We start from the raw sequence: 40496 nt of genomic DNA on the forward strand, positions 1-40496 counted from the left end.
CATTATTGGTAGGCGGAGTATAGGGGACGTATCTTAGGCAGCGTAAGAGGTGTGTAAGAGGGAGTCGCTTGAGGGCGGGGTTGGGCGTTTTGGGGGTGGGTATTCGGTTATGGGCCGAGATGCGCAATTTGGGAGTGGGGATTCGCAAGAGCCCAACCCGGGTCTTCGCGCGTGGTTGGGGGTCGAACCCTCATCCGCCCCTTCGGGGCACCTTCTCCCGAGGGGAGAAGGAACAGCGCTAGCCCCTCTCCCCCCGGGAGAGGGGTTGGGGTGAGGGTACGGCGGCCGACGACGCGAGCGCGCAAGCCCGCACGCGCGACCAACCTCCAATCCCCAATCCCGCCTCCCCAATCCCGGCTTCTACTGAATCCGCTGCAGAATCTGCTTGGCCAGCGTGGCGTAATCGCCCTGGAAATGATGGTCGCCGGGCAGCTTGACCAGTTGCACCGCGCCCTTGGGCAGGTCCGGGCACAGCGCGTCGTCGTCGTCCTCGCCATAGATGCACAGGGTCTGCGCCGGCGGCATCTTCGCCACTTCCGGGGCGATCGGCAGGCCGTCGTCGCCGGAGCTGATCCAGTTGGACACGTGGAACTCGTAGTCGGCGGTCTTGCCGACCGACAGCAAGGCGGTGAGCTGCACCTGGTCGCGCATCGCTTCCGGCAACTGGTTGTAGGCCGCCGGCAGCACGTCGGCGCCCTGCGAGAAGCCGATCAGCACCACCCGCCCGCGTTGCCACAGGTGGCTGTAGTGGCGGTAGATGCGGTCCAGGTCGGTGGCGAAGCCCTGCGGCGTGCGCTCGCTCCAGAAGTAGCGCAGCGAATCCACGCCCACCACCGGGATGCCGGCCTTGGCCAGGGCGCCGGCGACCTGCTGGTCGAGTCCGGCCCAGCCGCCGTCGCCGGAGACGAAGATCGCGAACACGTTGCCGTTGTCGGCATCGCCCGCGCCCGCGGCGGCAGGCACTTCGACCACCGGCAGCCCGGCCAGGTCGGCCGGGGTCGGCGGCAGACTGACGCCGGGCCGATCGCCCAGCGAACGCACCGCCGCACGCAGGCCCGGCAGCGCATCGCCGCTGGCGCTGCGGCGGAACTGCCGCGCCTGCGCCACCTTCTGCAGGAACGCATCGCTCTGCTGGGTGCAACGGTCGCGGCGGGTCTTGGCATCGAGCGCGGCCAGCCACGGCACCGGCAGCGCAGTCGCCTGCAACGCACGCGCCGGCGCGGTGATGCCGGCGCCGCAGATCTGGTCGTCGAGCACCTGCACCGGGCAGAAATCCTCGGTCAGCAGGCCCGCCAGCAGATGCTTGGGCGCCTGCGCCGCGACCGCATAGGCCAGCGCGGCGCCGTCGCCATCGCCCACCAGCAACGGCAGGTGGTAGGTCGGCACGTGGAAATAGGCCTGCACGTAGCGCGAGAAATTCTCCACGTCGCCGGCGGAGAAGCCGCAGGTGCCGTCGATCTTGGCCAGCACCGCCTGCAGGTGCGCACTGTCGATCACCGCGACCATCGCGCCGTCGTCGCGCAGCGCCTCGATCTGGCGCATGCGCTCGGCGTCGGCATGCTTGCCGCCGGCGAACCACAGCACCACGCGCTGCGCGTTGCCCTTGGGCAACAGCACCGGCACCTGCTCGAAGCGGCCGTGGCTGAGCTTTTCCGGCGCCGCGGCCGGTGCGCCGGCACGCGGCGCGGCGGTGGCCGCAGCGCCCGGTGCTGCGCCGGCGACGCCGGCCGCGAGCAGTCCGCCCAATGCACATCCCCACATCCAACCGCCACGCTTCTGCATCATCCGGCAATCCTGAAAAGGCGTGTAAAGATAATCCCGAACGGCGACGGCGCGAAGCGCGGCGCGCTCCCTGGTTCATGCCAGGTACGCCGGACCTGCGCCAGCGCCTGCACCGGCAGGCCTGTCAGGCGTCCGCGTCGGCGCCGGGATGGCGCAGCCGCCAGGCGGCCAGCGCCTGCCGGTAGCGCTCCAGCTCCTCGTGGTAGAGGTCGTAGACGCACAGCGGACAGCCGCTGTCGCAGCAGTCGCTGGGGCCCGGCGGCAGCGGCGCCTGCGGGCGGGGATCGGCATTGGCGGCAGGGTCGGACATGGGGCTCCGTGGCGGCGGCCGGAGCAGACCGGCGCGGCAGTGTAGAAGAAGGCGGCGCAGGCCGCGGTCCGCGTCCCCTCAGCCGATGGCGTGACGCAGGTTGGCGCGCGCGGCCGCGTCGTAGCGCGCATGGAAGCGCTCGCTGAGGAAGATGCGCGGCTGCGCCAGCACGGTGCGCAGGAACGCGCGGCGCTTGCGTCGGTACAACCAGCCCGGCACCACGCCGCGGTACTCCTCGGCGATGGCGCGGTCGTAGGCGGCGAAGGCCTCCGGCGCGGCGCCGAGGATGGCCATGTCGCAATCCAGGAACAGCGCGGCGTCCGCATCCACCGAGTCGACGGTCAGTTGCCCGTGACGCGCGGTGAGTTCGATCAGCGCCGCCACCCGCGTCGCCTCCACCGCGGCGTCCGGCAGCCATTGCGCGATCGCCGCCTCGGCCAGGCGCGCCGACTGCGCTTCGTTGTCGCCGCGGCCGGCGCGATAGACCGCATCGTGATAGAGCACGGCCAGGTAGACCTCGCGTGGCTGCCGCCAGCCGGTGTCGGCGGCGACCTCGGCGTAGTGCGCCAGCACCGCCTCGACGTGGCCGAAATGGTGATACGCCCGCGGCGGTTCGGCGTAGGCCGCCCGCAGCTGCGCCCATTGCGCCTCGGGCAGGGTCAGCGGCGCCGCGTTCATGCGCCGTGCTGCGCAGGGGCGGCGCGCAACGGCCAGCTGGCTTCGTGCAGGTAACGGCCCTGGCCCTGTACGCTGCGGATCAGGCTCAGCGACGTCGCCTGCCAATGCAGCGCCGGCACCTGCTGCGACGCCAACGCCTGATCGACATAGGCCAGGGTCATGTGCGGCAGATAGGCGCCGTCGGCGCGCGGCGCCACGCCGTGTCGGGCCAACTGCTGCTGGAGCGCCTGACGCAACGCCAGCAACGGCGCGGGCTCGGCATCACCGCGCAGTACCAGCGGTCGGCTACGCGCGCGGCTGTCGAAAGTCACCGCCTGGTCGAATGCAAGTTGAAAGGGCGAGGCCGCAAGCGCCTGCCCGGCGGCGCATGCCTGCTGCAGCAAGCGTGGCGGAATCCCGGCGTATTCGCCCAGATAGTGCAAGGTCACGTGCAGCCGCTCGGGCGGCAGCGCACGCCCGTGCAGACCATGCGCCTGGCACAGTTGCTGGCCAAGGCTGTGCACCGCTTGCGCGGTTCGCGTGTCGGGTAGCAGTGCAAAGAACAGGCTTTCGCGTGCGGCAGGCGCATCGAAACCGAGCGAAAACTGGGCGCCGGCAGGCGCAGCATCGGGAGACATGGGCAGAAGCGGCAAACGCCGCAATCAGGTCGGGCAGCGGTCGAGCACGCATGGTAGCAAGCGCACCGTCCCGCTGCAGACCATCGGCACGCCGACCCGGACAACGCCGCGATGCGGAGCGCCGGGCCGGCGGCGGGCGGCACTTATGCCGCGTTCTTCATCGCGTGCTTGCGGGTGCGCATCACGTCGTGGCAGGCGCGCACTTCCGGCAGCAGGCGGGTGGCGGCGTCGCGCGCGGCGACCGGGGTGTCGGCGTCGGCGATCGTCTCGTTGAAGGCCTTCAGCAGGCGATCTTCTGACTCTTCCAGCTCGGCGACGTAGCCGTACTTGGTGTCGCCCAGCGCGGCGCGGACCTTGCCGTACATCTGCTGCATGCTGCCGACCATGGTGCCGTGCTCTTCCGGCTTGCCGCCGACCGACTGCACCACTGCGCTCAGGCTGCTCACGATGTCCGACTTGACGCCGGCGATGCGCAGGAACAGCGCGGACAACTCGGCGTCGCCCACCTTCTTGGCGGCTTCTTCGTAGAAGTCCTTGCCGTCGCGGGAAATGGCGATGAGGTCGTTGAGGCTGTGCGTGGTCTTGCTCTGGATGCTCATGGGAAACTCCTGTGGCGAGGCCAGCGATATCGCGCAACGGGCACACGGGGGTGAACCTGGATATCGCACGGCGCGGTCGAGAGGATTGCCGCGTTGCGTGGTGTTGGCGATGCTGGGCAGAGCGGCATAAAGCGCACGTGAGCCATCGGCGCTCGCTCGTCACGCGGCATTGCCCGTGGTGAACACGCGTTCATGGCCGCACTGCGCAGTCAGACATGTGGCGAAGTTTTCACCATCCTGTCTGCGTGCATTGTGGCGCCTGCGTGGCAGCGACTTATCCACACGGTTGCCCCACGTTCGTCCACAGCGGTTGTGGATGACCGCCGCCATCGATCGCGTCGGCCGGAGACCGCTCGTCGGCACCGCCACGATGACCGTCCTGTCTCGCCAGCGAGGGCCTATAGTGCAGGCGAGCCCTCGCCACTGCAGGGCACCGCGAGGTGCGTCATGTTCGCCTGGACCGCGTTCGCCCTGCTCGCCGCCGCCACGGCCGCCCCGTCGCCGCCCACACCGTCGCGACCTTCATCGCACACGGCAGCGGCCGTCCAGAGAGAGGCGACACCGCCGGTTCGGGCGACGACTACCGCGGCAACCGCCGTTCCGATCCCTGAGCAGATCATGCAGCTGCCACCGGCGCTGCATGCGCTGCTGCAGCAGCGCATCGACCGCGGCGCCGATGCCGAACACCGTCTGCAGCAACTGGTGGCGCTGGCCTTCGATGCCAACGGCCTGGACCTGCAATACGACCCCAAGGCCACCCACAGCGTCGCCGAGAGCTACGCCACGCGCCACGTCAACTGCCTGTCCTTCACCCTGCTGTTCGTGGCGATGGCGCGCGACGTCGGGCTGCAGGCGCAGGTCCAGGAAGTACGCCGCGTGCTGAGCTGGTACAAGGACGGCAATGCGCTGTACAACGTCGGCCACGTCAACGCCGGCGTGCGCGTGGACAGCGGCCGCGGCAGCATCGACCTGGACCGCAGCGTGCTGATGGACCGGCGCGGGCCGCAGCCGATCTCCGACCGCCGCGCCCTCGCCCACTACTACAACAACCGCGGCGCCGAGCTGATGGTCGACGGCGATCTCGACGGCGCCCGCGCGTATCTGGCGATGGCCCTGCAGATGGACCCACGCTTCGCCGGGGCCTGGAACAACCAGGGTGTGCTGGCGATGCGCGATGGCGACAGCACCGCCGCCGCACGCGACTACGCCAAGGCGCTGGAGATCGATCCGGAACACCTGCCGGCGCTGTCCAACGCCGTGGGCCTGGCCCGACGCCTGGGCGACGGCACGCGGGAGGCCGCCCTGCAGCGGCAGATGGAACAGGTGCGCCAACGCGACCCATTCCAGCAATACCTGCTCGGCAACGAGGCGGAGCGACGCCAGGACTACCCCGCAGCGATTGCCTACTACCGGCATGCCCTGCACCTCTACGACGGCGCCCACCTGCTGTACTTCGCTCTGGCCCGCGCCTACCTGCACAGCGGCGACACCCGCCGCGCCACCGCGGCGCTGCGCGAGGCCATGGCCCACGCCGATCCGGCCACGCAACCGCGCTACCAGGGCAAGCTGGACGCGCTGCGCAGGCTGTCTTCCACGGCGCGACCGCTGCCCTAGCGCCCCCTAGCCGGCCGCATGCGCGCAGGCGCCACGCCGTGCCGCCTGGCGCGCCCACAGGTAGATCAGCAGGCCGCCCACGGCCATCGCCGCGCCGACATAGCCGGTGGAGGTCCAGCCCAGGCCGGCGCCGATCGCGATCCCGCCCAGCCACGGCCCCAGCGCGTTGGCCAGGTTGAACGCGGCATGGTTGGAGGCCGCGGCCAGGGTCTGCGCGTCGCTGGCCACGTCCATCAGGCGGGTCTGCAGCACCGGCGCCAAAGCGCCCATGCTGCCGACCGCGACCACCGCCGGCAGCACCGCCCACGGCGAGGTGGCCGCCAGCGGGAACACCAGCAACACCGCCAGCGACCACAGCAACACCAGCGGCACCGCGCGGAACTGCATCCGGTCGAACAGCCAGCCGCCGGCCAGATTGCCGAGCAGGCCGCCCAGCCCGAATGCGCCCATCGCCACCGGGATCCAGTGTTCGGACACGCCGGTGACCTCCATCAGGGTCGGTGCCAGATAGCTGAAGACGCAGAACATGCCGGCGAAGCCGATCGCGCCGATGCCCAGCGCCAGCCACACCTGCGTGCGGTTGAAGGCGCGCAGTTCGCGCAACGGCGAGGGCCGCGCCTCCTGCGGATCGGCCGGCAGCAGGCGCCACACCAGCACCACCGTCAGCACCGCGATCGCCGCGACCAGGGCGTAGGCATAGCGCCATTCCGCCACCTGGCCGAGCCAGGTCGCCAGCGGGTTGCCGACCAGCACCGCCAGGTTGAGGCCGAGCAGCACCCGGCTGACCGCCGCGCCACGCTGGTCGGGCGGACCGATCGACGCGGCCACCAGGGTCGCCACACCGAAATAGGCGCCATGCGGCAGGCCGGCGACGAAGCGCGCCAGCAGCATGCTGTGATAGTCCGGCGCCACCGCGCTGGCGAGATTGCCGAACGCATAGAAGCCCATCAGCGCCAGCAGCAGATCGCGCCGCGGCCAGCGCGCGCCGAGGATCGCCAGCAGCGGCGCACCGACCACCACGCCCAGCGCATAGGCACTGATCAGATGCCCGACCTGCGGCGCATCGATGACCAGACCACGGCCGATGTACGGCATCAGCCCCATGGTGGAGAACTCGCTGGTGCCGATCGCGAAACCGCCCATCGCCAGCGCGAACAGGATCAGCACGTAGCCGCGCTGCGACAGCGGCACCGTGGCGGATGAGGTCATGCGCACGTCCCGAAGGAAAGGGCCGCCCATTATTGTGCATTGCAGCAAGTCCTGCAGCCCCGCCTGCGCAACGCCGCGTTGCGCGGTGCCGCTGGTGGCGCCCGGGGTGGCGATGCCCTCGCGAAGGTGCCGCCGCAGCAACGCACTGTCCCACCGCACCGCCGGGAAACCGCCGCGCGCGTCCCCATGTCCTGCACGCACGCCGCCTTGCAGCGCCCCGCTGTAGGGTCGGCCGCCCCACCCCACCACCAAGAGACCCCCCGATGACCGACACCGCTTCCCCGCTGTTCACGCCGCTGCGCTTGGGCGCGATCGCACTGGCCAACCGCATCGTGATGGCGCCCCTGACCCGCAACCGTGCCGAAGGCGAAGGCCGCATCCCCTCGCCACTGGCCGCCGAGTACTACGGCCAGCGCGCCAGCGCCGGCCTGCTCATCGCCGAGGCGACCCAGATCAGCCCGATGGGCCAGGGCTACAAGGACACCCCGGGGATCTACAGCGACGCGCAGGTCGCGGCCTGGAAGAAAGTCACCGACGAGGTGCATCGCCGTGGCGGCAAGATCGTGCTGCAGCTGTGGCACGTCGGCCGCATCTCGCACGTCAGCCTGCTGCCGGGCGGCGCCGCGCCGGTGGCGCCCAGCGCGCAGCGCGCCGATGCCAAGACCTTCACCGCCGAGGGCTTCACCGACGTCTCCGCCCCGCGCGCACTGCGCCTGGACGAAATCCCCGCGCTGATCGAGGACTTCCGCCGCGCCGCCCGCAACGCCATCGCCGCCGGCTTCGACGGCGTGGAAGTGCATGCCGCCAACGGCTACCTGATCGACCAGTTCCTGCGCGACGGCAGCAACCACCGCGACGATGCCTACGGCGGCAGCATCGAGAACCGCACCCGCCTGCTGTTCGAAGTGGTTGAAGCGGTGGCACAGGAAATCGGCGCCGACCGTACCGGCGTGCGCCTGTCGCCGGTGACCCCGGCCAACGATGCGCGCGACAGCGACCCGCAGCCGCTGTTCGAGCGCGCGGTGGAACGCCTGGATCCGCTGGGCCTGGCCTTCGTGCACGTGATCGAAGGCGCCACCGGCGGCCCGCGCGACAACATCGCCTTCGACTATGCGGCGCTGCGCGCCAAGTTCCACGGTCCGTGGCTGGTCAACAACGGCTACGACAAGGCACTGGCCGAACAGACCGTGGCCTCCGGCCGCGCCGACGCAGTGGCGTTCGGCCGCCCGTTCATCGCCAACCCGGACCTGGTGGAACGACTGCGCCGCGACGCGCCCTTGAACCAGGTGGACGCCGACACGCTGTACGGCGGCGGCGCCAAGGGCTACACCGACTACCCGACGCTGGTTTGATCGCGTCCTGCGGCGGCACCGCATCGGTGCCGCCGCAGCGGGCGATGCAGTGGGGCTCGCCCGCTCACGCCTTGCGCAGGAAGCAGGTCTTCAGCACCAGGCCCTTGATCTTGTCCGAGTTGCCTTCGATGTGTTCGGCATCGTCTTCGACCAGGCGGATGCCGCGGATCACCGTGCCCTGCTTCAGCGGGATCGACGAGCCCTTGACCTTCAGGTCCTTGATCACCACCACCGTGTCGCCGGCCTGCAGCACGTTGCCGTTGCTGTCGCGTACCACCGTCGCCGCGTCGTTGGCGGCGTCGGCCGCGACCGGCCACTCGTGGCCGCAGTCCGCGCACACCCAGTTGGCGCCGTCGACATAGGTGTTTTCCAGGGTGCATTGCGGACAGGCGGGTGCGGCGGGCATGGGAATCCTTGATACGGCGACGACGGCGAGCCGCCTATTGTAGCCGCCCGCCCCGTGCCGCCGTGCGGCCGCGCCAGCCGCAGGAATCTCATGTCCGCTTCGTCCGGGTCCCGCCTCGCGATCTACGCCGCGCTCGCCGGCAATCTGGCCATCGCCATCGCCAAGTTCGTCGCCGCGGCGATCTCGGGCAGCTCGGCGATGCTCAGCGAAGGCGTGCATTCGCTGGTGGACACGGTCAACGAGCTGTTGCTGCTGTACGGCCTGCGCCGCGCCGCGCGCCCGGCCGATGAGACCCATCCGTTCGGCCACGGGCGCGAACTGTACTTCTGGAGCTTCATCGTCGCCCTGTTGGTGTTCGCGCTCGGCGCGGGGGTGTCGCTGTACGAGGGCATCGCCCATATCCGCGATCCGCAGCCGGCCAGCGACCACACCCTCAACTACATCGTGCTGGGGCTGTCGCTGGTGTTCGAGGGCGGCTCGTGGTGGGTCTCGCTGCGCGAGTTCCGCGCGCGCAAGGGCCGCCTGAGCTACGTACAGGCGTTCCGCGAGAGCAAGGACCCGAGCCTGTTCACCGTGCTGGTGGAAGACAGCGCAGCGTTGATCGGCCTGTTGATCGCGCTGGCCGGGCTGTTCGCAGCGCAATGGCTGGACATGCCGGAACTGGACGGCGTCGCCTCCGTCGGCATCGCCGCGGTGCTGGCCTGCTCGGCGTTCGTGCTGGCGCGCGAGACCAAGGGCCTGCTGATCGGCGAGCCGGCGGCGCGCCCGCTCGGCGACGCGCTGCGGCGCATCGCCGCGGCCGATCCGGACGTGCTCGCGGTCAACGGCGTACTCAGCGTGCAGATGGGGCCGGACCAGGTGGTGGCCGCGCTCAGCGCCGAGTTCGAGGACCAGCGCAGCACCGCGCAGATCGAAGCGTGCATCGAGCGCATCGAGGCCGCCGCGCGCGCCGAGCATCCGGAACTGCAGGCGCTGTTCGTCAAGCCGCAGACCCCGGAGACCTGGCTGGCCCGGCGCACCGCGCTGCGCCGGCCGCCGCCGGCCTGAATGGCGGCGCCCCGACGCGACTTGCGGCCCTGCGCCGCTTTTCGTTAGGGTAGCCGGGTAGCACCCCTCTCATCGCGCTGTGACTGTGCCGGCGTATCCCCCTTACTCACTGAACGAGGTTTCCCATGGAGATCGCCAACGGGCTTGTCGCCACCATCCACTACACCCTCACCGACGACGCCGGTGAAGTGATCGACCAGTCCTCGCCGGACAATCCGCTGAGCTACCTGCACGGCGCCGGCAACATCGTGCCGGGCCTGGAAAAGGCGCTGACCGGCAAGCGCACCGGCGAGTCGGTCACCACCGACGTGATCCCGGCCGAGGGCTACGGCCCGCGCCACGAGCAACTGGTGCAGCAGGTGCCGCGCGGTTCGTTCCCGGATGCCGGGTCGCTGGCGCCGGGCATGCAGTTCCAGGCGCAGACCGACCAGGGCCCGCTGCTGGTCACGGTCACCGAGGTCGGCGAAGAACTGGTGACCATCGACGGCAACCACCCGCTGGCCGGGCAGGTGCTGCACTTCGCCGTGGAAGTGGCCGGCGTGCGCGAGGCCACCGAGCAGGAAAAGAACCAGGGCCACGCCGGCGCCGCGCTGTAAGCGACCCGGTTTCGCGCCCCCGACGAGGCCCGCCGATGCGGGCCTCGTGCGTTTGCGACCGCGCTTGCGTCGCGCGGCGGCTTGCCCCACAGTGCGCGGCCCCTCCCGCCCCCGGCACCGTCATGCGCCTCGGTATCGACTTCGGCACCAGCAATTCCGCCGCCGCCGCGGTGATCGACGGCCGCGTGGTGCCGATCGAGTTCGGCGCGCAGCAGCAGTTCCGCACCACGGTGTACTTCCCCGAGGTGATGCGCGACCCGGCCGAGTTCGACCTGACCCCGGCGCTGGAACGGCAGGTGGACGAGCTGATCGAATCCGGCCGCCGCGACGCGCTCGCCGCCGGCCGCGAACGCAGCCCCGACGCGTTGCGCCGCGACGCGATCCGGGTGGTGCGCCGGCAGTGGATGGAAACGCAGATGCGCGAGCCGCGCAGTTCCGCGGCGCTGCTGCAGAACGCGGTATACGGCGATGATGCACTGGACGCGTATTTCGTCGAAGGCGAAGGCAACCTGGTGCAGAGTCCCAAGTCGATGCTGGGCTACAACCTGCATCCGCGCGCGCGCCAGACCATCACCGGCATCGCCGCGCACATTCTCGAACACATCCGCCTGACCGCCTCGCAGCAACTGGGCGTGCAGGTGCGCCGCGCCCTGCTCGGCCGCCCGGTGCAGTTCCGCAGTTCGATCGGCGAGGCCGGCAACGCGCAGGCGCTGGAGATCCTGCACAGCGCCGCGATCACCGCCGGCTTCGACGACGTCGCCTTCCTGGAGGAACCGGCCGCCGCGGCGATGCATTACCACGCGGTCAGCCGCGAGCGCCACACCGCGGTGGTGGTGGACATCGGCGGCGGCACCACCGACATCGCCCACGCCAGCGTCGGCGGCGACGCCGCGCCGCAGGTGCACCGCGCCTGGGGCATCCCGCGCGGCGGCACCGACATCGACCTGGCGCTGAGCCTGGCCGGGTTCATGCCGCAGTTCGGCCGCGGCATCACCCGCGTGCCCTCGCACCACTACGTCGAAGCGGCGATGGTGCAGGACACCACCCGCCAGCGCGATTTCCGCCAGCACCGCTACGACGCCGTCCCCGCGCCGTACGAGGCGCGCCTGCAGGCGCTGCAGGAACCGGGCAACACCGCGCGCCTGTACCGTGCGGTGGAGCGCAGCAAGATCCGCCTCAGCGACGCCGAGCGGCACACAGAGACGCTGGACTACATCGAAGCCGGCTTGCAGGTGCAGGTGCAGGCCGAGGAACTGGTGCAGGCCGCACGCAGCTACCTGGAAGCCCTGCAGGAGCTGCTGGCGCAGGTGCGCCAGGACATCGGCGGCGACCCGGCCGCGGTGTTCCTGACCGGCGGCATGTCGCGCGCCGGCTACCTGCAGCGCCTGGTCGTTGCCGCGTTCCCGCAAGCGCGCCTGGTCCACGGCGACCCCTCGTTCGGCGTGGTGCAGGGCCTGGCGCTGGCCGCCGCGCAGGACTGACGCAGCACAGGCAGCACAGGCGTCGGCGGCCCCTCCCCGACCGGTCGCTCGCGGCCGGCGCGCCGCCTGCGGCCCGCATTGTTCATGCAGCGGGCGCACGACTGGCGTAGCATGGCGGCACGCTTCAGCGTCACGTCGCTACGCGCGTCTCGTCCGGCCGTTCCTGTCGCCCGACTCGCTTCCTTCTCGCGCCAACCTCCGTCCCTTTACGGGCCGGATCCTTCGGAGCGCCATGTCCCCCGCCCTTGCCACGCTCCAGATCGAGCGTCTGGCGTCGCCGCTTCAGCCACCTTCCTGGCCGACAGGTCCGGATCGGGGCGGCGACGCATGAGCGAGAGCGCGCGGGACGCGACCGACGCTGACATCGCCTGCGACCGCTGCGACGCGATCTGCTGCCGCCTGACCGTCCTGGTGATGCCGGACGACCACGTCCCCGAGCATCTCACCGAGTACACCCGCGAGGGTCTGCACGTGATGGCGCGCGACGAGGACGGCTGGTGCGTGGCGGTGGACGGCGCGCGCATGTGTTGCTCCATCTACGCGCAGCGCCCGGCGGTCTGCCGCAAGTTCGCGATGGCCGGCCCGTACTGCCGCGAGATCCGCCGTACCCACCACGAGCAACTGACCCGTGGCATTCCCCTGACGATGTACTGACTGCAGGAGTTCCAGCATGGCACGACCGACCAGCACCACCGCTTCGCCCGGCGCCAGGAACACACGCGGCGCCAGCGCCGCGGACAAGGCGCAAAAGGGCCTCAGCCGCGAGCGCATCGAGGCCGACCTGGCCGCGTTCCACCAGGCCGGCGGCCGCGTCGAGGTGCTCGGCACCACCCGCGTGCTGAAGAAGGTCGACGTCGCCGACGCGGGCTAGCGCCCGCGCATCCCGCCGTCATCGCGCACCTGCGGCGGGACACGGCCGGACGTGGACGCCGGGCCACGCCGCGCGAGGACGCGGCGCCTGGCACGCGACGACGGCGCCTCCGGTTGGCGCCGACGACCACACGGCCAGGTCCAACACGGCGTCCTCGGAGCGCCGGCGCCGGCGCGCAAGCACGGCACCGTCTTCACGCTAAAAGCGCATACTGCGATCTCTTCCACGGTCTCGTTTCGGCATGCTCCTGCGCTCCCTGTCCGCCGAACTCGGCCAGCCCGCCTGCGGCAACTGTCGCGATGGCGAGCCGCTGGATTTCGCCGTGCGCATGGCGTTCCAGCCGATCGTCGATGCCGCCACCCGCTCCATCTACGCCTACGAGGCGCTGGTGCGCGGCGAGGACGGCAGCGGCGCGGCGGCGGTGCTGGCGCGGGTGCGCCCGCAGCAGATGTACCGCTTCGACCAGACCTGCCGGGTGCAGGCGATCGCCACCGCCGCGCAGCTGGGCCTGCGCACGCGCTTGTCGATCAACTTCATTCCCAATGCGGTGTACGAACCGGCGACCTGCATCCGCCTGACCCTGAGGGCGGCCGAGCACTTCGGCGTGCCCACCGGCGACCTGATCTTCGAGTTGAGCGAGTCCGAACGCATCGCCGACCTGCCCAAGGTCGTGCGCATCCTGCGCGACTACGCGCAGCGCGGCTTCCTCACCGCGATCGACGACTTCGGCGCCGGCCACTCCGGCCTCAACCTGCTCGCCGATTTCCAGCCGCACCTGATCAAGCTGGACATGGCGCTGATCCGCGGCATCGACGGCAGCGCCGCGCGCCGCCACATCGTCGGCGGCATCGTCGCGATGGCCGCGCCGCTGGGCTGCCGCATCCTCGCCGAGGGCGTGGAGACGCCTGCCGAGTACCGTGCACTGCGCGCGCTGGGCATCGACCTCTACCAGGGCTATCTGTTCGCCAAGCCGGCGCTGGAAGCCTTGCCGGACGTCACCGAGGCGCAGTGGGAGGCGCTGGAACGCGCCGGCTGAGCCGCCCACCGCCGCAGCGCACGCCAGCACGACTTGCCCGCGGCGGCCACGCTTGCGACCATCGCGCCTCCCCTGCGTGTTCCGAAGTGCAATGCCCTCGCTCCATACCCTGCTGCCGCCGTGGACGCACCGCTGGCTCGACGTGATCGTGCCCGGCGCGCAGATCGTGCTGATCGTGCTCGGCGCGTGGTTGCTGCGGACCTTGCTGCGACGGTTGATCCGGCGCCTGGGCGAGCACTACGCGCTGCCGCCGGAACTGGTGATGATGGCGCGCCGCGGCAGCGGCTTCGTGATCTACGCGGCGGCGCTGCTGCTGATCCTGGACCGCTTCGGCGTCTCCGGCACCGTGCTGTGGACCGCCTTCACCGGCTTCGCCGCGGTCGCGGCGGTGGCGTTCTTCGCCGCCTGGAGCGTGCTGTCCAACATCTTCTGTACGCTGTTGATCTTCACCACGCGCCCGTTCCGCCTGCACGACCACATCGAATTGCTGGAGAACGGCGAAAAGCCGGGACTGAAGGGCCAGGTGATCGACATCAACCTGATCTACACCACGCTGCGCGAGGAACGCGACGGCGACGGCGAGAGCGTGCTGCAGATCCCCAACAGCCTGTTCTTCCAGCGCAGCACGCGCCGCTGGCGCGGCCATCCGGCTCCATCCGGGCTAGGCTGAGCGCCGCACGCCACCGACGCGGACGCTGACGCCACGCACATGACGAAGCCGCTATGGTCGATGCCAGCCGCCTAGCGCGGCGATCTCCCCTTTCCCGACCAGGTACTGCATGGAACCCGTCATTCATCCGTTCGCCGACCTCTTCGCCCAACTTGGCCTGCCCAACAGCGAAGACGAGATTCGCCAGTTCATCGCCCAGCATGCGCCGCTGCCCGATGACATGCGCCTGGAAGAAGCCCCGTTCTGGACACCCGCGCAGGCACAACTGCTGCGCGAGGAGCGCCTGGAAGACGCCGACTGGGCGATCGTGGTCGATCAGCTCAACATCGCGCTGCACGCAAAGCCTGCGCTGGAGACCGATCGCGCCGGCTGAGCCTCAGCGCAGCTGGCTGTCCTTGCTGCCGCGGCGGTTGTAGCCGCTGTGCTCGTGCTGCGCGCGGTCCTGCGCGTCCTGGCAGGCCACGCACAGGCGCACACCCGGCACGGCCTTGCGCCGCGCCTCGGGAATCGGCGCGTCGCAGTCCTCGCAGTGGCTCAGCCCCGGCCCCTGCGGAAGTTGGCTGCGCGCCCGCTTGATCGCATCCTCGACGGTCGCATCGATCTGGTCCTGCACCGCGCCGTCGCCTGCCCACCCAGTGGCCATGGTCGTCTCCGCACTCTTGCCTTGCCTGGATGATGCGGCCCGCACCGGCGAATGCAATGCACGCCGGCTTCACCTCGCCGAGACGTTCATGCAGCGCCGCCCGGCGTCCCGCCTCACCAGATCAGGTCGTCCGGGACCTTGAACTGGCTGTAGTACGGATCGTCCTCGCCGCTGGCCGGCGTTGCTGCCAGCGCATCGAACACGATGGTCGCCGGATCGCGCGCGACGATCTTCTCCACGACGGCGCGCGGCACCGGCACGTAGCCGGCATCCAGCCGCGCGATCGCCACGCTGCCGGCGATCAGCTGCGCGCGCAGCGCCGCATCCACCCGCAGCCGCTGGATCTTGCCGGCATCGGTGAAGTGGTAGTCGATCTCGCCGTCGGCCTTGAGCTTGTGGCTTTCGACCAGTTGCCGCGCCTGCGCGCGCTGCTCCTGCACACGCGCCTGCGCATTGCGCTCGGCGGACAGCGCACGATCGCGCTCCACCCGCTCCTGCCGCAACCGCTCGCTCTCCAGCTGCTCGGCACTGGGCGGCGGCGGGGTCTTGCCCTGGCGCGCCTTGGCCTGCTCGCGCGCGACCTGCGCCACCTGGCTCTTCTTCACCAGGCCGGCCTTGAGCAGTTGCTCCTGCAGGGGATTGCGCATCGGAAGCGTCCACGGACTCGGATTCGGGAGGCGCATGATACCCGCAGCGCCGGTGCCCGCCCGCGAAGGCCGCACACGGCGGATGCCCCGCCGCGCGCGCCAGGCTAAGGTGGCGGGATGGACACCCTGCGCTACCTCGTCGGCTACCCACCCCAGGTCCTGGACCAGGTGCGCGAACTGATCGCGCGCCAGCGCCTGGGCGACTGGCTGCGCCGCCGCTACCCCGAGGCCAACGCGGTGCGCACCGATCGCCAGTTGTACGACTACACGCAGGCGCTGAAGGACCGTTGCATGCGCAGCGCCGAGCCGCTGCACAAGGTGATCTACGACAACCGCCTGCAGGCGGTGAAGCACGCACTCGGCACCCACACCACGGTGTCGCGGGTGCAGGGCGGCAAGCTCAAGGCCAGCCGCGAGATCCGCATCGCCGGCGTGTTCCGCGATGCGCCGGCGGCGTTCCTGCCGATGATCGTCGCCCACGAACTGGCGCACCTGAAGGAAAGCGCGCACAACAAGGCCTTCTACCAGCTGTGCGCGCACATGACGCCGGACTACCACCAGTTGGAATTCGACCTGCGCCTGTACCTGACCCAGTTGGAACTGGCCGAGCACTGAGGCGCAGCTGCGTGGCAGCGTCCCCGCGACGCCCGTACACTGCGCCCCCGACCGATCGCGTACTGCCGATGCCCAGCCCCGTCCGTCTCGACAAGCATCTCGCCGCCCTGCTGCCGTGTTCGCGCGGCGAGGCGCAGCAGTACATCGAGGGCGGCTGGGTCAGCGTGGACGGGGTGGTGGTCGAGGAACCGCAGACGCCGATCACCACCCAGCAGGTGACGCTGGCGCCCGACGCGCAACTCGGCCCGGCGCAGGCGGTCACGCTGCTGCTGCACAAGCCGGCGGGGATGCGCGCCGAAGAGGCGCTCGCGCTGGCGACGCCCGGCAACCGCAGCGCGCTGGATGCCAGCGACATGCGTGTGCTCAAGCGCCATTTCCTGCGCCTGAGTCTGCCGCTGCCATTGGAGACCGAGGCCAGCGGATTGCTGGTGCTGAGCCAGGACCGCCGCGTACTGCGGCGGCTGAGCGAGGATGCGGCCACGCTGGAGCAGGAGTTCGTGGTGGAGGTGAGCGGCACGTTGCAGCCCTACGGCCTGCATCGGCTCGCGCACGGCCTGCGCCATGGCCAGCGCACGCTGCCGCCGTGCAAGGTCAGCTGGCAGAGCGAACAGCGCCTGCGCTTCGCGATCAAGCACGTGCAGCCGGGCCAGTTGCACGACATGTGCGCGCAGGTCGGGCTGGAAGTGACCGGCCTGCGCCGCCTGCGCATCGGCCGCATTCCGCTGGGCAAGCTGGCGCCGGGCGAGTGGCGCTATCTGCCGGAGGGTGAGCGGTTCTGAGGGATTGCGGGTGCGGCCTCGCCGATCGTTGTTGCCGGCGGTCGTACCCTCACCCCAACCCCTCTCCCGGGGGAGAGGGGCTAGGAGCGCGCGTGGCTCAGGGCTTTGCCAGCGCGCGCTGGATCGCCTGCTCGGCCAGTGGCGCCATCACCGCATAGCCGGCGTTGTTGGGGTGCACGCCATCGATGGCCACGGTCTTGTCCATGCCGCCGTCGCGGTTGCTCAGCTTGCTGTAGTAGTCCAGGTACACCGCGTCGTGCTGCTGCGCGTACTGCTGCATCCACGCGTTGAGCGCACGCACCTTCTGCGCCGGCTGCAGGCCCGGCCGCCACGGATAGTCGGTCACCGGCAACACCGAAGCCAGCACCACCTTGATGTGATGCGCCTGCGCAAGCTCGGTCATCGCGCTGAGGTTGTCCTCGATCATCTCCAGGGTGGACAGCCCGGTGTTGCCGGCCAGATCGTTGGTGCCGGCCAGGATCACCACCACCGCCGGCTTCAGGTCGATCACGTCCTGGCGGAAGCGCACCAGCATCTGCGCGGTGGTCTGCCCGGAAATGCCGCGATTGACGTAAGCGGACTTGCCGGGGAAGAACGTGGTGCCTTCGCGACGGCCCCAGGCGTCGGTGATGGAGTCGCCGTAGAACACCACGCGCGGCGCGTCCGCGGCCGGCGCCGGCAACGCGGCATTGTCGGCGCGATAGCGCTGCAGTTGCGCCCAATCGAGGAGGCGCTGCTGCATCGCCTTCACTTCGTCGGGCTTGAGCGTGTCCGGCGCACGCGTGTACAGCGCATCGACCTTGCCCTCCAGCGCCGCGGTGGACACGGGCGTTGCCGCCTGCACGGCGCCGGCGGCCGTGGCGCACAGCGCGATGGCGAGGGACAACAGCGAGGGGCATTTCATCGAGGCATTCCTTGTGCGGACAACGGTGATCGCACAGTGTAACCAACCGCTCGCACCGCCCATGCGGCGTCGCCGCAGCGCACTGCGGCACGTCCGACTGCACCGCAATTCAGCCCGCGCTCACGCGGCGAATCCGGCACACGGGATCGATGGCGCATATCGCCACGCGCCACGCGGACGCAATCTGCCGCGCCGTATCGATGCGCGGCAACACGCGGCCGCGACGGCCATCGCAGCCTGCGACGACATGCGTCACGCGCGTGCCGGCACGATGACAACGCGATGCCGCCACCATCGTTTTTCGCTATCGCAGCAACCTTTTGCAAAGGCCCTAACTTTTTCGTAAGTACATGACACGCAAGGATTTTCACTTCTAGGATGGCCGCGGACGTGACGGGGGGATCCTCACTCCCAAGCCCGAAGGACATCCATGAAAACGCGTGATGCACACCAGAACCACTCCCGCCTGCGGCTGGCGTTGATTCCCGGCTTGATGTTCAGCGCAATGGCGATGGCGCAGTCCGCAGGCACCGCAGCGGCGACGACCGACACCAGCGCCGCCAGCGCACAATGGCGCAGCACGTTCTCCGGCGGCACGCCGTTCGCCACGCACAGCCTCTGGGACAGCGCCGGCGGCGGCTTCCTCAACACCCGCTTCGCGCCCGGCGAATGGCAGATCACTCCGTTCAACGCCGCGCGCCTGAAGACCGCGTGGACCTTCACCACCCAGGGCGACGTCTCGGCCACGCCGACCGTGCAGGGCACGGCGCTGTACGTGCCGGACTGGGGCGGCCAGCTGTATCGCATCGACACCGACCTGGGCAAGGCGGTGTGGCAGGTGAAGCTGGCCGACTACACCGGCATCGCCGGTTCGCTGTCGCGCAACAGCCCGGCGATCGCGCGCGACAGCGTGCTGGTCGGCGACCAGGCCAGCGGCACGGTGCTGGCGATCGACAAGGCCACCGGCAAGCTGTTGTGGAAGACCCTGGTCGAATCCAACCCGCAGGCGCGCATCACCGCCTCGCCGGTGATCTACGGCGACCGCGTCTACGTCGGCGTGTCCTCCGGCGACTGGGGCGGCCTGAGCGCCGGCTACAAGTATTCCTTCCGCGGCAGCGTCGCCGCGCTGGACCTGAAGACCGGCAAGCTGCTGTGGAGCTTCCGCACCACGCCGGAGGGCTACACCGGTGCCTCGGTGTGGGGCACGCTGGCGATCGATCCGCTGCGCCAGCGCGTCTACGCCACCACCGGCAACAACTACTCGGTGCCGACCGAGGTGGCCAGCTGCGTCAAGAACGCCAACGGCGACAAGACCGCGCAACTGGCCTGCATGGCGCCGGACAACTACGTCGACTCGGTGTTGGCGCTGGACATGCGCAGCGGCAAGCCGGTGTGGACGCGCCGCCTGCAGGGCGCCGACGCCTGGTCGCTGTCGTGCCTGGTCGCGCCGACCAATGGCCTGTGCCAGGACCCGCAGGGGCCGGACTACGACTTCAGCGGCGGCGGCGCCAACCTGTTCACGGCGATCCGCAACGGCAAGCCGCAGGCGCTGGTCGGTGCCGGACAGAAGAGCGGCGTGTACTGGGCCTTCGACGCCGACACCGGGCAGACCGTGTGGTCGACCCAGGTCGGCCCGGGCGGCACCGCCGGCGGCATCGAGTGGGGCTCGTCGGTGGATCCGTTCTCCGGTCGCGTGTACGTGGCCATCAACAACAACGAGCACACGCCGTACACGCTGGCGCCGGGCAACACCGAGACCTGGAACGCCGGCTCCTGGGCCGCGCTGGATGCGGCCAGCGGCAAGATCCTCTGGCAGGTCAAGGTGCCGGGTACCGATCCGGTGCAGACCGCGTTCGGCGCCGGCGGCCGCGGCCCGCTGGCGTCGTCGCCGGGCCTGGTCTATGCCGGCTCGATGTCCGGCGCGATGACCGTGCTCGATGCCAAGACCGGCGCCACGCTGTGGAGCTTCGATGCCGGCGGCTCGGTGTCCAGCGCACCGGCGATCGTCGATGGTGCGGTGTACTGGGGTGCGGGCTACAGCCGCTTCAACTTCGGCACCGGGGTCAACAAGCTGTACAAGTTCGTGCCGTCGAACCGGCGCCGCTGAGCGCAGCTCGGGACCGCCTCTTCGGTTGTAGTGCCTCTCCTGCGAATGCCTCTCCTGCGCAAGCGGGAGAGGCTGTTGCACGACGATCGAGCGCATCGCATCGCGAAGCGCAAGGCGCCAGGTGAGATCACGTGGCGCACGTACGCTTGGACAGCGCGCGCTGCGACGAGAGCTGACACGAGGCAACGCCAGGCCCATGAAGATCCGGGGGCTCCGCTTCCCGCGAAGCCCGCCGACGATCAGCTGACCGCTCAGTTGAACGTGTAGTCCAGGGTCAGGAACATTTCCCGGCCGTTGTACTCGCTCGCGGTCTGCCCGGTGGTGACGAACTCGAAGCCGCCGGCGTAATACGGAATCGCACCGACCTTGTCGAAGATGTTCGACACGGTGAGCTTCGCATGCAGGTCCGGCGTGACCTGCAGGCCGACCGAGCCGTTCCAGGTGATCCAGGCCGGCGCGTGGCCCCGGTAGGTCGTATCCGGCACGGTGACCTGGTTGCCGTCCTGGGTGACCTGGCAGACGCCGGTGGAGATCGTGTTGCCGCCATTGGACACCGTGACCATGCCGGGCTGGATGCCGTTGGGCAGCACGTCGCAGCCGGCGTAGTTGGGGGCGCGCATGCGGCCGTTGCGCACGCCGGAGATCGACACGTTCCAGCGGCCCTTGGTCCAGTCGGCGATCCAGGTCATGCGGCTGGCCACGTTCTGATAGCGGGTGTTCTGCAACGGATCCGACGCCAGCACGCGCTGCTTGTACGACAGGTTGTTGGTGTAGTTGATGCCGGCACGGAAGTCGCCGTAGCCGTCGGTGTGGAACTTGTAGTCCAGCGTCGCATCGACGCCGGCCACGTACAGCGAGGCTTCGTTGATCGGGCCCGATTGCACCGAGACGATCTGGCCGTTGGCGTCGCGCTTCACCATCTGGGTGACCATCTGGCAATACTCCGATCCGGCCACGTGCGCCGTGTACGGCGACAGGCCCGACGTCCCGTTCGGCTTCAGCCCGGTCAGGCAGCCGGCTTCGTCGGCCAGCACGGTGTCCTGGCCGAGGTACTGGATGGCGTTGTCCACGCCCATGTTCCAGTAGTCGGCCGACACCGACAGCCCCTGCACGCCCGGCACCTGCCAGACGAAGCCGTAGGTCCAGGAGTGGCCGGTCTGCGGCAGCAGCAGGCGGCTGCCGTTGGTGTAGAGCGTGTAGTACTGCGACCCGGGACGCTGCACGCTGTTGCACCAGGTGTTGTTGTTCTGCCCGGCCTTGATCGCGTTCACGCACTGCAGCGGGTCGGCGTAGAAGCCCACCGGCGAGGTCGAACCGGTCAGGTAGATGGCCTGCATGTCCGGCGCCTTGAAGTTGGTGCCGTAGCTGCCGCGCAGCAGCAGACCGTCGTACGGGCGCCATTCCAGGCCCGAGCCCCAGGTTCGGGCGATGTCGGCACGGCTGGCGTCGTTGTACTTGTCCAGGCGGCCGGACAGCGTCCAGGTCACCGACTCCAGCACCGGCACGCGGAACTCCGTGCCCAGCGAGAAACGCTGCCGGGTGCCGGCACCGGTGAGGTAGGCGCCGAACGGGTTCTGGAATGTGGACGGATCCGCCGCACGCGGGTCGGGCGACAGCTTGAAGCCGTTGTGTGCGGCTTCGAGCACCGCGGCCCAGCCCACCGACCGATCGGCCCAGGGCAGCTTGAACAGGTCGCCGTTGACGCGCAGTTGCGCCTGGTCGAGCCAGGACGACGCGGTGTTGACGCCGGTCACCGCGAACTGGTCGTACTGCTGCGGGGTGATCGGGTTCCAGAACTGCTGCCAGTTGAAGGCGTAGATCGGCAGGCCGTCGGCGGTGGTGCCCTGCTGCTGGCCGAGGAAGAAGGTGTTGGTGGCCTGCGCGTTGTAGCCGGTGAACTCCTCGCGGACGATGTACTTCTGCGTGTTGAGGTTGAGGTCCCAGTTGAAACGGCCGTCGAACACGGTGCCGCGCAGGCCGGCCTGCAGGTTCCAGTTGCGCTCGCGATCGTAGGTGTTGGCGCTGACGCCGATCTCTTTCTGAGTCAGCTGGCGGATCACCTGGTTGACCGTCTGCCCGGTGGTCTGGTCGTAGAACGGGCCGGCGCTGAACACGTTGAGCTGCGTGTTGGAGATGCCCACGGTCTGGTACAGCGCGGCCGAGCCGTAGAACTGCAGACCGTTCTGGAAGTCGTACTCGCCCGCCAGATAGCCGCTGTTGCTGATGCTGCCCGGGGTCAGCACCCAGTTCTGGAACAGCGCCGGCTGCGCGCAGTAGAAGCCGTTGTCGGTGACGCCGGTGACCTGGGTGCCGTTGGTGGTCACCGAGTGCGACTGGGTCAGGCGCGAGTTGGTGAACTTGTCGCAGGTGCCGGCGGGCGGCGTGATGTAGCGGCCGTTGGCGTCAGTGGCCGACAGCGCGATCGCGCCGGCGGCATCGTACTGGTAGCCGAACATGCGCGAGGCCGGACCCCAGGCGCCGTAGCCCGCGTCGGCCACGGAATCCTGGTACGGCCGGTCCATGCCCCACAGCGCGCTGCGGTTGGAGTGCTCCAAATTGTAGGTCACGTGCCAGTTGTCGCCCGCGCGGCCACCGACGTAGTTGATGTCGCCGTATCGGCGGCCGCCACGCGTCGCGCCGCCCGCAGTGACCTGCAACTGGTTGCCCTGGTAGTCCTTCTTCAGGATCACGTTCACCACGCCGGCGACCGCGTCCGAGCCGTAGATCGACGACGCGCCGGAGGCCAGCACTTCGATGTGATCGATCATCCCGGTGGGGAGGTTGTTGAAGTTCTGGAAGTTGCTCTGCTTGTTGAGCGGCTGCGGGTAATCGACCACGCGATGGCCGTCGATCATCAGCAGGCTGAAACCGGGACCGAGTCCGCGCAGGTTCACCGAGCGCGCATTGACCGAACTGGAGCCCCACGAGGCCGGGTCGGACACCTGCTGGCCCACCTGCGGCAGCGAGTCGAGGAATTCCCACAGGGTGGTGTAGCCCTGCTTCTTGATCTCTTCGCCGGTGATGGTGACCACCGGCGCAGGGCCTTCGACCTCCACGCGCGGGATCAGCGATCCGGTGACCGTCACCGCCTTGAGTTCGACCGGCTTGTCGGCCTTGCCGGCGCCATTGGGCGGGGCCGCGTCATCGGGCGCGGATTGCGCCATGACAGAGGGCGCCCACAGGGCGAGCGCAACGGAACTGGCGATGAGTCCACGCCGGAAAGCGATTCTGTTCACTGGTCTCCCCCCACAGGAGCGATCGATGTTGGAGATATGCCGAGCCCGCCCTAGCCCCCTGGCCTCGCGCGGGCCGTCCGCAAGGCGGTGCATACAAGAACGAAAAGTTCATATATGCGACGCCAGCGTTATAGGCCGAATTTGAATCGATGCAAGCTGCGTCGCAGCACGCCAGATACCGATTCAAGTGATTGAATCTACTGAAATTTGTCGGAAAGATTGCAGAAAGGTGGCAACCGGTCAGGACCGTGCTCGGCGGGAGCGTCCGCGCCTTGCTTCATGCGGCTCGGCGGGGCGGCCTGAGCCGCTGGTGAGCGTGAGCGGGCGGACTGGCCGACGTCCGTGTCGACGTGTCGATCAGGCCGCTCCAGATAGCGCTACCCATCCTGCCCTTCCCAATCGACAGGCTCGTATCCGCATTGCAGCGCGCAGGCAACGGCACCGCTGCGGCATCGCAGCGCCGTGCGCTTCTTTCGCGCCATCACACGCAATGTGAGCAGCTGTCTACGAAACCGGCCCTCCGAGCGTGACGCCTGACACGCAACCGCCCTGGCGTCGTCCGTAGCCTCGGCAGGCACCTCGAACTCGGGTGCAATGGCATCCGGTCCCCTGCCGGATGGTCTCGTCCCTCTTCGCAGAAGGAAGATCGATGAATCGCAAGCATGCGTTGTACCTGGCGTTGCTCGCCGGCATTGCCGGCATGTCCCCCGCCGCCATGGCTGCCACTCCCCCAGCAGCCGAAATGGATTCCGCCCCGGTCGAAGCCCGCCCGGAAGCCGCCGCGCTCGGTGGCGCGGAACTGCGCAGCCTTCCCCCGGGCAGCGCGCACGCCCCGCGCCTGATCGAACTTGCCGCGCCCGACAGCAGCAAGGCCGCGGCGATGAAGCAGGCACGCGGGCAACAGGTCAAGCACGGCCAGCCGCTGCAGATCGGCTTTTCCCGCGACGTCGCCAAGCCCGACATCAACCTGCGTCGCCTGCGCTGGCAGACGCTGCCCAACGGCGCCCAGGTCACCAGTTTCGAAATCGCCTCGACCAACGCGCAGGCGCTGCGCGCAGCGCTGCAGCTCAGCGGCAGCGGCGCCCAGCCCGGCGATCCGCGCAAGGCGACGCTGCGCTTCGCCGGCGAGGATGGCCGTGTGTTCCAGCAGAGCGGCGCCGAGTTCGCCGGCAGCCAGCCCGGCTGGTCGGCGGTGATCGCCGGCGCGCGCATGGTGGTGGAAATCGAACTGCCGGCCGGCCAGTACCCGCAAGGCTTCGCGCTGAAGATCCCGCAGCTCTCGCACCTGGACATCAGCCCGGTGGCCAGCGACACGATGATGCGGCCGATGATCGGCGAGAGCGATTCGTGCGAGCGCGACATCGTCTGCCGCGCCAATCCGACCTCCGGCTTCACCTCGGCGGCCAAGTCGGTGGCGCGCATGACCTTCACCAGCGGCGGCAGCACCTACCTGTGCACCGGCACCCTGCTCAACAACAGCAATTCGCCGAAGAAAGCGATGTTCTGGAGCGCGGCGCACTGCATCAGCACCCAGACCGTGGCCAATACGTTGCAGACCTACTGGTTCTACGACGCCACCACCTGCGGCGGCTCCACGGTCAATTCCAACTACACCACCCTCGGCGGCGGCGCCTACCTGCGCTATACCAACACCACCCGCGACACCACGCTGCTCGAGCTCAAGAGCGCTCCGCCGAGCGGCGCGTTCTACGCGGGCTGGAGCAGTTCGGCGATCGGCTCGACCGGCACCGCGATCGAGGGCATCCACCACCCGGCCGGCGACGTCAAGAAGTACTCGCTGGGCAAGGTCACCGCGCTGTCCAGCTCCATCGACGGCAAGTCGCCGCTGTATCGCGTGCAGTGGAGCACCGGCGTCACCGAAGGCGGCTCGTCCGGCTCCGGCCTGTTCACCGTCAACAGCAGCGGCGCCTATCAATTGCGCGGCGGCCTGTATGGCGGCACCTCGTACTGCAGCGCACCGAGCGATCCCGACTACTACTCGCGCTTCGCCGACGTGTATTCGTCGATCCAGCAGTATCTGAGCCCGTAAGCCAAGGTCCGGGAGGGCCGTACTCCCGCACCTGCGCCTAGGACAGGCCGTCCCGATGACGGCCTGTCCGTTTCGCACGCCGAAGCCGCGCAGCGGCTACACTCAGGGCATTCCCCTGACGGCAGACATGCATTGGCCAAGCCCAACTACTCCTTCGAAAAGCGGCAGCGCGAGCTGGCCAAGAAGAAACAGCAGGAAGAAAAAGAAGCGCGCAAGCGCGAAGCGCGTGCCGCAGCGGCCAAGCCCGCCGCCGACGACGACGCTGCAACGCACGAAGCCGATACCGCCAGCGACGCCTAGGCCTTCAATGGCACGGCAGGCGCCTGCCGACCACCACAGGGCCTCGCTCTACGGACTTGTCGCGCGACGCACCTGCATCGACGCGACACCCGGCCTGGTGCTTAACTGACCTTCTTGGCCAGCATGGTGCCCAGCACGAACAGCACCAGGGCGATGGCGATGCCGGCCCAGAACAGGAACTTGGCGACGCCGATCGCCGCGCCCGCCACGCCGCTGAAGCCGAGCGCGCCGGCGATGAGTCCGATGATGGCGATGATGATGGCCCACTTGATCATGATGCGGTCTTCCCGAAAACGAGGACAGGCGCACGCCGTCATCGCGTGCGCTGGCGTCTGCAGATGGCCGACGCTGGTTCGGGAGACTAGACAGCGCGGCATGCGCATGCGGTGAAACGCAGATGCACGCGCCGTGCACGGCGCGGCGTCGCATCAGGCGGTGCCGGTCTGCGCAGGCGCCGACGCATCGGCCGGCAGGCTCGCCGGGAACCATTCCGCGCGGCGCAGCCAGCCGGCCAGGAACTCGGCGTCGGCCGGACGCTCCGCCACCAGGCGCTGGTAGTAGGCGATGCGCTGCTGCCGGTACTGAGCGTACACCTGTGCCGTGTCCGCACTGGCAAGCGCCGCCAGGGTCGCCGGCCCCATCTCGCCATCGACCGCCAAGCCGGTCGCGCCCAGTTGCTGCAGGACGCGCTGCAGCAGCGAGATCGCGACATCGCCGGCATTGACGTAGAAATCGAACACGAGCTCGGCCAACGTCTGCGAGGCGATCTGATCGGCGCCGATCCTGTCCCAGTAGTCGTGCTGGTAGATCGTCGCGGCCTGCTGCACAGTCAATGCGCGCAGGTTCTGCAGCGTCGGCGCTTGGCCCAGCAGCGCTTGCGCGCAGCGCTGGAAGGTGGCCAGGGTGATGCCGTGGTTGGTGGCGCCGCCCGGATCGTTCGGATCATCGACGAAGCCGCCCTCGAACCGCAGCAGCTGTGGGAGATACAGGTCGAACGATGCCATGGCGACGTCCTCGCGATCGATGGGCGGTCAGCGTGGCACCCGTGGCGGCACCATGCAGTGACCGCGGGCACAACGGGCGCGCCGCCAGGCCGCGCACGCATTCACGGCGTGGCCGCCGCCGGCGACGCCGCTGCCCCCTCCGGAAAGCCCAGCGCCTGCTCGGCCGCTCGCGCGGTCAGCGCCATGTCCGCCCAGGCCGGATGCGGCGTGGTGGGCGGGATCTGGCTGCGCATCAGCCGCTGCGGATCGGTCTGGTCGGCGAAGGTCCCGCTCCAGGCCTGCGGCGTCTGCCATAGGGCGTGCTGCAGCACGACCTGCATGTTGGCGATGGAGTGGCGCGGCAGCAGATGCGGGAACCAGGCGCCGTTGACGTCGTAGGCAGTGCGGAACGCCTGCCCCACCGACGCATAGCCGAACATGGACGGCGGCAGCGACGGCGCGTAGTCCCAGTAGTTGTAGCAGCGCGTGCTGTCGGCCGCGGCGATATGCGCGGCATAGGCCTGTTCCCAGCTCGCGTCGCCGACCATCGGGCTGCAGAAGTTGATGTTGCGGCTGGGCAGCCCCGGCCGGCTCAGCGCCAGGTCCAGCGAGAACAACTGGCTCAGCGCGCCGCCCAGGCTGTGCCCGGTGACGTAGACCTGGGTCGGCGCGAAGTGCTCCAGCAGCGCGAACAACTGCGCGCGCATCGAGGCGCGCATGGCGCCGCCCCTGCCGTTGTAGATGCCGTAGAACCCGGCCGACACCTGCGGCACCGGCGTGACGGTACCGGCGCTGGGCACGAAGGCGGTGGTGGAGAAGTCCAGGTCCTCGTAGATGTCCAGGTCCGAATCGGTGCCGCGGAACGCGAACAGATAGGTCCCGGCGGTGGCGGTGGAACGGAACAGCAGACCGAACAGCTCCTCGCTGCCCCCCAGCGGGTCGCCATCCCAGCCGGACCAGCGGGCGACCAGACGGTAGTCGGACGGCGCCGAGACCGGCTTGCCTTCGTAGGCCGCGTAGGCGGCGATGCTGGCGGCGGCCATCGCCAGGGTCAGTTGCGGCGGCAACAGCGGTTGCGTCGCGGGAATCGCACTCATCGGCAAACGTCCTGTCGGAAAGCGGCGCGTGCCGCGGGCAGTCGGCACACGCCTTCCCTGCGGAACCGTGGTCCGTCCGCCACGCTGCATGCGTGGCGTGGTCGCTTAGTAGCACTGGGGATCGGCGCGATGCTTCGATACGCATCGCAGCGCGCTGCGCGTCGCCGCACTTGTCTACAGAGGTACGCGCGCACCGGCTCTGCACGTGGCCTGCACCGTCCCGTCACGGACTGCGCGCGCGCCCGCAGGCACAGTGCAGGCGGGCACTGTCGCCCGCTCGGAGATCCGCATGGCCAGCCCGCAGGAACTGGAAGAGAAATTCTGGAAGGCATTGAAGTCCGACCGCACCGTGATGCTTGGCCTGGACGGCGTCGAAGACGGCCACGCCCGGCCGATGACCGCGCAGTTCGAGGGCGATCACGGCGGCCCGATCTGGTTCTTCACCTCCAAGGACAACGCGCTGGTGCAGAAGCTGACGCAGAGCCAGCGGGTGATCGCGGCGTTCAGCGCCAAGAACCACGACCTGTTCGCCAGCATCAGCGGCACGCTCAGCGTCGATAACGACCAGGCGGTGATCGAGCGCCTGTGGAACGGCTTCATCGACGCCTGGTACGAACAGGGCAAGGACGATCCGAAGCTGGCGCTGCTGCGCCTGGACCCGGATCACGCGCAGATCTGGCTCAACGGTTCCAGCCTGATGGCCGGCATCAAGGTGCTGTTCGGCATCGACCCCAAGCGCGACTACCAGGACAAGGTCGCCGACGTGCCGCTGCGCTGAGGTAGACGCGCTCGCCACGCCGCCGTCGCGCCGGCTGCATGCGTGCAGCCGGTGCATCCGCTCGCCCGGCCGCCTCCTGCCCGCCGGGCGCATCGCGTCTGCATGAGGTCGAGAAAACGCGCCGCGCTTCATGCAAGCGGCGCATGGCGTCGACCGCGCCCAAGCAACGGGTCATTCGGCCTTTAGCAGTCCACGAATCGCATCGCGCAGCACGGCTTCGGTGGCTCGCAGGGCACGATCGACCTGGTCTTCGGCCGCCGCCTCTGCCAGCCGCAACCACGCCTGCGCCCCCGCCGGGTCGGCGTGCCGCGCGGCCATCAATGCCCGGCAGCGCGGACGCAACGCAGGAGCGATCCAGTCCGCCTCCGCCGTCAGTCCCGCATCCAGCACCTCCATCTCGGCGCTTCCTGCCATTGCACGCGAAAATGCGAATTCGCACCGCAGCAGCATGACCAGCGTCTCCCATTGCGCGGCAGCGTGCCCCGCCTCGGCGAGGCGCTGTTCCATCTGCGGCTGCAGTTCCGCCGCTTGCCGCCACTGACCACGCTGTTGCGCCGCCTTCAACGCAAACCAGCTGTGGCACAAGGCCAGGTCGCTGCGTGCGAGCACGTCCAGGCGGGACGGCGACAGCCTGTCCGCGGTGACGCCCTGGCATGTCCACCCATTGAGTTCTGCAAGCACGTACGCCGGGGCATCCGCTTCGTGCCACTGCGCCACATTCGCCCATTGCAAGCCGTCGGTTGCTCCCGACCGTCCCTGCACCGGCAACAGATTGATCAGTGCGACCGCGAAGTTGAGGACGCCGATGCCAACGCAGAATGCGCCCAGATTGCTGTCGACCCCGGCGCATCGCGCGGCAAGCCATGCGATCGACGCCACCAGCAGATTGGCCGCCGGCCCGCCGACGATCGTCAATCGATACTGCCGGCGCAGCGACAGGGAGGGATCCGGCACGGGCAGCACGAAACCGATCGGATGGCCCGGACGCACGCGCCGCCAACGCATCCTCCAGCCACGGCGGCGCGCATGCAGTTGCAGCGGGCCGATATGGATCAGGTAGACGGTCATGCCCGCGGCACGTGCCGCCAGCACGTGGCCGCACTCGTGCAGCGCCACCGTCGCCATGCCCGCCAGCGGAAGACTGAGCAGGATCACCGGCAACTCGACCATGCCCGGCGCCCAGACGCCCTGGACCAGGGCGATAGCGCCGACCGCCATCGCCGAGACGCCGATCAGCAACAGCACGCCCTGCACGCCTGTCAGGAGCCGATTGAGCCAAGGCGATGGCATCCACGCGCCGCGTGTTGTCCCGGCCGAACTCATGGCCGGCTCCGCGCGGCACCGAGCGGCCACCTGCCAAGCCGGAACTGCGCAGCGCATGCATGCGCAGGCGCCGCCAGCAGGGCGCCACCTTCATGGACGGCGATCGTCGCCAACGGCGCCAGCAAGCAGATCAGCCTCGGCGCCAGCGTGGACACGACAGGGATCCGCGCCTGCGTCGGCGCATGCTGTCTCGCGCTGTCGGCTGCGCCGACCTCCCGTCGCATCGCCCGGTAGCCGCGCATCACTTCGGCACCCGCCCGCTCTGCCGCACGTTTCGACCAATCACTGGCTGGACCACGCAACGGCGCCACCTAACGGCGATAGCGCACCGCCAGCTGCGCGGCCGCCGCAGCGCGATGCCGGCGCAGGGCCAGGCCGAGCGCACTCATGGTCGCCGCATCGGCGTCGCCCGACTGCTCCTCCAGGGCGCGTTGCACGCGCGGCGACAGCCCCCAGTCCGCGGAAATGGCCTTGGCGCAGTGCGCCGACCAGGCCTCCAGCATCTCGGTCATCGCCGCCGGCGTGGGCGCTGCCTCGGCGTGGCGTGCGTGGACATCGCGCAGCACCTGCACCACCGAGACCGCACCCAACCCGCACAACAGCGCCAGCAACTGCGCGGCGTTCGCATCCTCGCGGTCGGGCACTTGGGAGGCGGCGTGCGCCGACAGCAGGGTGTGTTCCCACAGCACCGCCGCACAGCGGCCGAAGACGCTGCCGTCGTCGACGATCACCGGTTGCAGCAGCGCCGCCAGCACGATCTGGCGCAGGCCCTCGGTGCCGAGCAGGGCCACCGCCCGCTCCAGGTTCTCGATCGGCTCGGGATGGCGGCGGTAGACGACGCTGTTGGCGATGCGCAGCAGGTTGCCGGCCAGCGCCGGGTCCTGGCCCAGGATCGTGGCGATGGAATGGGCGCCGGCGGTCGGGTCGTTGATCGCGCGGGTGAGCTGCGGCAGCAGGTGCGGGCGTCGCGGCGTGTAGCGCGGATGCGCGTCGATGCGCGCCAGCACCGCGGCGGCCTCGGCCATGACCGCCGGCGCAGGCGTGGCCGACGTGCTCACCGGCCGGCCGGCGAATGCCAGCTCGCACAGACGCGCCAGGATCGCGGCATCCGGCACCGGATCCAGATCGAGCAGGGCCGGGTCGGCGAAAGGGTCGAGGCCCGGGTCCACCGGGGCAACAGGCGCGGCTGGCGCGGTGGGTGCAGACACTGCCGGTGCCGCGGATACGTCGGCATCCTCGGCATGGGCGCGCGCCTGCGGCGCCTCGGTCGCATCGCCGAGGCCACGCCGCAGCCACCACCACAGTCCGCCCCCCAGCATCAGCGCACCCGCACTGATGGCAATCCACATGATCGGCACGATCGTCGTCATCCGCAAAACATCGCCAAGTCCCCGCGCCCGGCCACCGGTGCGCGCCCACGCGGCACGCCATGTCATTCAAGCACGCCGCGCGGGTTTCTGCGCAACGCCGACGTGATGCGGTGGCCGACCGCCGTGAGGCGGTCATGGACAACGCGCGATCGCGCCACTCAGCAGCAAGCAAGCGGCGTGCCGACACCGCGCTGCACCACTCCATCAGCCTGTGGCGCCGCTCCTCGCTGCCGCCTGCGGACGGCACGTGGCGGATCTGGTCGGGGCGATGGGGCTTGAACGCCGCCCTATGGGGGGCGACGGCCACCCGCACGCTCAGTGCGGCGCCGGTGCGGGCGCGGTGCGATGCCCGTAGCTGAGTACCCGCGTCAACTTCCAACCGTCCGGATCCTGGCGCCACACCATCACGAACTTGGCGATGCCCTCGCAGCGGCCGCTGGCCAGCTCGCAGAAGCGGTGCTCGCCTTCCTCGATCGCCCCGAAGTCCTTGATCGGATAGACCCGCAACGTACCGGGCAGCAACTCGCGGCGGACCTTGCCGCAGATCCATTTGCGCGTGTTGTCGACGACGCTCGCGCGGTCCCAGGTGACGCCGCCGGTGTCGTGGTAGAACTCCACGTCCGGCACGAACGACGACTCGAACGCCGCCAGGTCGCAGCGGTTGTAGGCCTCGAACAGGCGCTGGTCCAGCGCCGCGACGGTGTCGAACAGCGGCCCCGCCGCCCCATCCCCGGCCGGTTCCACCGCGCGGGTCGTCGCCGCGCACGCCATCAACACTGCCAACGCTCCCCAGGCTTTCATCGGCATCCTCTGCGTGAATCGATGGGACACTATGAGACCGCCCAGGCCGCGGCCGCAAGATTGCCGCATGCGCTGGCGCGGCGCCGCAGAAGCGCACGCGGCAGGCACCCTCGCCGACGCCGGCGCGCCGGCGTCGGCAGCCACGACCGTCGGCGCCTACATGTTGCGCCGATACTCGCCGCCCACCTCGTACAGCGCATGGCTGATCTGGCCCAGGCTGTGGGTCTTGACCGCCTCCATCAGCGCCGCGAACACGTTGCGGCGCTCGCGCGCGGTGCGCTGCAGCGCGCCCAGGCCGGCGCCGTCGGCGGCCAGCGCCAGCGCGTTGCGGCGCTGCTGCCAGTCACGCACGTTGCCGATCTGCTGATCCTTCTCCTGCTCGGTGGAGCGGATCAGCTCGATCTCGGTCGCGGTCTCGCCGGCATGCTCCTTGGGCAGGAAGGTGTTGACCCCGACCAGCGGCAGGCTGCCGTCGTGCTTCTTGTGTTCGTAGTACAAGCTCTCTTCCTGGATCTTGCCGCGCTGGTACATGGTGTCCATCGCGCCGAGCACGCCACCGCGCTCGCTGATCGCCTCGAACTCCTTGTACACCGCTTCTTCCACCAGGTCGGTGAGCTGCTCGACGATGAAACTGCCCTGCCAGGGGTTCTCGCAGAAGTTCAGCCCCAACTCCTTGTTGATGATCATCTGGATCGCCACCGCGCGGCGCACGCTTTCCTCGGTCGGCGTGGTGATCGCCTCGTCGTAGGCGTTGGTGTGCAGGCTGTTGCAGTTGTCGAACAGCGCGTACAGCGCCTGCAGCGTGGTGCGGATGTCGTTGAACTGGATCTCCTGCGCGTGCAGCGAACGGCCCGAGGTCTGGATGTGGTACTTCATCATCTGGCTGCGCTCGTTGCCGCCGTAGCGCTCGCGCATCGCCCGCGCCCAGATCCGCCGCGCCACGCGGCCGATCACCGTGTACTCCGGGTCCATGCCGTTGCTGAAGAAGAAGCTCAGGTTCGGCGCGAAATCGTCGATGTGCATGCCGCGCGCCAGGTAGTACTCGACGATGGTGAAACCGTTGCTGAGGGTAAAGGCGAGCTGGCTGATGGGGTTCGCGCCGGCCTCGGCGATGTGATAGCCGGAGATCGACACCGAGTAGAAGTTGCGCACCTTCTGCTCGACGAAATACTGCTGGATGTCGCCCATCATGCGCAGCGCGAACTCGGTGCTGAAGATGCAGGTGTTCTGCGCCTGGTCCTCCTTGAGGATGTCGGCCTGCACCGTGCCGCGCACGCTGGACAGGGTCTGCGCCTTGATCTGCGCGTAGGTCTCCGCGTCCACCAACTGGTCGCCGCTGACCCCGAGCAGGGCCAGGCCGAGGCCGTCGTTGCCCGGCGGCAACGCGCCGTGATAGCACGGGCGTTCGCGGCCTTCGAACAATCGGGCCAGGGTCTGCTCGGCCTGGGCCCAGCGCTGCGCATCGGCCTTGAGATGTTTCTCCACCTGCTGGTCGATGGCGGTGTTCATGAACATCGCCAGGATCATCGGCGCCGGACCGTTGATGGTCATCGACACGCTGGTGGTCGGCGCGCACAGGTCGAAGCCGGAGTACAGCTTCTTCATGTCGTCCAGGGTCGGGATGTTGACTCCGGAGTTGCCGATCTTGCCGTAGATGTCCGGGCGCGGCGCCGGGTCCTCGCCGTACAGGGTGACGCTGTCGAAGGCCGTGGACAGGCGTGCGGCCGGCTGGCCGACGCTCAGGTAGTGGAAGCGCCGGTTGGTGCGCTCGGGCGTGCCCTCGCCTGCGAACATGCGGATCGGATCCTCGCCGGTACGCCGGTACGGATACACGCCGCCGGTGTACGGATAGCTGCCGGGCAGGTTCTCCTTGCCGAGGAAGGTCAGCAGTTCGCCCCAGCTCTTGTAGCGTGGCGCGGCAATCTTCGGAATGGACTGGTGGCTCAGCGACTCCCGGTAGTTCTCCACCCGGATCGACTTGCCGCGCACCGCGTATTCGGTGACCGGGTCGGTGATCGACTTCAGCCGCTGCGGCCACTCGCGCAGCAGTTTCAGCGATTCGCTGGACAGCGACTGCAAGGCATCGTTGTAGCGCTGGCGCAGGAGCAGCAGGCTGGCGTCGACGGCGTCGACGGACGCATCGGCGGATGCACGCGACGCCGGCAGCAGATCCTGCGCCGCATACAGTTCAAGTTGCGCCGGCAGTTGCGGATCCTGCAGTTCGTGCAGCGCCTGCCAGAACGCCTGGGCACGGTCGGCGGCCTCGGCCTGGCGCAGCACCCCGGCATTGATCGCCTGGCCCTGCTCGGCGATCTCGGCCAGGTAGCGCACGCGTGCGCCGGGAATCAGCACGGTGGCGCGCGGCTCCTTCAGCGTGGTGTCGAGCTGCGGGCGGAAATCGCAGTGCGCCGGCGGGCCAGCGGCGGCATCGGCCTGCGCCGTCAGCTTGTCGCGCAGCAGGCGGCACAGGTTGACGAACATCCAGCTCACGCCCGGGTCGTTGAACTGGCTGGCGATGGTCGGATACACCGGCACCGCCTCGTCCTCCAACTGGAACGCCGCGCGGTTGCGCCGCCACTGCTTGCGCACGTCGCGCAGCGCGTCCTCGGCGCCGCGCCGGTCGTACTTGTTCAGCACCACCAGTTCCGCGAAGTCGAGCATGTCGATCTTCTCCAGCTGGCTCGGCGCACCGTAGTCGCTGGTCATCACGTACACCGGGAAATCGACCAGGTCGACGATCTCCGAATCGCTCTGGCCGATGCCGGCGGTCTCCACGATCACCAGGTCGTAGCCGACCGCCTTCAACAACGCGATGCAGTCCTTCAGCACCCGGTTGGTGGCGGCGTGCTGGCGCCGCGTGGCCATCGAACGCATGTACACGCGCGGGCTGCGCAGCGCGTTCATGCGGATGCGGTCGCCGAGCAGCGCACCGCCGGTGCGGCGCCGGCTGGGGTCCACCGACACCACCGCGATGCGCATCTGCGGGAAGCTGGCCAGGAAGCGGTTGAGCAGCTCGTCGGTGACCGAGGACTTGCCGGCACCGCCGGTGCCGGTCAGGCCGAGCACGGGCGCGGTGCGCCGACTGCGCGGCTCGGCCGCCGAGACCGCGCCGGACTGCCACTGCTTGCGCAACAGCGCCAGTTCCGCCTCCGAGAACGCCCCGTCCTCGATCGCCGACAGCATCTGGCCGATCCCGATCTCGTCGTCGATGTCCGGCAGCGGGGAGCCGGCCGGCGTCGCGCCACGCGCATCCGCCGCGGCCTCGCGGCCGCGACCTGCCCGCGCCACCACGTCCTCGATCATCTCCACCAGGCCCATCTTCATGCCGTCGTTGGGGTGGTAGATGCGCTCCACGCCATAGGCCTGCAGTTCGGCGATTTCCTCCGGGGTGATGGTGCCGCCACCGCCACCGAACACCCGCACATGGCCGGCGCCGCGCTCGCGCAGCATGTCGACCATGTACTTGAAGTACTCCACGTGCCCGCCCTGGTAGGACGACAGCGCGATCGCGTCGGCGTCCTCGTGCAGCGCCGCGCGCACCACATCCTCGACGCTGCGGTTGTGGCCGAGATGGATCACCTCGGCGCCCTGCGCCTGGATCAGGCGGCGCATGATGTTGATCGCCGCATCGTGGCCGTCGAACAGGCTGGCGGCGGTGACGAAACGCAAGGGACTGGCGTCCGTCTGCGGCAACGGAACGCGGGACGCGGGAAGGCTCATCGTGCGGACATCGAAAAGAGAATGCCGCGATTCTAGGCGCGCAGCGCGACACGGGCAGGTTGCGCTGCAGCATGCAGACCTGCGTCCCCTTGCCGCTAGCGCGCCGCTGCGCCTGGCTATCCGCTGCATGAATACGCCCTCGGCAGCGCGTCAACACACATGCCGATCGCGGCGTTTCCTCCCGCGTTGGCAGCCCGCCGATGCCTTCGGAGACATCGCATGTTCGCTCGTCCCTTGTTGCTGGCCACCCTGCTCGGCGGCGCGCTCGCCGGCGCCATGGCCGCCGCGCCCGCGCAGGCGCGCGAAGTGGTGGAACTGTCGGTTCGCACCGCGCCACCGCCGCCTCGGGTGGAACGGGTGGTGGTGCGGCCCGGCTATGTCTGGATGCCCGGTTACTGGCAATGGAACGGACGCCACCACGTCTGGGTCGCCGGCCGCTACGTGGTGGAACGGCCGGGCTACGTCTACGTCGGCCCGCGCTGGGAGCACTACGGCCCCGCCTATCGCTTCCACGCCGGCTATTGGGCACGCCACTAATCCCAGCTCCCCGAACCAGGCCCGCGATCGCCGTGCCGGCGGCGATCGCGGGCCACGCCGCCGCGGCATTGAGGGCCGCGGCAAGGCGTCAACAACTGCCGCCGACCATGGCGCCAACGCACGCCCCTCCCGCCGCACCAGCCTCGGTCACCGCGACCGCGGGACCGGCCGGGCGACATCGCGTCGCCCGCCCCTGTGTTCCCGGCGCCAAAGCCGCCCTCTCCCGCCACGCACGCCACCTCCCGCCAAACACGGGCACACCGCCTCTGGCGTCGCACAGCGCTACGAGATGCCCGCCCCGCCGACCACCACACCATCGCACCGGCGGCCGGCAATTGCTTTAAAATGTCGGCATCGCGACGCTCAGGGCCTGTTCCGGAACCGTCGCGTTTTTGTTTTGCGCCACCCACCAGGCACGTTCCTGGACCATGGTGACCGACACCTGCAACGCCAGCGGAGCCCCCATGCTTTTCGAAACGCTAGCCAACACCGGCCACGAACAGGTCGTCTTCTGCCACAACCGCGACGTGGGACTGCAGGCGATCATCGCCATCCACAACACCGTGCTCGGCCCCGCGCTGGGCGGCGTGCGCATGCGCCCCTACGCCAACACCGAGTCCGCCCTGCAGGACGCGCTGCGGCTCAGCCGCACCATGACCTACAAGAACGCGCTGGCCGGGCTCAACATCGGCGGCGGCAAGGCGGTGATCATCGGCGACCCGAAGAGCGACAAGTCCGAAGCGCTGTTCCGCGCCTTCGGCCGCTACGTCGATTCGCTGGGCGGCCGCTACATCACCGCCGAGGACGTCGGCACCGACGTCAACGACATGGAGCAGATCTACCTGGAGACCGAGTACGTCACCGGCGTGCACCAGGTGCACGGCGGCTCCGGCGACCCGGCCCCGTTCACCGCCTACGGCGCGCTGCAGGCGCTGATGGCGTCGCTGCAGCGCAAGTTCGGCCACGAGGAGATCGGCAAGACCAGCATCGCCGTGCAGGGCCTGGGCCACATCGGCATGGAGCTGGTGAAGCTGCTCAAGGAACGCGGCGCCAAGCTGTTCGTGACCGACCTGGACCCGGCGCTGGTCGCGCGCGCGGTGGCCGAATACGGCGCCGAAGCGGTGGACCCGGACGATATCTACGACGTCGCCGCCGACGTGCTGGCGCCGTGCGCCATGGAGAGCGCGCTCGACGAGGCCAAGCTGCCGCGGCTCAAGGTCAAGATCGTCTGCGGCACCGCCAACAACCAACTGGCCAATGCCGCGGTCGGCGAGGAACTGCACCGCCGCGGCATCCTCTACGCGCCCGACTACGCGGTCAACGCCGGCGGCGTCATGAACGTGTCGCTGGAGATCGACGGCTACAACCGCGAACGCGCGATGCGGCTGATCCGCAGCATGTACCACAATCTCGGCAAGATCTTCGACCTGTCCGAGCGCGAGAACATTCCGCCGCAACAGGCCGCCGACCGCATCGCCGAGGCGCGCATGCAGGCGATCGGCAAGCTCAAGCTGCCGCTGGGCCGCACCGCGCCGCGCTCGATGGGCCACCTGCGCGGCGAGTGATGCCACGCGCCGCCTGCGCCGCAGGCGGAAGGCCGCAGATCGCAGGGCCGGGACGTCCCGGCCCTGCTTGACGGATCGACCCCGCACCGGCGCCGCACGCGCCGGGCCGGGTCCCCGGACTCAGAAGCCCAGGCGATAGCGCAGCGACACCGCGCGGTCGTCGCCGCGCGGGCCGAAGCGCTGGTCGTAACCCAGCCCCAGCAACGCCCCATTCCAGCGCGTCTGCAGGCTGGCGCCGAACAGGCCGCCGGAGCGCGCCGGCTGCAGGTCCACCAGCGGCGCCCACGCGTTCACGCCGACGAAGCTGGCCTGCCGGTCCAGTCCCTGCGCGGCCAGCGTCTGCTGCCACTCGGCATAGCCCTGCAGCGACCAGCCGCGCCCGCCGAAGCCGCCGCGCAGGCCGGCCAACGCCTGGCTGCGCGAGGAACTGGCGGCACCGGCCATCAGCCCGAAGCCATCGCCGCCCTGTTCGCGGAAGCCATCGCTGTCGATGCGGCTGTAGTCGGCGCCGGCATACGGGGTCAGCCACGCCGGGCCGCGCCCGAGCCGATAGCCGACCTCCACGCTGGAGGACAGGAAGCGACCGGCATAACGGCTGGAGGCATCGGCAACGGTGTCGCCCAGCAGCAGGCTGCGGTCGAGCTGGCGCTGGTACTGGCCGCTGCCGAGTTGCGCCAGCGCGTACGCATTGCCCGCCATCGCGCCGAGATAGGCCTGACCCTGCACCTGGCGGTTGCGGCTGCGGTCCAGGCTGCCGGCGTCGCTGGCGCGGCTCTCGCCGAAGGCGAAGCCGGCCACCGCGTGGTCGCCCAGACGCAGGTCCTGGCCCATCAGCCAGCCATCGAGCTGGAACTGGCTGCCGGCGAAGCTGCCCTGCCCGGTCTCGCCCAGGCGCTGGCTCCAGGCGCCGACCGCGCGCGGTTGCTCGACCAGCGTGTCGAAGCGGCTGGACAGCGCGCGCCGCTGCAGGTCCATGGTGTCGAAGGTCATCGCGGTAGCCGCGGCATGCGCCTCGCCGGACAGGCTGCGCAGGGTCGCCGACGCCGCTGCCACGCTCGGCGACTGCTGCACCGCGCCGGCGGCCTTGAGCAGGGCGCCATCGACCGTGGCCGGGTCGTGGCTCAGCTGCGTGTTGAGCTGCGCGAACGCCGCGTCCACGCGCGTCGCCGAGGCCAGCGTGGCGGCGGTGATGTTGCCGAAGCTGGCCGCGGCCGCGGTGACGCTCAGCGACTGCACGGTGATCGAGGCACTGGTGGCGTCGTAGGACAGCGACGAGGTCAGGAACACGTTCGACGGCGTGGTCACCGAGGCGAAGGTGCCGGTGAGCCCGCCGTTGGCCTGCAGCACCGTGTACGCGGTGTTGTTGACCACGTAGTCGCGCTTGCCGAGCACGTACAGCGAACCGCCCTGCAGGGTGGCGCTGCCGCCGACCGAGAGCTTGTCGCCGACCAGCAGCGCCAGGCGGCCGTTGCTGCTCTGCACGTAGTTGCCGCTCAGGCTCAGCGTGGCCGCACCGACCTGGAAGGTGCCGGCATTGGCGACGCTGCCGCCGAGCGCACCGGTGCCGACGAAGGTGGCGCCATTGCTGATCGCCACGTTCGAGCTGCCCAGGCTGGCCGCGCTGAGCGTGCCGCCCTGCACCTGGGTGTCGCCGCTGTAGGTGTTCTGGGTGCCGCTGAGATTCAGCGTGCCGCTGCCCTGCTTGATCAGCCCGCCGCTGCCGGCGATGTTGTTGGCCCAGGTCGAATTGCCGGTGAATCCCACCGTCACGTCGCCCCAGTCGAAGCGGCCCGGTCCCTGCACGGCCTTGCCGACGTTGAGCAGGCCGTAGCCGAAGGTCGCGTCCACGCCGGGCGTGCCCAGGTCGGTGGCGGTGCCGAGCAGGGTCTGCCGGACCAGATCGTTGGTGAAGTACGGGAAGGCCTGCCAGACCAGCGCCGCCGCGCCGGACACCAGCGGCGCCGCGAACGAGGTGCCGCTGCCGTAGTAGTAGTCGGGGTTGCTGGTGGAGGTGGTCGCCTTGGGATCGACGAACACCTCGGTGCCGGGCGCGACCAGGCAGTAGCGCATCGCCGCGCCGCAGGCGTTGGAGTAAGAGGCCAGTTGCGTGCCGGTGCTCGAATCGGTTGCCGCCACCACCAGCCAGCCGCGCTCCAGGTCCGCCGCCGGCAGGGTGCCGTTGGGGCCGGCCTTGCTGGGCAGCGAAGCGATGTCCGAGGGCGTGGACTTGGATTCGTTGCCGGCGGCGAACACCACCAGGCCACCGTTGCCGAGCACGAACGGGCGGTACTCGGCGGCGATGGCATTGGTCGAGTTCAGGTCGGTCCAGTAGATGCCGCCCCACGAGTTGTTCATCACCTTGACGCCGGCATTGATCAGGTCCTGATGCACCTGGGTCAGGCCCAGTCCGCCGCTGACCTGGTTGCCGCTGCCGCTGCCGTCGTCCTTGGGCGGCGTGTCGGAAATGATGCGCGCGGACACGATCTGCGCGCCCGGCGCGATGCCGCCCGGCCACTGCCCGACCGACTTGCCTGCCGCCAGCTGCGCCACGGTGGTGCCGTGGCCGTCGACGTCGTCGACCTTGGTGTTGTTCTGGCTCGGATCGACGTAGATCAGGTTCGACACCACCCGCCCGGCCAGGGCCGGATGGTTGCGGTTGACGCCGGTGTCGACCACGCCGATGCGGTAACCGCTGCCGTCGTAGCCGGCGTTGTGCGCGGCCAGCGTATTGGTCAGGGTCAGGTGCGCGTCGAACGCCGGCTGGGGCGGCGGC

36 protein-coding genes and 1 pseudogene are annotated in these 40496 nt (G+C 69.5%); 18 read left to right on the forward strand and 19 right to left on the reverse strand.

Annotation, left to right across the window (positions count from 1 at the left end; translation table 11 throughout):
- Window positions 1-360 precede the first annotated feature (360 nt).
- From CEK66_RS19030 to CEK66_RS19050, 5 genes are all read right to left on the reverse strand, one after another.
- Window positions 361-1785, reverse strand: a complete 1425-nt coding sequence (locus tag CEK66_RS19030) for a virulence factor family protein (protein WP_193312718.1) — start codon at window positions 1783-1785, stop codon at window positions 361-363.
- Window positions 1786-1906: 121 nt separating this feature from the next.
- The gene (locus CEK66_RS19035; protein ID WP_017908246.1) at window positions 1907-2092 is read right to left on the reverse strand and encodes an oxidoreductase-like domain-containing protein; all 186 of its coding nucleotides are present in this window, start codon (window positions 2090-2092) and stop codon (window positions 1907-1909) included.
- Window positions 2093-2170: 78 nt separating this feature from the next.
- The gene (locus tag CEK66_RS19040; protein ID WP_152237944.1) at window positions 2171-2770 is read right to left on the reverse strand and encodes a hypothetical protein; all 600 of its coding nucleotides are present in this window, start codon (window positions 2768-2770) and stop codon (window positions 2171-2173) included.
- Window positions 2767-3387, reverse strand: coding sequence for an RNA 2',3'-cyclic phosphodiesterase (thpR, locus tag CEK66_RS19045; RefSeq protein WP_043092684.1), 621 nt, complete (start codon window positions 3385-3387; stop codon window positions 2767-2769). Before thpR ends, CEK66_RS19040 begins: the two co-directional genes overlap by 4 nt.
- Window positions 3388-3530: 143 nt before the next feature.
- Entirely contained in the window at window positions 3531-3986 is a 456-nt protein-coding gene (locus CEK66_RS19050) for a PA2169 family four-helix-bundle protein (protein WP_041500455.1), read from the reverse strand.
- Window positions 3987-4604: 618 nt separating this feature from the next.
- Here CEK66_RS19050 and CEK66_RS19055 point away from each other — a divergent pair.
- Window positions 4605-5600 carry a tetratricopeptide repeat protein gene (locus tag CEK66_RS19055; protein ID WP_043092690.1) on the forward strand — a complete coding sequence of 332 codons (996 nt, stop codon included), beginning with the start codon at window positions 4605-4607 and terminating at the stop codon, window positions 5598-5600.
- Between the two features lie 6 nt (window positions 5601-5606).
- Here CEK66_RS19055 and CEK66_RS19060 read toward each other — a convergent pair whose 3' ends face one another.
- Window positions 5607-6809 carry an MFS transporter gene (locus tag CEK66_RS19060; RefSeq protein WP_152237945.1) on the reverse strand — a complete coding sequence of 401 codons (1203 nt, stop codon included), beginning with the start codon at window positions 6807-6809 and terminating at the stop codon, window positions 5607-5609.
- A gap of 263 nt (window positions 6810-7072) precedes the next feature.
- Between CEK66_RS19060 and CEK66_RS19065 the strand changes: the two genes are divergently transcribed.
- Window positions 7073-8161, forward strand: coding sequence for an alkene reductase (locus CEK66_RS19065; protein ID WP_152237946.1), 1089 nt, complete (start codon window positions 7073-7075; stop codon window positions 8159-8161).
- A gap of 64 nt (window positions 8162-8225) precedes the next feature.
- Here CEK66_RS19065 and CEK66_RS19070 read toward each other — a convergent pair whose 3' ends face one another.
- Window positions 8226-8567 carry a zinc ribbon domain-containing protein YjdM gene (locus tag CEK66_RS19070; protein WP_017908239.1) on the reverse strand — a complete coding sequence of 114 codons (342 nt, stop codon included), beginning with the start codon at window positions 8565-8567 and terminating at the stop codon, window positions 8226-8228.
- 105 nt (window positions 8568-8672) lie between these two features.
- Between CEK66_RS19070 and CEK66_RS19075 the strand changes: the two are divergent.
- From CEK66_RS19075 to CEK66_RS19110, 8 genes and pseudogenes are all read left to right on the forward strand, one after another.
- Window positions 8673-9614: pseudogene (locus CEK66_RS19075) on the forward strand (cation diffusion facilitator family transporter); the annotation flags it as partial.
- A 125-nt stretch (window positions 9615-9739) separates the two neighbouring features.
- Window positions 9740-10210 (forward strand): peptidylprolyl isomerase, encoded by a 471-nt coding sequence (locus CEK66_RS19080; protein ID WP_152237948.1) that lies wholly within the window; start codon window positions 9740-9742, stop codon window positions 10208-10210.
- Window positions 10211-10332: 122 nt separating this feature from the next.
- Window positions 10333-11691, forward strand: coding sequence for an Hsp70 family protein (locus CEK66_RS19085; RefSeq protein WP_152237949.1), 1359 nt, complete (start codon window positions 10333-10335; stop codon window positions 11689-11691).
- Window positions 11692-12018: 327 nt separating this feature from the next.
- Window positions 12019-12345 (forward strand): YkgJ family cysteine cluster protein, encoded by a 327-nt coding sequence (locus tag CEK66_RS19090; RefSeq protein ID WP_017908235.1) that lies wholly within the window; start codon window positions 12019-12021, stop codon window positions 12343-12345.
- 16 nt (window positions 12346-12361) lie between these two features.
- Window positions 12362-12562 (forward strand): hypothetical protein, encoded by a 201-nt coding sequence (locus CEK66_RS19095; protein WP_152237950.1) that lies wholly within the window; start codon window positions 12362-12364, stop codon window positions 12560-12562.
- Window positions 12563-12803: 241 nt separating this feature from the next.
- Window positions 12804-13598 (forward strand): EAL domain-containing protein, encoded by a 795-nt coding sequence (locus CEK66_RS19100; RefSeq protein WP_152180853.1) that lies wholly within the window; start codon window positions 12804-12806, stop codon window positions 13596-13598.
- A 91-nt stretch (window positions 13599-13689) separates the two neighbouring features.
- On the forward strand, window positions 13690-14268 hold the full coding sequence (locus tag CEK66_RS19105; RefSeq protein WP_152237951.1) for a mechanosensitive ion channel domain-containing protein: 579 nt from the start codon (window positions 13690-13692) through the stop codon (window positions 14266-14268).
- Window positions 14269-14377: 109 nt separating this feature from the next.
- Entirely contained in the window at window positions 14378-14641 is a 264-nt protein-coding gene (locus tag CEK66_RS19110; protein ID WP_152237952.1) for a DUF2789 domain-containing protein, read from the forward strand.
- A gap of 3 nt (window positions 14642-14644) precedes the next feature.
- Here the strand turns inward: CEK66_RS19110 and CEK66_RS19115 are convergent, their stop codons facing one another.
- Complete coding sequence (locus CEK66_RS19115; protein ID WP_010342319.1) at window positions 14645-14911, reverse strand: DksA/TraR family C4-type zinc finger protein; 267 nt, start codon at window positions 14909-14911, stop codon at window positions 14645-14647.
- 113 nt (window positions 14912-15024) lie between these two features.
- Window positions 15025-15558, reverse strand: coding sequence for a DUF2058 domain-containing protein (locus CEK66_RS19120; RefSeq protein ID WP_152237953.1), 534 nt, complete (start codon window positions 15556-15558; stop codon window positions 15025-15027).
- A 117-nt stretch (window positions 15559-15675) separates the two neighbouring features.
- Between CEK66_RS19120 and CEK66_RS19125 the strand changes: the two genes are divergently transcribed.
- Window positions 15676-16173, forward strand: coding sequence for a YgjP-like metallopeptidase domain-containing protein (locus tag CEK66_RS19125; RefSeq protein ID WP_043092704.1), 498 nt, complete (start codon window positions 15676-15678; stop codon window positions 16171-16173).
- A 68-nt stretch (window positions 16174-16241) separates the two neighbouring features.
- Window positions 16242-16952: an rRNA pseudouridine synthase gene (locus CEK66_RS19130; RefSeq protein WP_152237954.1), complete on the forward strand. Its 711-nt coding sequence runs from the start codon at window positions 16242-16244 to the stop codon at window positions 16950-16952.
- Window positions 16953-17049: 97 nt separating this feature from the next.
- On the opposite strand, the gene CEK66_RS19135 is transcribed toward CEK66_RS19130, so the two are convergent.
- Window positions 17050-17856, reverse strand: a complete 807-nt coding sequence (locus CEK66_RS19135; protein WP_148828783.1) for an SGNH/GDSL hydrolase family protein — start codon at window positions 17854-17856, stop codon at window positions 17050-17052.
- A 505-nt stretch (window positions 17857-18361) separates the two neighbouring features.
- On the opposite strand from CEK66_RS19135, the gene CEK66_RS19140 reads away from it, so the two are divergent.
- Window positions 18362-19963, forward strand: coding sequence for a PQQ-binding-like beta-propeller repeat protein (locus CEK66_RS19140; protein ID WP_017914692.1), 1602 nt, complete (start codon window positions 18362-18364; stop codon window positions 19961-19963).
- Window positions 19964-20214: 251 nt separating this feature from the next.
- Here CEK66_RS19140 and CEK66_RS19145 read toward each other — a convergent pair whose 3' ends face one another.
- Complete coding sequence (locus CEK66_RS19145) at window positions 20215-23127, reverse strand: TonB-dependent receptor (protein WP_152237955.1); 2913 nt, start codon at window positions 23125-23127, stop codon at window positions 20215-20217.
- A gap of 721 nt (window positions 23128-23848) precedes the next feature.
- Here CEK66_RS19145 and CEK66_RS19150 point away from each other — a divergent pair.
- Together CEK66_RS19150 and CEK66_RS20470 are read left to right on the forward strand one after the other, a co-directional pair.
- Entirely contained in the window at window positions 23849-25249 is a 1401-nt protein-coding gene (locus CEK66_RS19150; protein WP_152237956.1) for a serine protease, read from the forward strand.
- A gap of 132 nt (window positions 25250-25381) precedes the next feature.
- A complete protein-coding gene (locus CEK66_RS20470) occupies window positions 25382-25549 on the forward strand; it encodes a hypothetical protein (protein WP_193312719.1) in 168 nt (55 codons plus the stop codon).
- A 101-nt stretch (window positions 25550-25650) separates the two neighbouring features.
- Here CEK66_RS20470 and CEK66_RS19155 read toward each other — a convergent pair whose 3' ends face one another.
- The 3 genes from CEK66_RS19155 to CEK66_RS19165 all read right to left on the reverse strand — a co-directional run bounded on the left by CEK66_RS19155 (window position 25651) and on the right by CEK66_RS19165 (window position 27629).
- Window positions 25651-25824, reverse strand: coding sequence for a DUF1328 family protein (locus tag CEK66_RS19155; protein WP_017908222.1), 174 nt, complete (start codon window positions 25822-25824; stop codon window positions 25651-25653).
- A gap of 153 nt (window positions 25825-25977) precedes the next feature.
- On the reverse strand, window positions 25978-26553 hold the full coding sequence (locus CEK66_RS19160) for an N-acetylmuramidase (RefSeq protein WP_152237957.1): 576 nt from the start codon (window positions 26551-26553) through the stop codon (window positions 25978-25980).
- Between the two features lie 101 nt (window positions 26554-26654).
- Window positions 26655-27629 carry a lipase family protein gene (locus CEK66_RS19165; protein WP_152237958.1) on the reverse strand — a complete coding sequence of 325 codons (975 nt, stop codon included), beginning with the start codon at window positions 27627-27629 and terminating at the stop codon, window positions 26655-26657.
- A gap of 289 nt (window positions 27630-27918) precedes the next feature.
- Here CEK66_RS19165 and CEK66_RS19170 point away from each other — a divergent pair, with 289 nt between their 5' ends.
- Window positions 27919-28407, forward strand: a complete 489-nt coding sequence (locus tag CEK66_RS19170) for a pyridoxamine 5'-phosphate oxidase family protein (protein ID WP_152237959.1) — start codon at window positions 27919-27921, stop codon at window positions 28405-28407.
- Window positions 28408-28578: 171 nt separating this feature from the next.
- Here CEK66_RS19170 and CEK66_RS19175 read toward each other — a convergent pair whose 3' ends face one another.
- From CEK66_RS19175 to CEK66_RS19190, 4 genes are all read right to left on the reverse strand, one after another.
- Window positions 28579-29730, reverse strand: coding sequence for a M50 family metallopeptidase (locus CEK66_RS19175; RefSeq protein ID WP_152237960.1), 1152 nt, complete (start codon window positions 29728-29730; stop codon window positions 28579-28581).
- A gap of 311 nt (window positions 29731-30041) precedes the next feature.
- Entirely contained in the window at window positions 30042-31100 is a 1059-nt protein-coding gene (locus CEK66_RS19180) for an HDOD domain-containing protein (RefSeq protein WP_152237961.1), read from the reverse strand.
- Window positions 31101-31415: 315 nt separating this feature from the next.
- Window positions 31416-31901, reverse strand: a complete 486-nt coding sequence (locus tag CEK66_RS19185; RefSeq protein WP_152237962.1) for a nuclear transport factor 2 family protein — start codon at window positions 31899-31901, stop codon at window positions 31416-31418.
- Window positions 31902-32057: 156 nt separating this feature from the next.
- Window positions 32058-35621 carry a methylmalonyl-CoA mutase family protein gene (locus CEK66_RS19190; RefSeq protein WP_152237963.1) on the reverse strand — a complete coding sequence of 1188 codons (3564 nt, stop codon included), beginning with the start codon at window positions 35619-35621 and terminating at the stop codon, window positions 32058-32060.
- 219 nt (window positions 35622-35840) lie between these two features.
- Here CEK66_RS19190 and CEK66_RS19195 point away from each other — a divergent pair, with 219 nt between their 5' ends.
- Window positions 35841-36158 (forward strand): hypothetical protein, encoded by a 318-nt coding sequence (locus CEK66_RS19195; RefSeq protein ID WP_226978689.1) that lies wholly within the window; start codon window positions 35841-35843, stop codon window positions 36156-36158.
- Window positions 36159-36622: 464 nt separating this feature from the next.
- The gene (locus CEK66_RS19200; RefSeq protein WP_017908213.1) at window positions 36623-37723 is read left to right on the forward strand and encodes a Glu/Leu/Phe/Val dehydrogenase dimerization domain-containing protein; all 1101 of its coding nucleotides are present in this window, start codon (window positions 36623-36625) and stop codon (window positions 37721-37723) included.
- Window positions 37724-37843: 120 nt separating this feature from the next.
- On the opposite strand, the gene CEK66_RS19205 is transcribed toward CEK66_RS19200, so the two are convergent.
- On the reverse strand, window positions 37844-40496 hold a 2653-nt coding region (locus tag CEK66_RS19205), incomplete at its 5' end, for an autotransporter serine protease (RefSeq protein WP_226978690.1).

Source organism: Xanthomonas sp. LMG 12460, assembly GCF_009192895.1.
In the GTDB taxonomy this organism is placed as follows: domain Bacteria; phylum Pseudomonadota; class Gammaproteobacteria; order Xanthomonadales; family Xanthomonadaceae; genus Xanthomonas_A; species Xanthomonas_A sontii.

What these genes read in the sequence shown, in the direction of transcription:
- CEK66_RS19030 (WP_193312718.1), bottom strand. Translation starts at nt 1,785, where the DNA reads ATGATGCAGAAGCGTGGCGGTTGGATGTGGGGATGTGCATTGGGCGGA.
- CEK66_RS19035 (WP_017908246.1), bottom strand. Translation starts at nt 2,092, where the DNA reads ATGTCCGACCCTGCCGCCAATGCCGATCCCCGCCCGCAGGCGCCGCTG.
- CEK66_RS19040 (WP_152237944.1), bottom strand. Translation starts at nt 2,770, where the DNA reads ATGAACGCGGCGCCGCTGACCCTGCCCGAGGCGCAATGGGCGCAGCTG.
- thpR (WP_043092684.1), bottom strand. Translation starts at nt 3,387, where the DNA reads ATGTCTCCCGATGCTGCGCCTGCCGGCGCCCAGTTTTCGCTCGGTTTC.
- CEK66_RS19050 (WP_041500455.1), bottom strand. Translation starts at nt 3,986, where the DNA reads ATGAGCATCCAGAGCAAGACCACGCACAGCCTCAACGACCTCATCGCC.
- CEK66_RS19055 (WP_043092690.1), top strand. Translation starts at nt 4,605, where the DNA reads ATGCAGCTGCCACCGGCGCTGCATGCGCTGCTGCAGCAGCGCATCGAC.
- CEK66_RS19060 (WP_152237945.1), bottom strand. Translation starts at nt 6,809, where the DNA reads ATGACCTCATCCGCCACGGTGCCGCTGTCGCAGCGCGGCTACGTGCTG.
- CEK66_RS19065 (WP_152237946.1), top strand. Translation starts at nt 7,073, where the DNA reads ATGACCGACACCGCTTCCCCGCTGTTCACGCCGCTGCGCTTGGGCGCG.
- CEK66_RS19070 (WP_017908239.1), bottom strand. Translation starts at nt 8,567, where the DNA reads ATGCCCGCCGCACCCGCCTGTCCGCAATGCACCCTGGAAAACACCTAT.
- CEK66_RS19080 (WP_152237948.1), top strand. Translation starts at nt 9,740, where the DNA reads ATGGAGATCGCCAACGGGCTTGTCGCCACCATCCACTACACCCTCACC.
- CEK66_RS19085 (WP_152237949.1), top strand. Translation starts at nt 10,333, where the DNA reads ATGCGCCTCGGTATCGACTTCGGCACCAGCAATTCCGCCGCCGCCGCG.
- CEK66_RS19090 (WP_017908235.1), top strand. Translation starts at nt 12,019, where the DNA reads ATGAGCGAGAGCGCGCGGGACGCGACCGACGCTGACATCGCCTGCGAC.
- CEK66_RS19095 (WP_152237950.1), top strand. Translation starts at nt 12,362, where the DNA reads ATGGCACGACCGACCAGCACCACCGCTTCGCCCGGCGCCAGGAACACA.
- CEK66_RS19100 (WP_152180853.1), top strand. Translation starts at nt 12,804, where the DNA reads ATGCTCCTGCGCTCCCTGTCCGCCGAACTCGGCCAGCCCGCCTGCGGC.
- CEK66_RS19105 (WP_152237951.1), top strand. Translation starts at nt 13,690, where the DNA reads ATGCCCTCGCTCCATACCCTGCTGCCGCCGTGGACGCACCGCTGGCTC.
- CEK66_RS19110 (WP_152237952.1), top strand. Translation starts at nt 14,378, where the DNA reads ATGGAACCCGTCATTCATCCGTTCGCCGACCTCTTCGCCCAACTTGGC.
- CEK66_RS19115 (WP_010342319.1), bottom strand. Translation starts at nt 14,911, where the DNA reads ATGGCCACTGGGTGGGCAGGCGACGGCGCGGTGCAGGACCAGATCGAT.
- CEK66_RS19120 (WP_152237953.1), bottom strand. Translation starts at nt 15,558, where the DNA reads ATGCGCAATCCCCTGCAGGAGCAACTGCTCAAGGCCGGCCTGGTGAAG.
- CEK66_RS19125 (WP_043092704.1), top strand. Translation starts at nt 15,676, where the DNA reads ATGGACACCCTGCGCTACCTCGTCGGCTACCCACCCCAGGTCCTGGAC.
- CEK66_RS19130 (WP_152237954.1), top strand. Translation starts at nt 16,242, where the DNA reads ATGCCCAGCCCCGTCCGTCTCGACAAGCATCTCGCCGCCCTGCTGCCG.
- CEK66_RS19135 (WP_148828783.1), bottom strand. Translation starts at nt 17,856, where the DNA reads ATGAAATGCCCCTCGCTGTTGTCCCTCGCCATCGCGCTGTGCGCCACG.
- CEK66_RS19140 (WP_017914692.1), top strand. Translation starts at nt 18,362, where the DNA reads ATGGCGATGGCGCAGTCCGCAGGCACCGCAGCGGCGACGACCGACACC.
- CEK66_RS19145 (WP_152237955.1), bottom strand. Translation starts at nt 23,127, where the DNA reads ATGGCGCAATCCGCGCCCGATGACGCGGCCCCGCCCAATGGCGCCGGC.
- CEK66_RS19150 (WP_152237956.1), top strand. Translation starts at nt 23,849, where the DNA reads ATGAATCGCAAGCATGCGTTGTACCTGGCGTTGCTCGCCGGCATTGCC.
- CEK66_RS19155 (WP_017908222.1), bottom strand. Translation starts at nt 25,824, where the DNA reads ATGATCAAGTGGGCCATCATCATCGCCATCATCGGACTCATCGCCGGC.
- CEK66_RS19160 (WP_152237957.1), bottom strand. Translation starts at nt 26,553, where the DNA reads ATGGCATCGTTCGACCTGTATCTCCCACAGCTGCTGCGGTTCGAGGGC.
- CEK66_RS19165 (WP_152237958.1), bottom strand. Translation starts at nt 27,629, where the DNA reads ATGAGTGCGATTCCCGCGACGCAACCGCTGTTGCCGCCGCAACTGACC.
- CEK66_RS19170 (WP_152237959.1), top strand. Translation starts at nt 27,919, where the DNA reads ATGGCCAGCCCGCAGGAACTGGAAGAGAAATTCTGGAAGGCATTGAAG.
- CEK66_RS19175 (WP_152237960.1), bottom strand. Translation starts at nt 29,730, where the DNA reads ATGAGTTCGGCCGGGACAACACGCGGCGCGTGGATGCCATCGCCTTGG.
- CEK66_RS19180 (WP_152237961.1), bottom strand. Translation starts at nt 31,100, where the DNA reads ATGACGACGATCGTGCCGATCATGTGGATTGCCATCAGTGCGGGTGCG.
- CEK66_RS19185 (WP_152237962.1), bottom strand. Translation starts at nt 31,901, where the DNA reads ATGAAAGCCTGGGGAGCGTTGGCAGTGTTGATGGCGTGCGCGGCGACG.
- CEK66_RS19190 (WP_152237963.1), bottom strand. Translation starts at nt 35,621, where the DNA reads ATGAGCCTTCCCGCGTCCCGCGTTCCGTTGCCGCAGACGGACGCCAGT.
- CEK66_RS19195 (WP_226978689.1), top strand. Translation starts at nt 35,841, where the DNA reads ATGTTCGCTCGTCCCTTGTTGCTGGCCACCCTGCTCGGCGGCGCGCTC.
- CEK66_RS19200 (WP_017908213.1), top strand. Translation starts at nt 36,623, where the DNA reads ATGCTTTTCGAAACGCTAGCCAACACCGGCCACGAACAGGTCGTCTTC.